Origin of the sequence: Flavobacterium araucananum, from assembly GCF_002222055.1 — a bacterium.
In the GTDB taxonomy this organism is placed as follows: Bacteria; Bacteroidota; Bacteroidia; order Flavobacteriales; family Flavobacteriaceae; genus Flavobacterium; species Flavobacterium araucananum.
Map to the genome: position 1 here is coordinate 1 of NZ_MUGS01000002.1, position 57,671 is coordinate 57,671.

The window sequence follows — 57,671 nt, forward strand, 5'->3', positions numbered from 1 at the left end:
ATTTTCAATTTGTCTTAAGTTTACTTTTTCAATTTTATCTAATGAAGTAAACTTATTTTGTGAAATATTGAATATTTTTTCTTCGTCTTGTAGTTGTGTAAACCAATTGGTAAAAGCATCAAAGTCAAAATCATTGTAAAGTAAATCCGCAGTATTATTTTTATAAAATTTTAATACATGAAATGTTATCTTTCTACTTGTCATAATGTATTTAATTTTGTTATTTCTAAAATATTAATCATGTTGTTTAAGAATTCAAATAAAATATTTTGATTGATAATATTTGCAGGTATAAATACCCGATTATTCTAAAAACAAATTTAAATAATTGATTTTTAGTGATTTTACGGATTTCCATAAACGCTTAAATAAAAAAAGAAATAAAAAGAAAGAGATCTTTCTCAGAAGTATAAAACAAAAAAAAAGACCATCATTTAATGATGGTCTTTTTTAGCGTTCTTATTAATTTATCTGTTTTCAAAAGAAAACTTTACTTCCCTTTCAACAACTTCTCCAAATATTCGACTTTTTCTTTTTCGACCAAAACCAAACGCTCATAAAGCTCCACCACTTTATCAAGCGGATTGAAACTACAATTATAATTAAGTCCAGCATTAACAATGCCATTATCTTGATAAGTATTTCCAATAATATTTAAAACCGCTTCTTCAGAGAAATTTTTAATTCCTTCAGCAGATACGCCTAAAACTTCGGCAATTGCTTTCAGTTTTTCATCATCAATGGTTTCGCTATTTTCGATAGTCGAAACGGTTTGTTGACTTATTCCTAAAGCTTCTGCCAATGCATCTTGCTTCATATCTCGAAGTTCGCGAATACGGCTAATTTTTCGCCCTATATGATTTGGTTTTGATAGTGTGCTCATAATTCAAAGATAATAATTAAGTGTAATAAGAAACAATATGTAAAAAACATATTTGGCTGCGTATGCTACGGGCAACTACGGTACGATGCACAGCAATTTATTGCTTAATTGCATTGTATAAAACAAAAATACAATTTTTCGTACACCTAAAAGTAAAAAGCTATTATAAAAGAAATCAAAACAATTTTGACTTCAGGAAAACGACACTTTAACGACTTTTAAGGTCGTTTGCAGGCATTATAAAATAAAAAAGACAACAAGAGGTATCTTTATGTAACGATCTAAATAAACAGCAACTTTATTGGCTAATCATGAAAACTTATGAAACATTTTTTATAGCACTTGTATTTGTTTTCTCTTGCAACAGTTTTGGTCAGAGTAGTAATTCTGCTTCTGGTATTTCGGCAATCGGGAATACATCCAAAGACGGTCTTGTTATAGTGGCGTATTATGTAGAGGAAACCATTAATATGCCTTTTGGGAAAAGAACCACAAAATACGAAGTTTCAAAATTAAGTATGGTTTATACCAATGATCTTGGACCAAACAATACCAGGGTTGTAACGCCAATATATAGAAAACCAAAACTAAAAATTGGCGATGTAGCCTTGCAGTCAAAAACCGTTGTAGATAGCAGCGCGACAAAGATTAAACCAATCAAGGTTGAGGTAATCGCTCCAGCCAAAGATCCAAAATATTTAATTATAGATGTAGTCGATACTTATGCAAAAGTTTTGGACAAAGGATATAAATCTGTAGAGATGCTCACAAAAGTTGCCGACAGGGCTTATTTTGATGGTGATTTGGCTACAGCGGCTAAATACTACGAAGAACTATTTGCTATGAAAACAGATATGGATGCCATGTATTATTATCGCTACGCACAATCCTTAAAAGGAATTGACCAGGAGATTAAGGCGAATGAAGCAATGCTTTTGTTTGAAAGTAAAAATGGGAGTAATGATGTTGCGAAGCACAATAAACTGGTAAGGAATTGAGATTCTGTATTGATATTTAAGATCAGGTTTCAATTATATCCGATTGCAAAAGTGGATTTAGAGATTTTTGAATTGCGGAGATGGCTGTGGTTTTTTTTGATTTTTGCCTAGAGCTATGTTTTTTTCATAAACAGCGACTTGCTGTTTAACGATAGGCATGACTTTTTTCATTTGCTGTAATGCAAATTTTACTCTTTCGTTTGTATTTGAAATATCTTTCATAATGAAGCAAATTTACAAAAAAATATAAAGTAGAAATACTATAAAACAAAAAAATACCACTTACGATTGTAAGTGGTATTTAATAAGATCCCTTTAATATTGTGTTATCGAACCGATTCAAAACCGATTTGGAGAAACTATATGTCTTAAGTTTAGAGTTTGAAAAGCATTTCGAAATAATGATTTGATTTTTAGATTATTTAGAGTAATTGCCTTTAATGTTAAAATGTCGAACCTAATGAAATTAAATAAACATTGTTCCTGAGCGGGAAAGGTAGAAAATTCTAACCAATTTTTAGTTGATTTTTATAAGATTGTTGACTTTACCAACTCTTAACCTTTTGCCAATATTTCTCCTCAACAATCTCCTCAGCTTTTGGTTTTCGGTAACTGTTTCTGGTGTAAAGTTAGTGAACTAGGTATCAACAGTCTGTTTTCTTTTTTTCTGTTAAATCAAGTTGCATCAATTCTATTTCAGGAATCATAATATTTCCCTTGTCGTTTTCAAATACTTCTAAATATGGATAGTTCAACGGTCTTATATAACTGTCAGGAAATGGATATTTTTTTGATGCACTTTGAAGTTGATATCCGACTTCTACTCCACCTAATTTAGGATTGTATTTGAATACTTCTTTAATTAGTTTTTGAAAAGCTTTTAGCTCAATTTCTGATTCATCAGTTGAACGGAAATATATTATATCAGGTTCTGCGTAATATGAATTTGATTCTATTTCATCACTAAATAATTTTGTATTTGAATCTATACTATAATCGAGCCTATACAGCCAAGCAAAATTCTTTAATATACTTTGAATTGGATTTTGATAATTATTTTTATTTACATCTTTAGGATAAGATATAAAAACATTCAATTTAAATTTCCTTTTTATTTTTTTCATGCTTTTTCTCCTATTATATCTCTAATAACATCAGGTAACGAAGTAAGTAATTCTGAATATCGTTCCAAAATAATATTTGTGTTTTTTGTCATATATTCGACTTCCATTTTAATACCTGCAATATCATTTAAACAAGCAGTAATACTTTTAGCTAGCGAAAGAGTTTTTTCTTCAAATCGATAATTTGCCAAGTGTCTAATACTGGGTATAAAAAAATCATCTCTTAATTTAAATGGGTTGTATTTACCATCTTCTATATGAGGTACAATTTGAGCAATATACAAAACACTTAATGGTGCAGTTCTTTCATCTTCAAAAATATTTACACCCTCTTTTTCATAATTCAAATTATACATTCCGTATTCTCTGAGAAACTCTTGTAAATGATTATTGAAAGATTGGACTTGTCCTGAAGTTCCATTCAAATATGATTTGAATTTCTCGCTAATCAGATTGTGTTGATGTTCCATTATTGCAATATGACCGTGAGTATAATTTGATATGCTTACTACTTTTTTATATGCTTTTTCTTTTTCTTCCTTACTATCGAAAATTCGTTTATATAATGGCTTAGCATTTTTAATTTCAATGTATTTTATGAGTTCATTTTTATCCAATGATTTAAACACATCACCGTTTAAATTAGTCATTGCTTTTATTTCGGGAATAACAAATTCTATGAAACTTAATCTATCTCTAAACTCTGTTAAATCCGTCATTTGCTGACTTAATGGAACTTCTGTACTTCTTAGTTCAACAACCCATCTTTCACCGTTTCTAATGGTTGCACTTCTTTTATTAACCCAGTCAATTAATCGATTTATACCAATACCGAGAAACAAAGTAAGAATTGGTAAAGCGTATTTTGCCCATTCTGTACCAGCACTTTCTTCTTTCGCTAAAATGATTTGGGTATTCTTCTCCGAATATAAAGGAACTGAAATTGGTTTGGTAGATATTGTTGTTTTTAGAGTATCAATTTTTAATGGGGTAGTAACAGCTTTTTGAGCAGTATTTTTCTTGACAGTATCTTTTGACTGGGCACAACTCAATGTAGAATAAGCCAATAAGAATAGTAGATATTTCTTCATAAAAATTCTATTTGATACAATTATACAATATTTTAAAATATCATTTTCAGATGTTTAGAATTTTCTACATCAATATCCAAACCGCTTGGAAAATAAGGAAAAAGGCTCGTTTTTAAGGGTTATTTACCCAAAAAATATAATACTAGAAAAAGAGTGTTTTCGAACCACTTCTGAGAATAGTTTGGTGGAGTTAATGACCAGAAATTACGGGCGTTCGCAAAGTATAGGAATAAAAAAAGCCACTCTTTCGAATGGCTTTTCCAATGAAGCTCCCTCTCTTGGGCTCGAACCAAGGACCCTCTGATTAACAGTCAGATGCTCTAACCAACTGAGCTAAGAAGGAATCACCTTAAAGGTAAATATGTTTGCTAAAAAAAGTTGCTCCCCCTCTTGGGCTCGAACCAAGGACCCTCTGATTAACAGTCAGATGCTCTAACCAACTGAGCTAAGGAGGAAGTTGTTGCTCTTTTTAGCGAGTGCAAATATAGAGGATTTTTTAGTTTCGCAAAAATATTTTGACACTTTTTATTAAATATTTTTACTTGCCTACAATTGCCTTATAAATGTCGTTTCCGTTAGCGAACAATAGTAGTGCTATAAGTAAAACGAAACCAACCATTTGTGCGTTCTCTAAGAATTTGTCACTCGGTTTTTTGCCACTAATTATTTCGTATAATAAAAACATCACATGACCACCATCAAGGGCCGGAATTGGCAATAAATTCATAACTCCAAGCATAATTGACAATAAAGCGGTGATTGACCAGAATACTTCCCAGCTCCAAGAACTTGGAAAAATGTTAAAAATCGCCGCAAAACCACCCACTTGTTTGTATGCTTTTGTTTCAGGATTAAAAATCATTTTAAGCTGTTTTCCGTACCCTACCAATTGATCTTTACCTTTTGTTAGTCCAACCGGGATCGATTCAAAGAAACTATAGTTTTTAGTGCTTACTTTATAATAACCTAGTTTTTCCAGAGATTCTATACTTAAGCCACCAAGACCAACACCTAATTTTCCGGCAGCAGAAACTTTAACCGTAACTGGTACTTGTTTTAAATCACGCAAAACAACAGCAGGAATTGTTTTTCCTTTATTGTTTGACAGGATTACTTTTGCCTGATCAAAATATCTTGCTTCCTGACCGTTAAGGCTAACTACTAAATCTTTTGGTTTTAAGGCTGTATTTCCTGATTCAGGAGTAATGCTTGCTACTGCAAAAGGCATTCTCATGTCTACAAGAGGTGCTTTCTTTTGTTTAGACAACTGATCTACAAAATCAGTAGGCATTTTTATGGTTTGTTGTTGTCCGTTTCTTTCGATCAAAACTTCCTTTGCCATGATAATTTTCATGTTGATATCGTTGTCGAAGTTTTCGATTTTTTGCCCGTCAACAGCCAGGAATTTATCTCCTGTTTTAAAACCTGCTTTTACCATTGCAGGATTTTCAACCAGAACTCCGTCTTTCAAATCAGCATTTGCTACATAAGTATCGCCATAAGCAAACGCCATACCTATATATATAATGAATGCCAGAATAAAATTTACCGTAACACCACCCAACATAATAATTAGACGTTGCCAAGCTGGTTTAGAACGAAATTCCCATGGTTGCGGAGGCAAAGCCATTTGTTCTTTGTCCATGCTTTCGTCGATCATTCCGGAGATTTTTACATAACCTCCAAGGGGTAACCATCCGATACCGTATTCGGTTTCGCCAATTTTCTTTTTTAACAGAGAATATTTAACATCAAAAAATAAGTAAAATTTTTCGACTCTTGTTTTAAATAGTTTTGCAGGAATAAAATGTCCTAATTCGTGAAGAATAATAAGTAAAGATAAACTCAATAGAAATTGAGAGAGTTTGATAACTATATCCATTTTGTATTTTTAGTTCGTAATTTAACGCACAAAAGTAACGTTTCTATTTTAATTTGATCGTGCAAGATAATACATAAGGTTTTAAATGTTTGTTAATTAATAAACATTTAGATTTCTAGTTTTACGCAGAAGCTTTAACTTTACTTTTTTAAACACGATCCTACACAATAGGTAGTATAAAACCATTAAAAGTTACAAATATGGCTTCATTATTATTTTCTCCACTTACTATAAAAAACATCACGTTAAAAAACAGAATCGTTGTTTCGCCTATGTGTCAATATTCTGCAATCGACGGATTTGCAAACGATTGGCATCTGGTTCACCTGGGTAGTCGCGCCAGTGGCGGAGTAGGATTGATTATTCAGGAAGCAACTGCTGTTTCTCCCGAAGCCAGAATATCACCTTCGGATTTAGGAATCTGGAAAGACGAACACATTCAGAAATTAAAAAGTATTAACGAATTTATCGTTTCCCAAAATTCGATTCCCGGAATTCAGTTGGCGCATGCAGGACGAAAAGCAAGTGTCTCGATTCCTTGGGAAGGCAATAAAAAATTAGATTTTGCACATGGCGGATGGCAAACGGTTTCGGCAAGCGCAATCCCGTATCATGATGATGAACCCTTTTTTCCTGAGGCTTTGGATAAAAACGGAATTCAGAAAGTAATTTCAGATTTTAAAGCTGCGACCAAAAGAGCTGTTGAAGCAGGTTATCAGGTTCTGGAAATTCACGGTGCACATGGTTACTTATTGCACCAGTTTTTATCACCTTTAACAAACATCAGGACAGATGAATATGGAGGAAGTTTTGAGAACAGAATCCGTTTTACGTTAGAAATTGTAGCAGCTGTTCAATCAGAATGGCCCTCTAATTTGCCTTTAATAGTTCGAATTTCTGCTACAGATTGGGCAGAAGGAGGATGGAATCCGGAAGAATCTGTAAAGCTTTCAATAATTTTAAAAGAAAAAGGAGTTGATCTGATTGATGTTTCGTCAGGCGGATTGGTTTCGCATCAAAAAATTGCGATTGGACCGGGTTATCAGGTTTCTTTTGCAGAACAAATAAAGAGAGACGCTAATATTCTAACAGGCGCAGTGGGTTTAATTACCGAAGCCAAACAAGCCGAAGAAATTTTGAAAAACAATCAGGCCGATTTGATTTTATTTGCCAGAGAATCTCTAAGAAACCCAAACTTACCGTTGGACTTTGCCAAAGAATTAAACGACGAGATACAATGGCCAAAACAATACGAACGCGCTAAGATTTAAGTAATAAAAAAGGTTGCCACGAATTTCACAAATTAGCACAAATTTTTGCTGAGTTTTAATAAATTATAATTCGCGAAAATTAGTGTAATTCGTGGCGAAAAAATAATCTTTTTTAATCATTTTAATCTGTGGCAAAACAAATAAAAAGACAAAATGCAAAAAATAAAAACAGCACTATTATCATACGGAATGTCGGGAAAAGTTTTTCATGCACCATTCTTAAACATTCACCCGGGATTTGAATTGTTAGGATCTTGGGAAAGAAGCAAAAAACTAATCCAGGAAGATTATCCAACCGTAAAAAGTTATCCTTCGATCGATGATTTATTGGCAGATGATGTCGATTTGGTAATCGTAAATACACCTGTTGGCACCCATTATGAATATGCAAAAAAAGTATTACTGGCAGGAAAACATGCCGTTGTCGAAAAAGCATTTACGACCACCGTTGCCGAAGCCGAAGAATTAGCAGCAATCGCCAAAGAAAAAGGATTAAAATTGTCCGTTTTCCAGAACAGAAGATGGGATAGTGATTTTAAAACCGTTCAAAAAGTAATAAAAGAGGGGATTTTAGGAGATTTGGTCGAAGCCGAATTACATTTTGACAGATACAATCCTTTATTGAGTGCAAAAGCACATAAAGAAACCGTAAACGATGGTGCAGGGATCCTGAAAGATTTAGGTCCGCATTTAATCGATCAGGCAGTTTGTTTATTTGGTTCGCCAAAATCGGTTTTTGGAGATATTCGCTACACCAGAGAAAATTCTTTGGTAGATGACTGGATCGATTTATTATTAATCTACGAAGATTTCAGAGTAAGATTAAAAGCCAGTTTTTTTGTTAAAGAAGCCAATCCTGCCTACACAATTCACGGTAAAAAAGGGTCTTTCTTAAAACCTCGTGGCGATGTTCAGGAAGATGATTTAAAACTGGGCAAAAAACCAAACCTGGAATCTTGGGGAACTGAGCTAGAAAGCTTGCAGGGATTGTTGCATACAGAAATTGACGGAAAGCAAATACGGGAGAAAATACCAACACTTCAGGGAAACTATTTTTCGTTTTTTGATGGTGTCTATGACTCGATTGCAAATGGTAAAACAGAACCCGTTACGGCACAAGATGGCGTAAAAGTGATGCAAATAATCGAAGCTGCAATTGCAAGTCACACACAGCAAAAGGTAATTAATTTGTAGAAAGTTAGCCCACAGATTTTTCTTGAGGGACAAAGTTGCTGAGGCGCAAAGGGACAAAGGTTTTCTGTAGAGACTCACAGCAGTGCGTCTTATGTTTCGAACAGCAACGTTATTTTATTTTTGCCACAGATTTTACAGATTAAAAGGATTAAAAAACCTTGGGCAAAAAAAACTTTGTCCCTTTGCACTTCAGAACCTTAGTACCTTTAAAAAAAAACCTTTGCCCCTTAAAAGAAAATTTATAAACATACAACGTTATAAATCGATGAACCAGTAGGGTTGTATAGACTATGAAGCAGGTTTTTATTACTTTTATACATTAATTCAAAACGCACTACTTTGATAAGTTTCAATCCACTAGCACTATTTCAAACCAAAGGAAAAATTAAGAAAGTTTACAGAGAAGCAAAAGCCTCTTATTTAAACCGAATTCGTGTTGCCGTTGGAATGTTTTATTTTGGGATGGGATTAAGTTTTGCAACCTGGGCAAGCCGAATTCCGGACATTAAAACCGCTCTGCATTTGACAGAAGGCGATTTGGGTTCGATATTATTTGCCCTGCCAATGGGGCAATTAATTATTATGCCTTTTTCAGGAAAAATGGTAACCAAATTTGGCAGTCATCGCATTCTTGTTTTCTCCTTAATTATGTATGTTTTATGTCTGGCAAACTTAGGTTTGGCAACATCGGCATTGCAATTGTCGTTGGGATTATTTTTATTTGGAATTTTTGGGAACTTAGCAAATATTGCCGTTAATACACAAGGTGTTTATACCGAAGTTCTTTTTAAAAAAACAATCATGTCTTCTTTTCACGGAATGTGGAGTTTTGCAGGATTTACAGGTGCATTGGTAGGTTTAGGAATGCTTACTTTGAAGCTAACACCTTTTCATCATTTTTTAATAGTGGGCGGAGTTGTGTTGCTAATGGTTGTTTTTAATTTTAAATTTTTGGTCAAAGCCAAAGAGAAAATAAAAAATAAAAACGCCGAAAACAAAAAGCTATTTGTAAAACCGGACAGCGCTTTAATCTGGCTGGGAGTTATAGGTTTTTGCAGCATGGCAAGCGAGGGAGTTATGTTCGACTGGAGTGGAGTTTACTTTAAAGATGTTGTAAAAGCACCAGGTCCGTTAGTGATTTTAGGATATACTTCCTTTATGATTATGATGGCAAGCGGACGATTTTTAGGCGACGGAATGATTAATAAATTTGGTCGTGAGCGTGTAATGCAGATTAGTGGAGTCATGATTTCGGCAGGACTTTTTACCGCAGTTTTTCTTCCTTATATTATTCCTTGTACCCTTGCTTTTATGCTTGTAGGTTTAGGAGTAGCAACCATTGTTCCTACCGTTTATAGTATGGCAGGAAAAAACCCAACTGTTCCGCCGGGAGAAGCTCTAACGATTGTTTCGAGTGTAAGTTTCTTAGGTTTTTTAATGGGGCCTCCCGTAATTGGACATATCGCAGAGAACTTTGGGCTTCAGTTTTCTTTTGCCTTTATCGGAATCTTTGGCGTTCTGATTGCTTTTATGGTCTCTAAAATTAGAACCAAGGAGTAAATCCGGGAAATATTCTTTACAAATCAAGCACATCTTAAAAATTAACAAGAGCTGCAATCGACTTGTTTATTTCTAAACTTCACATAATAACAATTTATTTAATAAAAAATTAACAAGAAAATTACTTTAGTATTGTTTTTTACCTATATTTGATTTTCGAATATTAAGTTTCGCATTACTTCGAATCCTATTGAATGTCTTTCCAAAGACCCATTTTATCTTTTGATATAAGAATTAAAAATGTTTTGAAAGCCAGAACATTTTATTCTGAAAACTATTTGTCAAAATAAATTTGGTTCTTCATGAAAAAAAAATACATTCTAATTTTTGTTTTATTGTCCTTTAAGGTTGCTTTTGCACAACAAGAAACAACTTTTTCAGGCATTGTAATTGATGCAAAAACACAAAATCCTTTAGAGAATGTTGTGGTTAGTATTCAAAATTCTTCAATAACACAACTTACAACTTTGCAGGGAAAATTTGAGCTGCATTCTTCCATAAAAGGGCAGCAATTATTGTTATTGCACAGTCAGGGTTACAAAGATTTGCTTCTAAAAGTAAATTCGAATTCAGAACAAATAGTTAATCTTGGAATACTGCAATTAGAAGACAATTTTACAGATGATGTTCCCGCAACATTAATCACATTATTAGACAGTGATTTATCAGATGATAATAGCTCGTCAGAAATGACTTCCGGACTTTTACAATCTTCAAAAGATGCTTTTATGCAAGCTTCTGCATTCAATTGGGGACAAGCCCGATTTAGGGTTCGGGGTTTAGACAGCGAAAACGGAACCATGATGCTCAATGGTATGATCATGAATAAAATTTATGACGGACGGCCACAATGGAGCAATTGGGGAGGTTTGAATGATGTACTTCGAAATCAGGAATTCTCTGTAGGGGCAGCAGCTTCCGGTTTTACGTTTGGAGGGATAGTGGGAACGCAACAAATTTCGACACGAGCTTCGACTTATAGAAAAGGAACAAGGCTTACGTTTTCAGGAAGCAATACAACCTACAATTGGCGGGCTAATGGTACCTATGCTTCCGGGATGAATTCTAAAGGTTGGGCCTATGTAGTTTCGGCAGGAAAACGTTTTGGAAATGAAGGTTATTTTGAAGGAACGAATTTTAATGCAGAATCGTTTTTTATTAGTATCGAAAAAAAATTAAGCAACAAACATTCCTTAAATTTTACAGGATTTTATACCCCAAACTCTCGAGGAAAAAATTCTGCCAATACAGATGAAGTAATAGAATTAACCAACGAAAAATACAATTCGTATTGGGGGCTTCAAAACGGAGAGAAACGTAATGCAAGAGTAAAAAAAGTCGAAGAACCGTTGTTGATGCTCAATCATTATTATAAGATAAACGAAAAGGCAAACCTGAATTCTACAATCCTGTATCAGTTTGGAAAAGTAGGAAACAGTACGATTGATTATCAAAATGCAAACAGTCCGGATCCTGTTTATTATCGAAAGATGCCCAGCTATTATACCTCACTTTATGGAAAAGATATTGGCGAATTTTCAGGAGATTTTACTCCGGATTATATAAACGCGGCACAAAATAAAAAGAATTTTCTGGAAAATCCCCAAATAAACTGGCAGGAAATGTATCAGGCAAATCAGAAACCAATATTAAATCCTGACGGAATAATCATAGGATATCAACCTTCGCAGAGTCATTATGTATGGTATGAAGATCGAACAGATGATAAAACATTTGCTGCAAATTCGAACCTGAATATTCAAATTACAGAGAATAGTAGTTTTGATGGCGGAATAACTTTTCGGAATTTAAAATCACACCAATTTCAATATCTTTTAGATTTATTGGGAGGGGAATATTTTCAGGATATTGATGCCTTCTATAGTGGAGACGAAGGACAATCAGATTTACAAAACCCAAATCGTCAGGTAAAAAAAGGAGATATTTACGGCTATAACTATAACTTTCTGGCAACGACAATTGATGCTTTTACACAATTTAAATTCAATTATAGAAAAGTTGATTTTTATTTAGGGCAATCTTATACGGTTTCTAATTATGAAAGAGAAGGATTGTATCAAAACGGAATTTATCCCACATCTTCACTGGGGAAAAGCCAAAAAGTAAATTTCGAAAATTTCGGTTTCAAAGGTGGATTCACTTATAAAATTTCAGGAAAACAATGGTTGTTTTTTAACGGAATGCATCTTACCCGGGCACCGTCCCTTAGGAATACTTTTTCGAATTCGCGGTTGAATAATTCAGTTGTTGACGGCATCGAAAATGAAAATATAAGTAGTGCCGAAGCAAATTATGTTTTTCGTTCACCCCAACTTAAAATTAGAACAACCGCCTATTATACTCTGATAAAAAACACCACAAAAACATCTTTTTTCTATGCTGAAGGAATTTTTGACAGAGGTGCGAGTTACAATAATACAGATGCATTTGTAAGTCAGACTTTAACCCATTTAGACAAGAAAAACATAGGATTAGAATTAAGTCTTGAATATCAAATTTCATCAACATTCAAAACAACTATGTCTGTTGCATACGGCAACTATACCTATGCTAGTAATCCGGATGTTTCGATAACAAACGATGCCAATGCAGCAAAAGGAAATACAGAAACTACTTTTGATTTTGGAGAATCCTATCTCAAAAATTACAAACAACCCGGTATGCCACAACAGGCTTATTCTTTAGGGCTGGAGTACAGAGATCCAAAATATTGGTGGTTGGGTGCCAATATAAATTATATGACTGATAATTATATCGATGTTTCGCCAATAGCCCGAACAGCTCGTTTTTATAAAAATCCTATTAGTGGTCTTATTTTTCCTGAAGCTACAGAACAGCGTGCAGCGATTTTATTAAAACAGGAAAAATTTGATCCTGTTTCATTATTAAACCTTACAGGAGGTAAATCCTGGCGTATTTCAGGCAAATATGTAGGGCTTTTTGCAAGTGTAAATAATGTTCTGGATGTTACCTACAAAACAGGAGGTTTCGAGCAAGCACGAAATGCAAATTTCAGAGCACTTAATCAGGATGTTTCTAGTGAAACTCCCTCATTTGGACCCAAATATTTTTACGGATATGGCAGGACCTATTTCGTAAATATTACCATTAGTTTATAAAAAATTAAAACACATTTGAAATGAAAAGTACATCCTTAGTTTTCCTTTTTGCAATAACATTTTTCGCTTTTTACGGTTGTAATAATGAAGTCGAAATTCCAAAATTAGCCTGTACACAACCTGATTTGACAGTAAATCAAACCGTTCAAAAAATAAAGGAACTTTCAGGTTCAGTTCCTAAACAATACAACTATAATGATATTATCGAAGCCTATGTTGTGTCCAGTGATGAAGGTGGTAACTTTTTTAAGGCAATTTCTTTTCAAACCATAGCAACAGACCAAACACCTGCAATTGGGTTTAGTGTTCCTGTCGATGTTTCGAACACCTATATTGATTTTCGTGTTGGGAATAAAGTTTATATAAAACTTAAAAATCAATTTACAGATTTATATTTTGGAGGGCTGCGAATGGGTAGTTTGTATGTAAGTAATGCCGGTGATCCAACCATTGGGAGGGTTTCGCAAAATGATTATAAAAATGTTTTAAATGCTTCCTGTACTGTAATTGATGAAAGCCAATTGGTGAAATCAGTCACTATTGAAGAAGCATTAAATGATGATAAGATCAACACATTGGTCGAATTAACAGATGTACAATTTACCGAAGCAGCAATTGGACGAAGTTATTTTGAAGAATCTAACAACGTTGGTGGCGCTACAAACTGGAACCTACGCGACAGAACAGGAAATCAGATTATATTTAGAACCAGTAGTTATGCCAGTTTTGTAGACAATATTGTACCTGAAGGAAGTGGGAAAGTCAGAGGAATATTGACCAAATTTGGTACAGATTATCAATTGATGATCCGATCAGAAAAAGATCTGGTGATGAAAGGAAAAAGAACCGTTCCGTTTTTTGCCGAAGATTTTCATTCTGTAAAAAACAATGTAAATTTTGCCTTGCCCGGATGGAGTAACATTGTAGAAAAAGCTTCGAAACTATGGAAAAGTATGTTGTATGCCGGAAATGGTTACGCTGAGTTTAATACAACAAGTACAACAGCTGCAGAGAATATTGCCTGGCTTGTTACGCCCAAAATTAATATGGACGGATATAAAAATGCAGTGTTGTCGTTTAGAAGTGCACAACACGATCTTAAGGTCGATTCACCATTAAACTCTTTAGAAATTTATATCTCGAACAATTTTGACGGCTCAAGTATTACAAAAGCAAAATGGACAAAGCTTGAAGCAAAATTTCCGTCCCTTTCAACACCTGCCCGACAATTTATAAGTTCGGGAGGAATAGATTTGTCAGCTTATTCAGGAAATATTCATATTGCATTTAAATATATTGGATCCGGAAAAGACAAAACGCTAAATGGAGCTTTTATGGTTGATGATGTTAAAATTTTTGGTGAAAAGTGAGGGGTTTAATTTTTAAAAATGAAATTAATGTATTGATTTTTAGTTGATAATTTAATAGTCTGCTGTTTTTAAGTTTTAAACTGTTAAAATTTAATTGAATTTTGTATTTTGGTCATCCCAAATCGATACAAAAACTATGAAAACCTATTTTATCGCCATCATGATGATGGTTTTTCCTTGCTTATTGCAAAGTCAGAACCAGGACACGGCACCTGTTAGATTAAAACAAATTAACATTGTAAAAACAAATTACCAAAACTCTAAAGATGGTGAGATTGTAAATAAAACAGTTGTTTTTAAAGACGGAAAAATACAAACCATTACCACCTCAGATGTTGTTCAGCACTTTTTTTACAATACAAAAGGATTGTTGGATATGACAGTAAAAGATAAGATTGGAAGTGACTGGAAAGAAGTCGTAAACTACACTTATGATGCGGATAATAACATTACAAAATTTGTTAAAAAATACCAGGAAGGTAATGACTATATTACCAAAGTAGTGACTTTTTTCTATGAAGGCGCAAGAGTAAAGGTTACGACAAAAAAGAGTACCAATCACCAAAATTTGGTTGATGATATCGAGTATATTGTCGAAAACGGGATTATTGTAAGACGTACTTCACGCGATAAAAACAAAGCAATTATTGGTAAAATCGAATATGTTTACACCAATGATAATGTTGTAAAACACAAAGGTTTGGTTGGAGATAAAATATCTAAAACCTATACTTTTGATGATAAAAAATCTGTAGACGCATTGATTGTTCAGAATTTATTTGGAGATAATTATAAAATAATTGTACCAATGATTTCTTATCATGAAGAAGAGTTTAGTTTTGAAGCAATATCATATAATAATGAAATGAATTTTAGCCCTTCATCTACTGTTTTGGTTGGTGTGAGCAGAAAATTTAAATACAATAAATTAAACTACCCAATCTCTTGCTCTCAAGTTGAAGAGAACGGAATCGTAAAAACAGAAAAGACATTTATTTACGAATAGATAAATCTTTTTGAGGTACTTGAAACCATTTAGAAATTAAGTTTTATTAAGATTAAATTCTTAGGATTCTTAATTTTTAAATGGTTTCACTTTTTAGGGTAAAACTAATTTCCTAAATAGAATTTAAAAACGAAATTCTATAAGCGTTAGTACCTTACAAATCATTAAATTTGCACCTTATTCAAAGCTATGTTAGAAAAAGAAATTATAAATTTTGAAAGAACAGCCATTGTTGGTATTGTAACTCAAAATCAAAGTGAGGAAAAACTTAACGAATATCTGGATGAATTAGAGTTTTTGACTTATACCGCCGGAGGTGAAGTTATAAAACGTTTTTCACAAAAAATGGAACGCCCAAATCCTAAAACTTTTGTTGGAACAGGGAAGATTGAAGAAATTAACCTTTTTGTAAAAGAAAACGATATATCGACTTTGGTTTTTGATGATGAATTATCGCCATCTCAGCAAAAAAATATATCTAAAATTATAGATTGTAAAATCTTAGACAGAACACACCTTATTTTGGATATTTTTGCTCAAAGAGCCGAGACATCCTATGCAAGAACACAAGTAGAGCTGGCGCAATGTCAGTATTTATTGCCTAGACTTTCTGGTATGTGGACTCACTTAGAGCGTCAAAAAGGAGGTATCGGAATGCGCGGACCCGGTGAAACAGAGATTGAAACAGACAGACGTATTGTTCGTGATCGAATTGCACTCTTGAAAGAGAAAATAAAAACGATCGATAAGCAAATGGGCGTGCAGCGCAGTAATCGTGGGGCTATGGTTCGTGTCGCTTTAGTAGGATACACCAATGTTGGTAAATCGACATTAATGAATGCCGTAGGTAAAAGCGATGTTTTTGTCGAGAATAAATTGTTTGCAACCCTGGATACAACAGTTCGTAAAGTGGTGATTAAAAACTTACCATTTTTGCTTTCAGATACAGTGGGTTTTATTAGAAAATTGCCAACACAATTGGTAGATTCTTTTAAAAGTACTTTGGATGAGGTGCGCGAAGCCGATTTGTTATTGCATGTCGTAGACATTTCGCATCCTGATTTTGAAGATCATATCGAATCTGTAAACCAAACATTGTTGGAAATCAAGAGTAATGATAAACCAACGATTATGGTTTTTAATAAAATCGATGCCTACAAACATTTGACTATTGACGAGGATGATTTGATTACTGAGAAAACAAGAAGACATTACACGCTTGAGGAATGGAAACAAACCTGGATGAGTAATGTTGGTCAGAACAAAGCATTGTTTATTTCGGCTACACAAAAAGAGAATTTTGAGGAATTTAGAGAAATAGTTTACGAAGCAGTTCGTCAGATTCATATCACGAGATTTCCTTATAATAAGTTTTTGTATCCGGATTATAAAGATGCAATCGAAAAAGAAGAAGAGGAACAAGAATAAATTAATTTTACCCTAAAGAACGCCAAGATTTTATTATAATAGTATCTTCAGAAAACAGAAAGTTCGCAAAGCTAAATCTATATACAGCTTTGCGAACTTTGTGTTTTTATACAACCAACGTTAAGAACTTAGGGTTCTTTGCGATAAAATATTAGCTATAGTTTTAGTTAAAATCCAAAATTAACACCTAATCCAAAAACTTCTCTGGTTTGGAAACCACTAAAAGCATTGTCGTCATAAATCGCCTGGAAGGATAAATTGGCAGATAAAAATTTGTTTACTTTCATGATAATATTCAACGAGTAATTGATATCGACATTTTGAGGATCTTCTAAATAGTTAGAATAAAGATTCAAAGTGTTTTCTGCAGTTACATTGGTCATAATCGCCAATTTATAGTAGACAGAGGTGTAGAAACCCAATTCGTAACGCATGGTTTTGTTGGCATCTACGCCAAAATAATCTCCGCTAACATACGGTAAACCTGTTGTATGATCAATACCGGAGGTATAAGCACCATCTACAAAAGTTAGTTTAGAAGTTAAAGGTGCAAAGTTTATTTTTAAATTATCATCTTTTGTCCAATAAATACCGGGTCCAAAAGTAAGATACCCCGGAGACATAAAGGCAGTATTTTCTGTTCTGATTTCTTTTCCGTTCACATCCTTGTCATACAAGTAACCCGTAGAAAATTGAGTTCTGAAATTCAAGAAGAAAGAGTAATACCATTGACCAAAAGCTTTTTTACCTACGATAGAATTAAATTCCAGTCTGTCATCCGTCTTTTTTTCATAGTCGGCATTTTTAGTTTGTAAAAGCCCGTAAGAAGCTAAAACTTTGTTGTCCCAGGTAAGATCATCTTTTTTGTAATTGAAATCGTAGTTGATACCTAAAGTTCCTGAAAAGCTATCTTCGCCACCGGCAATCCAGTTATTAAAACTGGACTGATTTAGTAAAAGAGAAACTGTCCCTTTTGCTTTCCAGCCTTCTCCTTCGATAGTATCATTTATTTTTTTTACAGCTTTTTCAGTATTCTGAATTAATTCTTTTTCAGAATTTTGGGCTTGAACAAAAGTTAAGTTCGCTAAAATAAAAAGTAATAATGTTAGCTTTCTCATGGTATATAGTTTAAATGTGTAATAACAAATATACTAAAAACCGATAGAAGGTTCAGGATTTATTGGCTGTAAAAGAAAGTTATTTCTTAGATTCTTTGTACAAAGGTACTGCTGAACATGCTTCGCCGTACATAATACTTCTGGCAAAAGGTTGCAGATAAGTTGCAGCCAAAATATAAGCACGCGTTGGAACCGGTTTTTTAGAACACCCTTTTATAATAATTGGTTTGCCCTTGTATTCAGAATAATCAAGATTACTTAAAATCTCTTCGTACAAACTTGCGTCTAAATCTTCGATTGTTCCGTTAACCACTTTTTTGGCATAAGGTGCCAATTGAATCGCTACCAAAATCGAAGACCAGGCAGGAACAATTGCATCTGTGCTGCAATTAACAGCTACATATTGATCTTGATATTGCGACCAATCGTGGTTTTTTAAGTGCTCTCTAAAGTCTTTTTCTTTTAATAGAAAACCTTCTAAAAGCCATTGCGAAATGTCAATTTGCTTACGCGTTCCTTTTGGATAATAATCCTCAAGGTCAAATACGATTAAAGCACTATTGGCAACTTTATTGATGATTTCTTCCATTTTGTTTAGTTTTCAGTCGCAGTTTTCAGTCGCAGTTAAATACTGTGACTGAAACTATAAACTGTATACTTTTAAGGCATTCTTAAATTCTTTTTTAGTCTCAGAGGTAGTTTCAAATCTCAATTGATTACTGAAAACTGCGACTGTAAACTATAAGCTTTTTTAAAGCATTCCTAATTCTAATTTTGCTTCTTCACTCATTAAATCTTTACTCCAAGGCGGATCAAAAGTAATTTCGACATCAACTTCTTTGATGTTTTCAATAGTTTTTACTTTTTCTTCTACTTCTCTTGGTAAACTTTCCGCAACCGGACAGTTTGGAGATGTCAGGGTCATCAGGATCTTTACTTCGTAATCTGTGTTTACCATTACGTCATAAATTAATCCTAATTCGTAAATGTCTACAGGAATCTCCGGATCATAAATGCTTTTTAAAACCTTTACAATTGATTCTCCTAACTCGTTTGTGTCTATTTCTTGTTCCATAATTTTATTTTTATATTTTTTTGCCACGAATTTCACAAATTTCCCGAATTAAGCATTTTGTATATTTAAAAAATTCGTGCTAATTCGTGGCAGAAGAAATTTAATTTTTGTTTTTTGCATCAAAAGCCAAAGCATACATTTTGATGTTTTTAATCATCGAAACCAATCCGTTTGCGCGTGTTGCTGACAAATGTTCTTTTAGGCCTATTTCATCAATAAACAGAGTGTCAGCATTTATGATATCCGCTGCTTTTTGATTAGAAAAAGCACGAATTAAAATAGCGATAATTCCTTTGGTTAAAATAGCATCACTATCTGCAGTAAATACAATTTTATCGTTGTTTTGTTCTCCTTGCAGCCAAACTTTCGATTGACAACCTTTGATTAAATTCTCTTCTGTTTTATATTCGTCTTTGATTAACGGAAGACTTTTTCCTAATTCGATGATGTACTCATAACGTTGCATCCAATCATCAAACATCGAGAATTCGTCTATTATTTCGTTTTGTATTTCTTTTATTGTCATAATTATTCTTTCGTAAAACTAACCAGCAAATTTACCAATTTTTCTATTTCCTTAGGAGGAGAACCATTGTCGAAACCCTGAGTTTCGTATGTTTTCTGATTCTGGGTGATCTTTAAATTTCCAATTGCAGCACCGTCGTAAAACCGTTTTTCAGTTGGGGCTTTTAAAGTTGGAATATTTTGTAAATTAATTTTTGAAAACTCTGCTACAATCTGTTTCCATTGTGCATCGCTTATTTTGCTTTTTACAGGTTCTGTATTTTTGCCATTGATAACTGAAACTGTTTTATTTTGAACAATTATCTTTTTATAAAGACCACGGGAAACAGCAGAATATTCCATTTGTGTCGATGTCATATCGTTTGCTTTTTGGCTTGAACAACTCGTTCCAATAAAAATGGTCAGGAGCAATAAAGATAATGTTCTCATAAGTATTTTTTTAGCTTAACATGGTTTTTGCCTTTTTGACTGCTTCAACCATAGTATCAATCTCTTCTATCGTATTGTAAAAAGAAAATGAAGCACGAATAGTTCCCGGAATACAGAAAAAGTTCATAATAGGTTGTGCGCAATGATGTCCGGTTCTAACAGCAATTCCTAATTTATCGATAATTGAACCAATGTCATAAGGATGAATTCCGTCAATATTAAACGAAACTACAGATGCTTTATTTTTTCCTGTTCCGTAAATTTTTAGCCCTTCGATCTCTAACAAACGTTTTGTAGCATGTTCCAGTAAAGCTTCTTCTTGTTTTTGAATATTGTCAAAACCAATGTTGTTTAAATAATCAACAGCAGTACCTAAAACAATTCCACCAGCGATATTTGGAGTTCCGGCTTCAAATTTATGAGGAAGATCAGCATAAGTTGTTTTCTCGAAAGTAACCTCTTTGATCATTTCTCCGCCACCTTGATAAGGAGGAAGTTTGTTTAACCAGGCTTCTTTTCCGTATAAAATTCCGGTTCCGGTAGGACCACACATTTTGTGTCCGGAAAAAGCATAAAAATCACAATCTAAATCCTGAACGTCCGGTTTTAAATGCGGAACAGCTTGTGCACCATCAATTAAAACAGCAGCGCCAACAGCATGTGCTTTTTCGATTATATACTTGATAGGATTTATGATCCCTAAAGCATTCGAAATATGATTTACCGTTACAACCTTAGTTTTTTCTGAAAGTAGTGCCTCAAAAGCGTCCATAATTAGTTCGCCTTCTTCGTTCATAGGAATCACTCTAAGCGTAGCTCCCGTTTTTTCGCATAACATTTGCCAGGGCACAATATTACTATGGTGTTCTAATGCCGAAACAATTACTTCGTCACCGGGTTTTAAAATTGAAGCAAAACCATTGGTCACTAAATTGATTCCGTGCGTCGTTCCGGAAGTAAAAAGTACTTCATGCGAGAATTTAGCATTGATATGATGTTGGATTTTTACTCTCGAAATTTCGTAAGCATCAGTTGCCAATTGACTTAGTGTGTGAACACCTCGGTGAATGTTGGCATTTATTTCCTGATAATAGGTTGCAATCGCATCGATCACAATTTGTGGTTTTTGTGAAGTTGCTCCGTTGTCGAAATAAACCAAAGGTTTTCCGTTCACTTTTTCCGAAAGTATCGGAAAATCAGCTCTTATTTTTTGGATGTCTAACATGTCTTATTTAGAAAAATTCTATTTACAAAAGTACTAAAACTAAATTGGTTTATCCATCAAAACTATAATTTCCTTTTATGGTGCTATCAATGCAGAGCCCTAATGTCGATTCTCTAAAGTTTAGTTTTATTTTGTAAATTATGTTAGTTTAAAATCTAAATTAAGTGCTAAAATAGTGAGGATAAATTATTTATATTGCAGTAAAAAATATCTTTTAACAATATGAAAAAAATCATCAGGTTACTTGTGCTTGTTTTACTGATTGTCGTTTTTTATTTTGGATTTACGACTTATCCAAAACTTGAATTGATCTCAGGCTTTTCGGCCAAAAGTATTGCTTCAGGACATTTCTTAGATCATCGATCAAAAGAATTAATCGAAAAATCAGACAATGATATTCCGTTAATGGATCTGGCGTCGAATAAAATTGATGAAGCCGGAAAATTGGCAACATCTTCTGTTTATGGATTAAAAGAAAGAAAAGCGATTTATCGGGAAGGTTTAGGTGCAACTTTAATTGATGATGATTATGATGTTTCAAAACCTTATTTGCTTCCAAAAAGAACTAAATTGATTAATAATCTCCCTTTTCCTTACGGAAATAAGGAATCTAAAGACACCCTTTTTTCGAATGTGGATTATTCTAAACTGAAAAAAGCAGTTGAAGATTCTTTTGATAAAAATGGCAGAAAAGCAAAATGCACTCGTGCCGTTGTAGTTTTGTATAAAGATAAATTGATTGCCGAAAAATATGATACAGGCTTTAATAAAGAGAGTAAAATTTTAGGCTGGTCAATGACAAAAAGTATCACAAGTTCTGCTTTTGGAGTTTTGGCAAAACAAGGTAAAATTGATATTTACAAACCGGCACCAATTGCCGAATGGAAAAATGACGATCGTAAAATTATCACCATAAACGATTTACTGCACATGAATTCAGGATTGGAATGGGAAGAGAATTACAGCAAAATTTGCGATGCTACAATAATGCTTTTTCAATCTGGAGATATGGCAAAAGTACAACGTGAAAAGCCGGCTCAGTTTAAACCCAATACGCATTGGAATTACTCATCAGGAACGACCAACTTATTGTCCGGAATTTTAAGAAGTCAGTTTAAAACCCAGCAAGAATATCTTGATTTTTGGTACAGTGCTGTAATTGATAAGATAGGGATGAATTCGATGATTGTCGAGCAAGATATGACAGGAACTTTTGTAGGTTCTTCTTATGCTTGGGCAACAGCTCGCGATTGGTCTAAATTTGGATTATTATACCTGCACAAAGGAAATTGGAACGGAGAACAAATTCTGGATGAAAGCTGGGTAAAATATTCTGCAACGCCCACAAATACATCTAAAGGAGCTTATGGAGCGCAATTTTGGTTAAACGCCGGAGGTAAATTCCCGGATGTCCCTCGCGATATGTTTTATTGTAGCGGATATCAAGGGCAAATGGTAGCGATTATTCCGTCTCTGGATATGGTGATCGTAAGAATGGGATTGAAAGAAGAGGACCAGGGATTTGATTTTAACGGGTTTTTGAAAGGGATAATTGAGAGTGTGAAGAAATAGAATTTAACTGCAAAGAACGCAAGATATAAAAACACAAAGTTCGCAAAGCTTATATAAAAAACTTTGCGAACTTTGCGAAACCTTTGTGTCTTTGCGGTAAAACTAAACTACAAATCAAATCCTAAATTCACGCCTAATTTCGTGGCAATAATTTTAGTAATACGTTGTTTTAATTCTGGTATTTTAATGCTTTCGATAACGGCATTCGAGAATGCGTACATCAGTAAAGCTTTAGCTTCTTTTTTCGGGATTCCGCGTGATTGCATGTAGAACATAGCTGTTTCGTCTAGTTGTCCAACGGTACAACCGTGAGAACATTTTACGTCATCAGCAAAAATTTCTAATTGCGGTTTTGCGTTGATAGTTGCTTTGTCACTCAATAAAATGTTGTTGCTTTTTTGGAAAGCATTTGTTTTTTGAGCATCTTTTTCTACCAAAACTTTTCCGTTGAAAACTCCTGTAGAGCGATCAGAGAAAATTCCTTTATAATCCTGGAAACTCTCACAATTAGGCGTTGAGTGGTTTACCAATGTATAATGATCAACGTGTTGTTTGTCGCTAAGAATTGTGATTCCGTTAAGCGTACTCGTTAATCTTTCCCCATAGTGAAAAAAGTTTAAGTTGTTACGCGTTAGATTTCCACCAAACGAAAATGTATGTACAGAAGCGTGGCTTTCTTGTTGTTGAGAAACATAAGTATTGTCAACTAAGTTTGCTTCGCTATTGTCATTTTGTATTTTGTAGTAATCAATAATGGCACGTTTTTGAGCGTAAATCTCGGTAACCGAATTGGTTAAAACCGGATTCTCATTCAAACTTTGGTGACGCTCTATAATTTGCACATGTGAATTCTCGCCCACAATAACCAAATTTCGAGGCTGTACCATTAATGCAGCTTCGTTTCCTGTTGAGAAATACATAATCTCAATAGGTTTATCAGCTACTTTCTTTTTAGGAATATTGATAAAAGCTCCTTCGCTTGCAAAAGCAGTATTTAACGAAGTCAAACTTTCGTCTTTGCTTGCAATCTGATTGAAGTAAGTATCAATAATCATTTTGTATTTTGGCTTGGTCAATGCTGATGACATCAGGCAAACATCGATTCCGTCATGCGTAGTAGAAGACAAATGCGAACTAAAAACGCCATCGATAAATACTAATTTATAAGTATCGATTTCGTGTAAAAAGTATTTTTTTACCTGATTAAATTCGATTGCATTTTCTTGCTTAGGAAAAACCGTAAAGTCATTTTTTAGGATGGCGTTTAGCGATGTATATTTCCAGGCTTCTTCTTTTTTGGTTGGGAAACCTTTATTTTCAAAGTTTTTTAAGGCATTTGTTCGTATGTCATGTAAATCTGAATGTACATCAACACGCTCTTCAAAAGCCATAAAAGACGATACTAATTTTTCTTTTAAATCCATTTTCGTAGTTATAAGTTATGAGTTATAAGTTATAGTTTTTGTAAACTGTAACCTGTAACTGTAAACTAGTTTTCTGCTTTAATCCAGTCGTATCCTTTTTCTTCCAGTTCGTAAGCCAGTTCTTTTCCACCTGATTTTACAATTCTTCCGTTATAAAGAACGTGAACGAAATCCGGAACGATATAATCTAACAAACGTTGGTAGTGTGTGATAACGATAATTGCGTTTTTCTCGCTTTTCAATTTATTAACCCCATTAGCCACAATTCTTAGTGCATCGATATCAAGACCAGAATCGGTTTCGTCAAGAATAGCTAATTTTGGCTCTAACATTGCCATCTGGAAAATTTCGTTTCTTTTTTTCTCTCCTCCTGAAAAACCTTCGTTTAAAGAACGGGATAAAAATTTACGATCAATTTCTAACAATTCAGATTTCTCACGAATTACTTTTAGCATTTCATTCGCAGGCATTTCGGCTTGACCGTTTGCTTTACGAGTTTCGTTAATGGCAGTTTTCATGAAGTTCGTAACACTTACTCCGGGAATTTCTACAGGATATTGAAAAGAAAGGAAAACTCCTTTGTGTGCTCTTTCTTCCGGAGCAAGATCAGCAAGATCTTCTCCGTCAAGGAAAACTTGTCCGTCTGTAACTTCGTAGTTTTCGTTTCCGGCAATTACAGCCGAAAGGGTACTTTTTCCAGAACCATTAGGTCCCATGATAGCGTGTACTTCGCCAGCTTTAACTTCTATATTTATTCCTTTAAGGATTTCTTTATCACCAATTGAGGTGTGAAGGTTTTTTATTGATAACATTGTTTTTTTATTTTATATAAATGTCAATTCTATTTTTGTTGTTTGGTTTAGGATGTTGGCATTAAAATGCGCGTGGCCTAAATATTCCATGCCTAAATAATCGGCTGATTTTTTGAACGGAATGTAAAAACTTTCTTCAATTTCATCGTCATGTGAATTTGATATCACGCCAATTTTCTTTCCTCTCAGTTTTCTTCCGGTTTCTTTTTCAATTCGGATTAAATCCGAAAAGCGATCAAAGAAAACCTTCATAATTCCACTCATGTTATACCAATATATGGGCGTTGCAAAAATTAAAGTGTCGTACTTTTCGATAATCCCTTTTATTAAAGGAAAAAAATCATCTTCTCTGTTTTTGCTTTCATAATCATAATAAGAAATATTATAATCACTTAAATCAATTACCTCTATCTTGTGTTCTTTAGAAATTTCGTCTACAATTTTTGTTGTATTTCCGTTTTTTCTGGATGAACCTAAAATGATTACTTTTTTGTTTTCCATTAATGCTTATTCGTAATGTCCTTTTAATGAAAGAATATCTAATATCTCGATTGTATCTTCTTCAGTAACTCTATAAATTATGCGGTGTTCTTGATTAATTCGTCTTGACCACTTTCCTGACAGTTCGTGTTTTAAAGGCTCAGGTTTTCCAATGCCTTCAAAAGGGTGTAGTTGCATATCTTCAATCAAGGCAGTAATTTTATTCATGATTGCTTTATTGCCAGATTTTTTCCAAAACTCTCTGTCTTTTTGAGCTTTTTCAGAATAAATTACTTCCACAAATCTTCAAGTTTTATTTTAATTCCTTTGCCGTCTTTTATACTTTGTTCTGCTTCAAGAATCTCTTTTACAAACTCTGGGTTATATGGTTTTTCATTTTCTTCAATAATTTCAAAACCAAGAGATTTTGCCAGTGATTGAAAAACCGGAAAATCTTTTTTCTTTACATTTTTTAAGATGATGTCCATAATTTTTGCGTTTTATTAACCTACAGATCCCTCTAAAGAAATCTCTAATAATTTTTGAGCTTCAACCGCAAATTCCATAGGAAGTTTGTTCAGTACATCTTTACTAAAACCGTTTACAATTAAGGCAATCGCTTTTTCAGTTGGTATACCTCTTTGGTTGCAGTAAAAAACCTGATCTTCTCCAATTTTACTTGTCGTTGCTTCGTGTTCTATTTTGGCCGATGGATTTTTACTTTCGATATAAGGAAAAGTATGTGCCCCGCAATTGTTCCCCATTAAAAGAGAATCACATTGCGAAAAGTTACGTGCATTCTCAGCTCTCGGGCTAATTTGCACTAATCCGCGGTAACTGTTTTGTGATTTACCTGCCGAGATACCTTTAGAAATAATAGTCGATTTAGTGTTTTTTCCTAAATGGATCATTTTAGTTCCTGTATCTGCTTGTTGGTAATTATTGGTAACGGCGATCGAATAAAATTCTCCTACCGAATTGTCTCCTTTTAATACACAAGAAGGATATTTCCAGGTTACAGCAGAACCGGTTTCTACTTGTGTCCATGAGATTTTAGCATTTGTTTCGCATAAACCTCTTTTGGTTACGAAGTTATAAACTCCACCTTTTCCTTCTTTGTTTCCGGGAAACCAGTTTTGAACGGTAGAATATTTAATTTCAGCATCATCCATAGCAATTAGTTCTACTACGGCAGCGTGCAGTTGGTTTTCGTCACGACTTGGTGCAGTACAACCTTCCAGATAGGAAACATAACTTCCTTCATCAGCGATCACAAGAGTTCTTTCAAATTGTCCTGTTCCTGCCTGATTGATTCTAAAATAAGTTGAAAGTTCCATTGGGCAACGAACGCCTTTTGGAATATAACAAAAACTTCCGTCAGAGAAAACGGCAGAGTTTAATGCGGCATAAAAGTTGTCTTTTTGAGGTACAACAGTTCCTAAATATTTACGAACTAATTCAGGATGTTCTTTGATAGCTTCAGAAATTGGACAGAAAATAATTCCTTTTTCTCCCAATGTTTTTTTGAAAGTCGTAGCCACAGAAACAGAGTCGACAACAATATCCATAGCGACATTGTTCATCATTTTTTGCTCATCGACAGAGATACCTAACTTTTTGTACATTTCAAGAAGTTCCGGATCTACATCGTCTAAAGTTTTGTTTGGGTCAACTTGTTTTGGAGCGGAATAGTATGATATTGCCTGAAAATCAGGTTTTTGATAATGAACATTTGCCCATTCTGGTTCAATCATTTCTTTCCATGCTCGAAAAGCCTCGATGCGCCAGTCGGTCATCCATTGAGGTTCTTCTTTTTTAAGAGAAATAGCTCTCACGATATCTTCGTTTAAGCCTATAGGGAATGTCTCCGACTCTATATCGGTATAAAATCCGTATTCGTATTCTTTGGTTTCGAGTTCGATTTTTAAATCGTCTTCAGTGTATTTGCTCATTGTTTTTTTATTGAAAGATTTAAAAATTGAAGAATTTAAATAAAATCACTTTTGTAATTTTTAAATCTTTAAATTTTGCAATCATTTAATTATTTTAAAGAGAAAAAGATTCTCCGCAACCACAGGTTCTGCTTGCATTTGGGTTATTAAATACAAAACCTTTTCCGTTTAACCCGCCTGAAAATTCAAGTATTGTTCCGGCTAAATATAGAAATGATTTTTTTTCAACTGCAATTGTTATGTCGTTGTCTACAAATATTTTATCGTCTTCGCCTTTGGATTTGTCAAATTTTAAATCATATGACAAACCAGAGCATCCGCCACTTTTTACGCCTACTCTTACGTAGTCGCTAGCAGCATCAAAACCATCATCTTTCATTAAATCGATGATTTTCTTTTTGGCAGTATCAGAAACTTTTATCATTGTTTATGGTATTTGTTTTTGCTTTCATTTGAATTTGCTTTCAAAATAGTAATTAAATGATTACATTTTAAAGTGCTGTCTTTCAATGTTGAAATGAAATTATCTGCAAAGATACGACTTAAAAACCTTTTTCCATAACGGTTCACATTATTATAACAAATGTTAAAATAGATATTAGTTATATTGGTAATCGAACTTGCAATTGAAGCCGTATTTATTGTTTTTATAAAAGCCTTTTATTAAAAATTGAAAAATCATTTTGCTTTTAAAAGGTAAATTTTAGCATAACGAAATTGGATTTCCTAGCTTTGTTTCCATATTAGAAAAATATTCTCATGAAACTTTACCCTATAGAATCCGGAAATTTTAAGTTAGATGGTGGTGCTATGTTTGGTGTTGTACCCAAAACAATCTGGAACAAAACCAATCCCGCAGATGCTAATAATCTAATTGATATTGCAGCACGTTGTTTACTTATCGAAGATGGGAATCGACTGATTCTTATTGATACCGGAATGGGAAATAAACAATCTGAAAAGTTTTTTGGCTATTACTCGCTTTGGGGATCGCATTCGATAGATAAATCATTGGCAAAATATGGTTTTCATCGCGATGATATTACAGATGTTTTTATGACACATCTTCATTTTGATCATTGTGGTGGAAGTGTGCAATGGAATTCAGATAAAACATTCTATGAGCCAGCTTTTAAAAATGCTAAATTTTGGACCAATGAGAACCATTGGGATTGGGCTACAAAACCTAATGCCAGAGAGAAAGCTTCTTTTTTGTCAGAGAATATTTTGCCAATGCAGGAAAGTGGACAATTGAATTTTATAAAACGTCCAGAAAATGATTTGGGACCCGAGGACGAAGGACGAACCGGCTTAGCATTCTCTGAAGAATTAAATTTTGGAATTTATTATGTTGATGGTCATACCGAAAAACAAATGATTCCGCATATTCAATATCAGGATAAAACCATCATTTTTTGTGCAGATTTGTTAGCGACAGCCGGACATATTCCGTTGCCTTATGTTATGGGATATGATACGCGACCTTTATTGACAATGCCGGAAAAATCTAAATTTTTGAATGCAGCGGCAGATCATAACCATTATTTATTTTTAGAACATGATGCCCATAATCAAATTATAACGGTAGAACATACAGAAAAAGGTGTTCGGTTGGCGGACGTTTTTACTTGCGAAGATATTTTTTAGATTAAAATTTAAAACATAAAAAATCCCATTCGCCGCGGCGAATGGGATTTTTTGGTTGAACTAAATTATATTATTTATTCAAGAATAATTTTCTTGGCAGAAGCAGCATCTTCATTAATTAGGTATACATAATAAATTCCTTTTGGTAAACCGGATAAATTTATGGTGTTGTTTGTGTCTCCTGGATTAAGTACAAATGTTTTTACTAATTGCCCTAATGAGTTGTAAACAGTTGCTTTCTCTAAAGCAATATTATTAATGTTTACTTCGCCCTTTGTTGGGTTTGGATATACCGCTACTTTGTCAAAAGCAGTATCTGAAAGACCTAATGTGCTACATGTTGCAGCATAAGAGGCAGTAGCGTCTTTTAGGTTTGACCAATTTGCATTAGAATACGCTACATCATCAACAATAATACAACTTAAATTTGGGTTATTGTTGAAATTTGTATACTTACGGTCAATAATTGTATTTTTTCCATTTTTTAGATTCAATGATGTCAATTTATTCAGATCGGCCTGTAAATAAGTTATTTTCGGATTGTTAGAAATATCCACACTTGTTAGCTGATTGTAAAAACAGTAAAAAATAGACAATTCTGTATTTTTTGAAACATCAATAGCTGTCAAAGAATTATTATAAACATACAATTGATTAAGCAATGTGTTTTTTGACACATTTAGGGTAGTTAGTTGGTTCATATCACAATATAAAGCCCACAAATTTATATTTTTTGTAACATCCAGACTTGTAAGTTTGTTAGCAGAACAATATAAAAATTCTAAAGCCTTATTATTTGTAACATTAAGACTTGTTATAGCGTTTTTCTCGCAAGTTAAATCTATTAATGCGATATTGTTGGACACATCTAAACTAGTCAACTCATTATTGCCACAATTTAAAATGGTCATAAGAGAGGCATTGTTAATATTTAAGTTCGTCAATTTATTAAAAGTACATTGTACAAGTTTCAAAAGAGTATTTTTAGATAAATCTAAAGTTGTCAACTGATTTTTTGAAACCAACAAATTGGTTAATAGAATATTTTTTGAAACATTTAAAGTTGTTAACCCATTTTCGCTGGCATTTATGTCCAGTAATTTTGTATTTGAAGAAAGATCTAAAGTTTCTATTTGATTTTTTCTGATATCCAGAAATCTTAACTCTTTAAAGTCTTCAATTCCCGTTAAGTTTTTAATCGAGCTATTGCTTAAAGATAGATTAGTTAGCGTTCGAACGTTTGCAGTTAGTACTCTTCCGTCTGGAACTCCAGTATCAACACCAGAAGAAATCAGTTTGTTTTCGAAATTAATATCAGGAATTAAAGTATAAGAATCAGAAGATGGGCAAGGAGTTGAAGAAAAATTTGTAGTTATGTCTTTTTTATCTGACCAATTTGTATTTGCATATTCTACATTATCAACCTGAATACAATATAATTTTGGATTTGATCCAAAAAAAACGGTATTGGTAAGTAAGGTATTGTTGTTATTGTTAAGATTTATACTTGTTAGCAGATTTGACTCAACATATAATGATGTTAATGCCGGATTGTTTGATACGTCTAATGTTTCGATTTTATTACGACCAATATCCAGAATTTCTAAGGCCTTGTTTTGAGATACATTTATTGTTGATAATAAACAGTCTGCGGTTAGCAAATATTTAAGAGCAGTATTTTTAGTAACATCAAGACTTTTTAAGGACTTGTTTCCAGCAGTAAGTAGCGAAGTAAGCTTTAAATTTTGAGATACATCAATGTTTGTTATTTTAGTATAGGAAATAGAAAGTGTTTCTAAATCTTTATAAGGAGTTACATCAATCGCTGGAATATTATTATTAGCAATTTCTAATTTCTTCAATAAAAGATTTTTAGAAACATCGATATTTATTAAATTATTTACAGAAACATTAAGTTCTTCTAAAGCTAAATTTCTAGAAACATCAATCGTTGATAATTGAGTGTAAGAACAAGTCAAAGATTTTAAGGCTAAATTACTGGATACATTCAGAGAGGTTAATTTATTCTCACCACAACTCAAGGTACTTAAATTTAAATTATTTGAAATATCCAGATTGGCAATTTGGTTTCCGTAACAATATAAATTAGTCAAAGCTCTAAAGTCCTGAATTCCTGTCAGATCTGTGATAGAACTATGAGTAATGTTCAGGTAAGTTACTGAGGCAATATTTGAAGTCAGAACTTTGCCATTTGCACCATCCTTGTCAATGCCTAGGGCAATTAGTTTTTTTTCAAAATTGGTATCTGGTATTAAGGTATAAGCTGCGCAGTCTGTACTGAAACTTGCGATTGCATCTTTTCTGTTCACCCAACGCTCATTCGCCTCTGCCACATTATCTACCTGAATGCATCTTAGATCCGGGTTACCATAAAAGGCTGCAACAGACGTATTAGGATTAAATAAATAATTTGTTCCGTTTTGAATATTTAAACTGGTTAATCTATTTATGTTGGCAAACAGATAAGTAAGTTTAGTGTTTTTACTTAGGTTTAGACTCTCTAACAAATTGTTGTCACACATTAGCATCCACAGATTTAGATTAGAAGTCACATCGAGAACCTTAATACTATTATAGCTGCAATCAAGTTCTTCCAGCGCTGACTGCTTAGAAACATTTATGCTTGTTAGTTGATTGTGACCAAATCGAATAGATGTAAGGGCTGTATTATTAGAAAAATCAAGTGCTGTTAATTTATTATATATGCACCTTGCCGTAAGTAACAATGTGTTATTAGACAGATCCAGTGTCGTTATTAGGTTATTGCTGCAATCTAAATAGTTTAGAGCGCTATTTTTAGACACATTCAATCTAGTCAATCGATTAGTAGAGCAATCTAAGCTTTTTAAAGAAACAAAAGCCTCAATCCCGGTAAGGTCTGTAATAGAGCTGTTGTAAAGGTTTAAATAAGTTACAAGAGCCGCTCTCGAAGTCAGGATCCTTCCGTCTGGAGTACCTGAATCAAAACCCAGACTGATTAGTTTGTTTTCAAAATTCGCATCGGGAATCAAGGTATATTGTTCTGCTCCCTGAACATAAACCTCGATGTCATCAATTAAAACAATGAAACTGGCACCGTCAAAACTAAACGTAGAAATAGATAAATCGTACGAAAGATCATTGTCTGGAGTAAAAGTAGTTGCCTTTTCTGTCCATAAATTATTGGTTGCAAAAGTGCTGGTGGACAAAGTGCTGCTGCTCCCGTTTTTTGATATATTCAAAGCAATCGGATGATCTCCTCCATAATTAGAAGATACAAATTTATACTTGAATTTTACAGTATAAGTGACGCCGGCTTTCATTGGCACCTGGGTAATAATTTTAGGAGATAGAGTTGTAAATGATAATTTTGCACTGTATAGTCCTGTATTAGCATCACCATTAGAAGTGACAGAATTAGAAATGGTCCAGTTTTGAGGCACACCAGCTATCCAGTTTTCAAATCCGGCATTTGAGACTAGATTGGTTTGCGCATAAATAGAAAAATTTGCTAATAATAACAATAAGAGTAGTTTTGTTTTCATAGATTGTATTTATGGTTTTGGAAGTACAAGTTTACAATTTGCATTCGGTATTTTATTACGGAAAGACGTACTCAGACAATTTCGTTTTTTGATTTTGCACGATCTTCAAGTTACTTACTTCGCTTTTTTATTGTAAAAACAGAAAAAAACGGTGTTTTACAAGCCGCAGATGTTTCTTAAATATTAAGATAAAAATCTTAACACAGTGTTAATCGTTAGTTTTATGTAACAAAATATCATAATTTAGGCGCTTGTTTTAACACATATTAAAAATTTATATAATGAATCATATTAAACCTTTTACTTTATCTGCTTGGGTTTTACTTGCCTTAGCAGGCACTGCATCAGTACAAGCACAGACTTCTTCCTCTAAAGAATTGATTACTGCTCCGTTAGCTGTTGTTAAAAAAGCGCCACTTAGCGAAAACGAATTAAAAAGATGGAGTCATCTTGATTTAATCAAAGATTCGATTCCAGGAATGAGTGTTGACAGGGCTTATGCCGAATTATTGCAAGGAAAAAAAGGAGTAAAAGTAATTGTAGGTATTGTAGATTCAGGAGTTGATATTGAACACCCGGATTTGCAGGGAATGATCTGGACAAATCCTAAAGAAATTCCGGGTAACGGAATCGATGATGATAAAAATGGTTTTATTGATGATGTGCATGGATGGAATTTCCTTGGAAATGCTGTTCATGAAAATCTTGAAATGACACGTGTTGTTAAAAAAGGCGATGATGGTTCTGCCGAATACAAAAATGCACTGGCACAATATGAAGAAAAATCTAAAAAAGTTATAGAAGACAAACAACAAGTAGACTTTTTAATAGATGTTCATAATACGATTAAAAAAGAGCTAAATAAAACCAACTATAAATTAGAAGATTTAAGCAAAATTACTTCGACTGACCCAAAAGTATCCAGAAGTAAAATGGTCATGACTCAAATTTTGACTAATGCAGGACCAACTTTTGATCCGGAAGCAGAGTTAGAAGATTACAGAGAATCAGTTTACGATCAGTTCAATTATAATTTGAATAAGGATTATGACGGAAGAAAAATCGTAGGTGACAATCCCGAAGATATCAAAGATGCACATTACGGAAATAATGTAGTTTTTGGACCAGATAAAGAAAAAGCGCTTCACGGAACTCACGTTGCCGGTATTATTGGTCAAATTCGTGGGAATAATTTAGGTGGAGACGGTGTTACAAACAATGTCGAAATACTAACCGTTAGAGCTGTGCCGGATGGAGACGAATATGATAAAGATATTGCATTGGCAATTCGTTATGCAGTTGATAATGGAGCAAAAGTAATTAACGGAAGTTTTGGAAAAAGCTTTTCTCCACACAAAAAATGGGTTTATGATGCCATAAAATACGCAGCCAAAAAAGATGTTTTAATTGTACACGCAGCAGGAAATGACGGATACGATATTGATAAAACAGAAAACATCAATTATCCAAATGATTCTGAAGACAACATCAAAGAATTTGCCGATAATGTACTTACAATTGGCGCAATCAATAAAGGGTATGGAGAAAATGTAGTAGCACCTTTCTCCAATTTCGGAAAAATAAATGTAGATGTTTTTGCACCGGGAGAAGAGATTTATGCAACGGTTCCAAACAATAAGTACAAGTATTTGCAAGGAACCTCAATGGCGTCTCCAAATGCAGCAGGAGTTGCGGCGTTAATTCGTTCTTACTATCCAAAACTAAAAGCATCACAAGTAAAACAAATTTTAATGGATTCTGGAGTAGCGCTTCCTTCGATGGTAGTTTTAGGTGAAAATCCAAATCCGGATCAAAAACCTGTAACAGTTTCTTCTGCGGAATCTTCCAGAACGGGTAAAATGGTCAATGCTTATAATGCTTTATTAATGGCAGAAAAAATGTCTAAAAAATAAAACAACACACAATATTAACCTAATGGAAGAGTGGCAACTCTTCCATTTTTATTGAAAAAATGATGCGAAAAATTATACTACTTTCTTTTTTGAGTTTGGGATTAAACTCAGCATTTGCACAAAGTGCTCCGTATTGGCAACAACATGTTGATTACAAAATGGAGGTTTCGATGGATGTAAAAAACTATCAGTACAAAGGGAAACAAGAATTGGTGTACACCAACAATTCTCCTGATACCTTAAAAAAGGTTTTTTACCATTTATTTCCAAATGCTTTTCAGCCCGGAAGCGAAATGGACGGACGTTTACATTCGATCAAAGATCCTGACGGAAGAATGGTAACCAAAGTAAAAGGTGCTGACGGAAAAGAAACAAAACAAAGCCGAATTGAAACTTTAAAACCTAACGAAATTGGGTTTCTAAAAATCACCAATCTAAAACAAGATGGTGTAACGGCTCAAACCAGAACCTCAGGAACGATCTTAGAAGTAACTTTGGCGAAACCAATTTTACCAAATTCTAAAACTACTTTTACCTTAGATTTTGACGGACAGGTTCCAGTTCAAATTCGTCGTTCAGGGCGCAATAATTCTGAAGGGGTAGAATTGTCGATGTCACAATGGTATCCTAAATTGGCCGAATTTGATTTTGAAGGCTGGCACGCAGATCCATACATTGCGAGAGAATTTCACGGTGTCTGGGGTAATTTTGATGTAAAAATCACACTCGATGCAGCTTATACTATTGGAGGTTCGGGTTATTTGCAGGACAAAAACGAAATTGGTCACGGGTATGAAGATGCAGGTGTAACAGTTGTGTACCCTAAGAAAACAAAAACATTAACATGGCATTTTATTGCACCAAATGTTCATGATTTTACCTGGGCAGCAGATAAAGAATATACGCATGATATTGTAAAAGGACCAAACGATGTCGATTTGCATTTTTTCTATAAAAACAATCCTAAAACAACTGAAAACTGGAAACAGTTAGAGCCTTTAATGGTAAAAGTAATGGATTATTACAACCATAGAGTAGGCGCATATCCGTACAAACAATATTCGTTTATTCAGGGTGGAGATGGCGGGATGGAGTATGCAATGTGTACTTTGATGTTAGGAAACGGAACGCTTCAGGGAATTTTAGGAACTGCAACCCACGAATTAGGACATTCATGGTTTCAGCACATTCTGGCTTCAAATGAGTCTAAACATCCCTGGATGGATGAGGGTTTTACAACCTATATTGAAGACAGTGCTTTGAATGAATTAAAAGGAGATAAAAAAGAAGTAAATCCGTTTAAAGGGAATTATGCAGCTTATTACCAATTAGTACAATCCGGAAAAGAGCAACCACAAGGCACTCATGGCGATCGTTACGACGAAAACAGACCTTACAGTATCTCGGCTTATGTAAAAGGAAGCATCTTTTTATCGCAATTAGAATATGTAATAGGTAAAGAAAATGTTGATGCTACTTTAAAGAGATATTTTAATGATTTTAAATTCAAGCATCCAACACCAAACGATATCAAAAGATCTGCCGAAAGAGTTTCGGGAGCAGAGTTAGACTGGTATTTAATCGATTGGACAGAAACGACTAATACAATTGATTACGGAATAAAAGAGGTGGCTGATAACGCAGGAAAAACAACAGTTAGTTTGGAGAGAATTGGCAGAATGCCAATGCCTATAGATTTAACAGTTGAATATACTGACGGAACTTTGGAGAGTTTTTACATTCCGTTAAGAATGATGAATTTCATTAAACCAAATCCAAATCCAAACGTAAAAAGAACGGTTTTAGAGGATTGGGCATGGGCGCAATCGAACTATAGTTTTACAATAGACAAAAACAAAACAGCGATCAAAAAAATCACCATAGATCCAAGCGGATTAATGGCGGATGTAAAAGCTGCCAACAATGTTTATGAGGTAAAATAGCCTTTTTTTTAACATAAAAACTCCCGTTTAATTTTCAGAAATGAATTTTAAACGGGAGTTTTTATTTTGAAGAAACTAATTTAGAAAATTCTAATTATAAAATAGCATTCCAGGTTTTTTCATCTTTCAACAAAATCTCTCTCAGGATTTGAATAGGTGGCATACCATTGTCGAGCATCGCATCATTAAATTTTTGCAAATTATAATTGCTTCCTTCCTGTTTTTTATAATCCTCGCGAAGTTTCAAAATCTGTAATTTTCCCAAAGTATAAAACAAATAACCGGGATCATAAGTACCGCGCAAAGCTTCCTGACGAGAAGGTTTGTCACCTTGATACCAGTTGTTCATAAAAAACGTAGTAGCATCATCAACATTCATTCCGTGGCAATGTGTATTGATCGAAACACACAAACGGCAAATACGCAAAAGAGCATCGCCAGATTGTGCCAGACGATATTTTGCAGCTTTAATAGGATCGCCAGTATTACCGTAACCTTCGTCGATCATCATTTTTTCAGTATAATGTGCCCAACCTTCCACATAAGCATAACTCATAAAAACTTTCTGGATCTTAGAAGTTTTAGAAGCGTTCGAATGTAAAAACTGAGTGTAATGTCCCGGATAAGCTTCGTGAATAGAAACAATATCGGTCGTATAATAATTAAATTGTGCCAGCCAATCTTCTTGTTGTTTTGGAGTCCATTTTGGGTCAACAGGTGTAATATAATAAAAAGCCTGAGTTGCCTTTGTTTCAAAAGGTCCCGGAGAATCCATAGACGCCGTGCTTGTAGATCTTGCATAAGCAGGAGTTTCCTGAATTTTAACACGTACTTCAGATGGCATCGTAACAATTTTATGATCGATAAGATATTGTCGGATCGCTTCGATGTTTTTTCTGGCATGCGGGATCAAATCGGCAGCAGTAGGATGTTCTTTTTGCATGTCGTTATAAACATCAACAGGTTTTTTATTGGGATTAATGATTTTTGCAGCAGCATTAAACGAAGCCTGTTCTTTCTTTAATTCTTTTAAACCAATTGCTAAAATTTCATCTGGAGACAATTTAATTTCTTCCTGATACAGCAACATTTTTTTATAATTGTCAACCCCAATCGCATATTTATTATTTGCTTTGGGTAGTTTTTCTTTTTCTAAAAAAGCAGCAAAATCTGTAATGGCAGCAATTGCTTTTTTATTGGCATCATTAAAAGACTTCATCAAAGTATCGTTTTTTACCTCTTTTAAAGCGACCAAAAGATCATTTCCTAAAAACGAAGCAGAACCTTTTGCAATATCAATTGCCAGTTTTATATGAGGTAACGCAAGAGAATCCTGCAAGTTTGTTTTGGCATCCTTAAAAAATTGCGGAGCTTCTTTTTCGATTGCAATAATCGATTTTATCTGTTGTTCGATTGGAGCAAAATTGCGCTGAATGTAAATGTTTACATCAATTGCTCCGGCATAAATCATGGGGTTTTTAGTGTAAAGTTTTAAATCTTCAAATGAAAACAATTCATTTTTTACGTTCGATTTAATGATTTTCCAATCATAATAATTTCTCTTGCTTAAAGTAGTAGAATCAATTGCCGAAAATTCCTGATCGAATTTTTTAAGAGCCGCAAGTCGTTTGTCAAGGTTAGGTTTGCTAAAATGGCCAAGTTTGCCATCGTATTGATGAAGTCCTAAATAAACCCCAAATTGAGGTGTAAATTCCAGGCTTCCTGTAATATATTCTTCAGAGAGTTTAAGAAAATCTTCGTCGCCGGATCCTGTAGACGAATCTGTATTGTCTTGCTTTTTATTGCAACTAAAGAGAAAAAGAAGAAAAATAAAAGGGAGAAAAAATAATTTTTTCATAACGTTTTTGGTTTGAAAGTTAAATTTATCAATGAATTGATATTCAGTAAATAATGATATCAAAAATAATAAAATTTCAAACCAAAAACGGTTTTTTTAGTTTTATCCCAAATGCTCCAACATATCCTTCGTCATCGATTCAAGATCAAAAGTATGTTTCCAGTCCCAATCTTCTCTTGCCTCGGTATCATCAATACTGGCAGGCCAGCTATTGGCAATTTTCTGACGGAAATCAGGATTATAAGTAATTTTAAATTCAGGAATATGTTTTTTAATTTCATTAGCAATTTCAGTTGGCGTAAAACTCATCGCAGCCAAATTGTATGAAGAATGTATTTTTATTTTTTCAGCCGGAGCTTTCATAATATTAATAGTAGCCTCAATTGCATCATCCATATACATCATAGGCATTTTGGTTTCAGACGACAAAAAGCACTCATATTCTTTATCTGCAATAGCCTTATAAAAAATATCAACCGCATAATCTGTAGTTCCGCCACCAGGAGGCGTAGACCAGCTAATTAGACCCGGATAACGAATGCTTCGAACATCGACACCATAAATATTGTGATAATATTCGCACCATCTTTCTCCTGCTTGTTTGCTAATTCCGTAAACCGTAGAAGGCTCCATTACCGTATATTGAGGGGTGTTTTCTTTGGGAGTTGTAGGTCCAAAAACGGCAATACTTGACGGCCAGAACACTTTTTTTATTTTTTTTGCATTCGCTAAATTCAAAACGTGAAACAGTGAATTCATATTCAAATCCCAGGCAAATGCAGGGTTTTTCTCGGCAGTAGCAGATAAAAGTGCCGCCATCAAATAAATATCAGTAATCTGATGTACTTCAACAAGGTGCTCTATTTGATTAAAATCTAAAGCATTGACCACTTCAAACGGACCTGAATTAACAACGTCAGTATTTAATTTTCGAATATCAGAAGCAATAACATTTTCTGTTCCGTATAATTTGCGAAGTTTTTGAGTCAGTTCAGTCCCAATTTGACCGCAAGCGCCAATGATCAATATTTTTGGATTCATTTGTATTGTTTTTTTAGATGTACAAATATAACGTTTTCGCAAATAATTTCCTTTTTCTCAAGAACAAATTATAAATTTAATAATGATAAAGATGCTTTTTTAGATTATTCTCTGTGAGAGTATTATTGCAGGATTTAATTTAAGGACAAATTTAGCCACAGATTGAACGGATTAAACAGATTAACGCAGGTTATTTTTACCGCAAAGTTCACAACATTTTACGCAAAGTTTGCTAATTTATTTCGCGCACAGTCGCAGAGTCAGAAAGAAAAACTTAAAAAGAAAAAACTTTGCGGCTCTGTGACTTTGCGCGATTTAAAAAAAACTTAGCGCACTTTGTGGTAAAATTTTCCAAGTAAAGATTCCCAAAAGTAATCTACGTTAATCTGTTTAATCCGCGAAATCTGTGGCAAAAAAACTTGACCGATTTATAGAATCTTTAGCAAAAAACAGAATTCGTAATTGTAAATTTACTTTGTAACTTTGTAGCTTAATGTTTTACCAAATGAAATATAAAATATCTCTTTTTCTACTTTTTGTTTTTGTGTTAAATTCATGTCAAAATGAAGATGAAAAACGTCGTGCTGAAAATGAAAAAGAAGCTAAAAAAAAGGAAGTTATTTTTAATAGTATCAATAAAAGCTGGGTGTTTATTGACGAGCCAATCAACGAGATTTCAGAACAAAAAGTAAGTTCATGGAATGAATGGCGCGAATTTTTAAAAGAGATTGGAGATAAACCCCGAAAAACAATTGGCGCATTCCAGAAAAAGTCAGCTGCGATTTCGAAAAAAGCAATGGCTTTAAACAATAATATTCCGGCAGAATTTAATGTTCCTGCTATAAAAAGCCGAATTTCTATTTTGATTACTAAGATCAAAATGATGGATTTGTTTATTCATCTCAATCAAATTCCGGCAGAAAAAGTGACTTTTTTAATTGGAGAAATCAATAAAGAACTCGTGTCTCTGGAAAGGCAAATGGATAATATTTTTGTAAAAAGCAAGATTCCAAAAGAAGAAGGAGAAGAGGATTTCTTAAAAATGCTGGATACAACACGTGCGATTCCAAATACGAATCCAGTTCCAATCAGGTCACAAATTATAGATCAAAATACACCAAAAGTTGAGTAAAAATGCCTTATATACGTTGTATGATAATCTGCCCAAAAATCAGCAGATTGCCACACAATTAGTAGAACAGAATCAGATAAAAATGCATCTTAACGGTTTGTTGGGATCTGCAGTTTCATTTGTTATACGCGCTGTTTTTAAAAAAGCAGAGTTGCCTTTTCTGATTGTTTTAGACAATAAAGAAGAAGCCGCTTATTATTTGAACGATCTTGAGCAAATGATTGGTGAGCAGGATGTATTGTTTTATCCTGCATCATTTCGTCGTCCCTATCAGGTTGATGAAACTGATAATGCCAATGTTTTGCTTCGTGCTGAGGTTCTAAACAGGATTAATTCCCGTAAAAAACCGGCTATAATTGTTACCTACCCCGAGGCACTTTTTGAGAAAGTGGTAACACGTCAGCAATTAGATAAAAACACGTTGAAAGTGGCTTTGAATGATAAAATTTCGATTGATTTTATCAACGAAGTTTTGTTCGAATATGAGTTTAAAAGAGTCGATTTTATTACAGAACCCGGAGAGTTTTCGGTTCGTGGAGGGATTGTCGATGTATTCTCTTTTTCAAACGATCATCCTTACCGTATTGAGTTTTTTGGTAACGAAGTAGATAGTATCAGAAGCTTTGATGTCGAGACACAATTGTCTGTCGAGACACATAAAAAAATCACGATTATCCCGAATGTGGAGAATAAAATATTTCAGGAAAATCGCGAAAGTTTCTTAGATTATATTGCAGAGAAAACAGTTGTTTTTATTCAGAACACAGATGGACTTTTAAGCCAGTTAGACAAACAATTTGCAAGGGCAGAAGAAGCTTTTGAGAAATTGGCAAAAGAAATAAAACACGCAGAACCGGAACAGTTATTCTTAAATCAAGCTTCGTTTATCAAACGTGCATTAGATTTTTCGATTGTAGAATTGGCTTCAAAACCAATCTTTAAAACAACAAAAACGTTCGATTTTCATATTCAGCCGCAACCCTCTTTCAACAAACAATTTGATTTATTGTTGAATAATTTGAGCGACAACCATTTTAACGGATACAAGAATTATTTGTTCTGTTCGAATGAAACTCAGGCAAAACGTTTTCATGATATTTTTGAAACTTTAGACGAAGCCAATTCAGAGAATATTCGCAAGCAATATCATACCGTTGTTCTGCCATTATACCAAGGTTTTATCGACGAAGAAAATCAGATTACGGCGTATACAGATCACCAGATTTTTGAGCGTTATCATAAATTCAACATCAAAAATGGTTATTCTAAAAAGCAAAATATTACGCTAAAGGAATTAACGGCACTTTCGGTTGGCGATTATGTAACTCATATCGATCACGGAATTGGAAAGTTTGGAGGATTGCAAAAAATTCAGGTCGAAGGCAAAACGCAGGAAGCCATAAAATTGGTTTATGCAGACAATGATATCGTTTATGTAAGTATACATTCGCTTCATAAAATTTCTAAATACAACGGCAAAGACGGAACGCCGCCCAAAATTTATAAGTTAGGATCGAACGCCTGGAAAATTTTAAAACAAAAAACCAAGGCGCGCGTCAAACATATTGCCTTCAACTTGATTCAGTTGTATGCAAAACGTCGTTTAGAAAAAGGTTTTCAGTTTGCACCGGATAGTTATTTGCAAAACGAATTAGAAAGTTCGTTTATCTATGAAGATACACCGGATCAGACAAAATCGACGCAGGAAGTAAAAGCCGACATGGAAAGCGATCGTCCCATGGATCGTTTGGTTTGTGGAGACGTAGGTTTCGGAAAAACGGAGGTTGCTATTCGTGCTGCTTTTAAAGCTGTTGACAATAGTAAACAAGTCGCAATTCTGGTTCCTACAACTATTTTGGCATACCAACATTACAGAACTTTTACAGAACGATTAAAAGATATGCCGGTTTCAATTGGCTATTTGAACAGGTTTAGAACAGCAAAACAAAAAGCACAAACCCTAAAAGATTTAGCCGAAGGAAAACTTGATATTGTTATTGGAACGCATCAATTGGTCAACAAAAATGTAGTTTTTAAAGATCTGGGTTTATTGATTGTCGATGAAGAACAAAAGTTTGGAGTGAACGTAAAAGACAAACTTAAAACCATTGCGGCAAATGTCGATACATTGACATTAACGGCGACACCAATCCCGAGAACGCTTCAGTTTTCGTTAATGGCAGCAAGGGATTTATCCGTTATTACAACACCTCCGCCAAACAGATATCCAATAGAAACAAATGTGGTTGGTTTTAATGAAGAAATCATTCGTGATGCGATTTCGTATGAAATTCAGCGTAACGGACAAGTTTTCTTTATCAATAACCGAATCGAAAATATAAAAGAAGTGGCTGGAATGATTCAGCGTTTGGTTCCAAACGCCAGAGTAGGAATTGGTCACGGACAAATGGAAGGTGCTAAACTCGAAGAATTGATGTTAGGATTCATGAACGGTGATTTTGATGTTTTGGTAGCTACAACGATTATCGAAAGCGGATTGGATGTACCCAATGCCAATACGATTTTTATCAATAATGCCAATAATTTCGGATTGTCTGATCTGCATCAAATGCGCGGTCGCGTAGGTCGAAGCAATAAAAAAGCATTCTGTTATTTTATCTGTCCGTCGTATTCATCCATGACCGAAGATGCGAGAAAACGTATTCAGGCTTTGGAGCAATTTAGCGAACTGGGAAGTGGTTTTAATATCGCTATGAAAGATCTTGAGATTCGTGGTGCGGGAGATTTGTTAGGTGGTGAACAAAGTGGTTTTATCAACGAAATTGGTTTTGATACGTATCAAAAAATCATGAACGAAGCCATCGAAGAGTTAAAAGAAAATGAATTCAAAGATTTATATCCGGCAGAGAACGATATTGAAACGAAGGAATATGTAAAAGATCTACAAATCGATACTGATTTTGAATTGTTATTTTCTGATGAATATATCAATAATGTCACCGAGCGTTTGAGTTTATATAATGAGTTAGGTGGTGTAAAAAATGAAGAGCAATTAGTTGTGTTTCAAAACAAATTAATTGACCGTTTTGGACCTATGCCTCCGCGTGCCAATGCCTTAATGAATAGTATTCGCATCAAATGGATCGCCACCAGTGTGGGGATCGAGAAATTAGTGATGAAAAAAGGCAAAATGATTGGTTATTTTGTTTCGGATCAACAATCAGATTATTACCAATCGAAGCGTTTTCATAAAATGATAAAATTTGTGACGACACACAGTAATCTTTGCCAGATGAAAGAAAAACAAACACCAAATGGTTTACGACTTTTGTTGACTTTCGAAAATGTAAAATCGACCAAACGAGCTCTGGAATTGATGGAAATGTTGGGAGAGTAACTCTTAAAAAGTTTGCCACGAATTTCACTAATTTACTCGAATTTTTATAAATAGAATTTGTGCTAATTTGGAGAATTCGTGGCAAAAATAAAAAAGGGCGTATGAAAATTTTCATACGCCCTTTACTTTAATAAAACGAAATTATTTTACGATCAGTTTTTTAGTCACATGCAAAGCAGCAGCATTTATGTTTACGATATAAATCCCTGACGCTAAATGATGTTTGATTTGTCCTGATGTTGAAAGTTTTTGAGTTAAGACCACTTTTCCGTTCATATCAGAAACGGTAATCAAAGCGGTATCTCCGGATTCTAATTCTGGCAATGAAACATTAAATTCATTGTCAATCGAAGGATTAGGATATATACTAATCGCTTTTTCTATAGCCGAAATTTCGTCTGTTTTGAGTGTAGCTTTAGCGGCTAAACCAGAAATTGTTGTGGTTTCCAATTGCCATTGTGCGCTAAACCAACCATCTTGAGAGTTGCCATATTGTGCAGATCCGGTTTGGTTTTCGACATGAATTATGTTTCCTGTTTGCCATCTGTTTCTAATTCTAATCCAGGTTCCGTCAATATAATCGGCAGACCATTGAGCACTCCAAAAAGTAGTATCTGTTATATTAGACTGAACGTTTCCGGTTTGGCTTTCGATATTCATTAGCTCACCCGTTGCCACATTTTTTAGCACAAAATAAGTAGCATCGATCGCAATTTTTTGCCATTTGTAATTGTTGTTCGAAGCCGTTGCTCCGTAACCTACATTGGCTCCCGCATCAGATAAATAAGCACCTGTCCATCTGTTTTTAATGGTGTAATAAGGTCCTGTTCCTGTAGCGGTAGAAACCGTTACTGTACAAGTACTTGTTTTGCTTCCGTCAACAGTAGTTACTGTAATTGTTGCTGAGCCGCTTGCTACAGCAGTTATTAACCCAGATGCATTAACAGTTGCCACGGCAGTATTGCTTGAACTGTAATTGACTGTTTTGTTTGTTGCGTTTGCAGGTGCAACTGTTGGTGTCAATTGTTGCGTTGCACCCACTAATAAAGCAGCTGTGCTTGGCGACAATGTAACTCCTGTAACGGCTACACCAGTTCCCGGGTTAGAATCGTACCAGGTAGTATTCATGTACCAACCGGTTTTGTTTCGGGTTAAATCTGAAGACTGATTTGTTCCGTCATTAAAAATTAAATTGGTCGAAGTTACATTTGTAAACGTATAACTGTACCAGCCATTTCCGGCATCGGTCATGTTTACACCCGGCCATGAAGCATCTGCTAAAACTCCGGCAGGTAAAGCACTCCAATAATAAATTTTGATTCCGGTTCCCCAAGTCGATGGTTTATATAAATAAACGGTAAAATTAGTATTTGGGTTTACAGTTATTGCTGCAATTGCGGTTTTGCTTCCATCTTGTGTTGTTACGGTAATATTTGCCGTTCCTGCCGAAACTGCTGTAACCAATCCGGAGGAGTTTACAGTTGCAACTCCTGTGTTACTAGAACTCCATGTTACTGTTTTGTTGGTAGCATTTGCCGGAGCAATTGTTGCCAGAAGCTGTTGTGTGTTTCCTGCATATAAACTTGCGGTTGTTGGCGAAACACTTACTGATGCAACCGGAATTGCTGCAACTGTTATGGCCGAAGTTGCTGTTTTGTTTCCGTCAACGGTTTTAACGGTAATAGTTGCTGTACCTGCTGAAACCGCCGAAACTAATCCAGAGGCATTTACAGTTGCTACAGCTGTATTGCTTGATGTCCAGGTTACGTTTTGGTTGGTTGCATTTGCCGGAGCAATAGTCGCATTAAGTTGCTGTGTAGAGCCTAAACCTACCGTTACTGTTGTTGGACTAACCGAAACTCCTGTAACGGCTACAACTGCAACATTTGTATTGGTTAAAACAATGTATTGAAAAGCATTAAAAGATTGTGTAGCTCCGGAAACCAATGTTACTGTAGCACCGGTATAGGCATCTTTGTAGGTTCCTGCCAATGCTGCCGGAATCACAAATGTTTTACTTGCATTTCTAAGATTGGTCATTACAATAACTTTCTCTGTACCTAATGTTTTGGTGAAGGCACAGATATCATCACTGGCATAAGGTGTCATTGTACCACGTCTGATTGCGGCACTACTATTTCTAAAATTAAGGATCTTGGCAAATTCCGGTGTAGCGGCGGTATTACTCCAGTTGATTTTTACACTGGTATAAGGCCAGGGGATTACCTGATTGAAGGCTACCTCCTGTCCGCTGGTTAAAAAAGGAACCCCTTTCATATAACCCGAAACTAAAAAATTTGCGACTACTCCGGCATTACTTTTAAATACTGTAAAAGGAGCGGTATCGCTGTTGTTTTCTGAGTCATGGTTTGCAGTCCATCTTACTTCTTGCTGACTTCCTGTTGCATACGTATATTCCATGTCGTTTGTGGTTTGAAATCTTGTAGAAACCGGACCTCCGCCTGCAACATTTTTCAAGGCATCGTAAAACCATTTATCACCAAAATTCATATCAAATCCTGCCTGAAAATTTTGCAAACGATCTCCTTCGGCAAGCATTAATAAATTATGAGAAGTGATTCCTCTTAAGTTACTGATAATTTCTGTCCAGAAATCAAGAGGAGGATTATTGGCAAAATCACAACGGTATCCGTCGATATTGGCTGCAAAAATCCAATAACGCATCGCATCTTTCATGGCTGCCCTAAGTGCAGTATTGTTAAGATCCAGTGCTGCTATATCGCTAAAGTTTGCCAGCTGATTGATTGTTGTTCCGGTTCTTTGATAATATTCCGGATGAGATACAGTCCAGGGATGATCCCATGAAGTTCCGTTTACAGCAATATCAAGCATGACAGCCATGCCTTTGGTATGTGCTGCAGCAACCAGATTGCGCATATCTGTAAGCGATCCATATTCAGAACCTACAGCTTTGTAATCCTTGATACAATAAGGAGAGTTGGAACTTCTTGAATCGGTTCCGTAAGGATAAATAGGCATTAAATAGAGTACATTGATCCCAAGCGATTTAATACGATCCAGATCAGAGGTAACTGCGGCTAAAGTTCCGGAAGCACTATGCGGACGAATATGAACCTGATAAATATTGGCGTCTCTTGGGTCCGGAACTCCTGTGTAGGGCGTACCATACTGAGCAGGGTCCTGCGCATAAACTGAACTTGCAAATAATAATAGAAAACAGACTACTGCTTTCGTGAAATGAAATAATCTAGTGGTAATTTTGATTTTCATAATTTCTTTTTTTTGCATGCTTGTCAGCATCTCTAACTAAAATTCATTCTCACTCGCATTGTTTTAAATTTGACAAACATTTTGTGGTTAATAGTTTTCAAGTAGTAAAATTTTAATTTTTGTCCAAAAAGGACAATAGTTTTTTTCGCCACGAATTGCACGAATTAGCACAAATTTTTAATCTCTTTGAGATTAAGAAAACAAGCTTAATTCGTGAAATTCGTGGCAGAAAAAACTTAGAGACTTAGTCTCTCAGCAACTTAGAACCTTAAATTAAATCTTCTTCAATCCCTTTAATTCTGTGGTATTTCCTTCTTTAATGCTAATGGCAACGCCACCACCGGGAGCTAAATACTGTTTTAAAATTGTTTTTGAGGTTACAACAACTTTAGTCACGGTATATTTTTGCGGGTTTTTGTTCCAGTTGGCTTCTTTGTCATCAGCATAAATTGTGGCTATGAATTTTTTTCCGGCAGGTAAATAATCAAAAGTAATGTTGGCAGTTCTTGCGTTTTCGTCTGTGATTCCTCCCACAAACCAAGCATCTTTTCCTTTTGCTTTGCGGGCAATCGTGATATAGTCTCCCGGTTCAGCTTCTAGAATATAACTGTTATCCCAATCTACAGCGACATCTTTAATGAACTGAAAAGCATCTGGAAAACGCTCATAGTTTCCGGGAATATCAGCTGCCATTTGCAACGGACTGTACATGGTAACATAATAAGCCAATTGTTTTACCAAAGTCGTATTGACACGTTGCGTACTTCCGGTTCCGTAATACGAAAGATCTGTCTGGAAAATGCCAGGAGTATAATCCATCGGGCCACCCATTAAACGGGTAAAAGGCAAAATCGTCGTGTGATCCGGCGCTAATCCTCCCATTGATTCAAACTCAGTTCCGCGTGCAGATTCTTGTGCAATCCAGTTAGGAAAAGTTCGGTGCAAACCCGTTGGACGAACCGCTTCGTGACTATCAATCATGATTTTATAATCGGCAGCGCGTTTGGCTACATTTATGTAATGATTAACCATCCATTGTCCGTCATGATGTTCGCCACGCGGAATAATTTTGCCTACATAACCTGTTTTTACGGCATCATAACCGTTGTCATTCATAAACTGAAAAGCACGATCTAAACGACGCTCATAATTGGTTGCAGATCCTGAAGTTTCGTGATGCATGATAATTTTCACACCTTTTGAAGCCGCATATTCATGTACTGCTTTTACATCAAAATCCGGATAAGCGGTTACGTAATCAAAAACTTCCTCTTTCCAGTTGTTGATCCAGTCTTCCCAGCCAATATTCCATCCTTCGATCAGGATTGCATCAAAACCATTTTTAGAAGCAAAATCAATATATTCTTTTGCACGTTCTGTTGTGGCTCCGTGTTTTCCGTTTGGCGTAAGTTTGGTAAAATCATCCGTTAATTTTACGTTTGTTTCTTTACCGAATGCCCACGTACTTTTTCCGGCAACAAAATATTCCCACCAGATTCCGATATATTTTACCGGTTTTATCCACGAAACATCTTTGTAACTTGTTGGTTCGTTGAGGTTCAGGATTAATTTTGAAGCCAGAATTTCTGTGGCTTTATCACTTACAACAATAGTTCTCCATGGCGATTGCGCATCAGTTTGCATATAGCCTTTTGCACCTACGGCATCAGGGGCCAAATGACTGCGCATTTTGTAATTTACAGCATCCAGTTCCAGATACATCGCCGGATAATTGATCAAACCTGCTTCGTGAATGTTGATATACAAACCGTCATCAGACTTCATCATAGATGGTGTTTGCACTGCTAATTCCTTAATAGGCCATTGCGAATTGATATCGATTGTTGCTTTTTTCATTAACGAAGGCACTTCAGAAAGTTTCGACGTTGTGTACGCATATTCATTGGTATCGTAATCTCCCGGAATCCAGAAAATTTTATGATTTCCGGCCAGATTAAATTCAGAACGTTCTTCTTTAATAACAAAATAATTCAAATCATTTTGTTTCGGAAATTCATATCTAAAACCTAATCCGTCGTTGAATAAACGAAAACGAATGCGAATGTATCGGTTGTTGTTTTTTGCTTGCGTTAATGTAACAACCAATTCATTGTAATTGTTGCGAATTGTTTTTTCTTCACCTAAAACAGGATTCCAATTTTCATCTACTGTAGATTGTGCTGTATTTGTAACGGTAAAACCATCCAAAAACGAAGGCAAATTTTGTAGTTCTAAACCCAAAGAACTTGGTTTTATAACTGCTTTTTGTTTATATGATAATTGGTAAGAAGGGATTCCGCCTTCTTTTAATTCAAATTTCAGGGATAGATTTTTGTTTGGAGAAGTTATTTCCTGAGCCTGAATCCATAGAGAATTGGCACAAACAAAAAGGAACAACGCTATTTTTTTGCTGCGAATCTGAAGCAATATTTTTTGGGATTGAAAATTCATGTTATTTTAGTTTTTTGCAAATCTAATTTTGTTTTTAAAATTGCGTGGGTATTAGTTTTTCAATACTAAATATTGAAATGGTTGTAACGTAATTTCGCTGCCAAGAGTTACAGAAGCTCCTGAAAAAGCATCTTTCCAGGTTGCTTTCAAGACAGGGGAAACCAGATATTTTATGGTATTATTGGTTAAATTAGACAATACCAAAACTTTTTCGGTATCATTTACCATCGTAAAAGCACTTATGGCATTGCTGCTATATCCGGTATAGACTCCTTTTTTTAGGGCTGCACTTGTATTTCTAAAAGCAATAATTTTTTTGTATTCGGCTAGCATAGCAGCATCAGCAGTCGACCAATCGATAGGTGTTTTGGCAAAATAATTAATTCTTTTGTCGTATCCAATTTCTTGTCCGTTGTAGATCATTGGTACTGATTTTAAATAAGCTGCGACAACAAACGTAGCAATAGATCCCTTTTTGCCTCCAAAAAGGTCTAATGGTGTTCCGTCTGACAGGTTTACATCATGATTGCTGGTGTATCTTACAATTCTGTTTTCAGGATTGTAATTGTTTGCATATTCTGTAGCATTAGAATCCTGAATTGTTGTTGCCGGGGTACTTTCTTTAAATACTTTTTCTAATGTACTGAAAAAATTGAACCCAAAAGTATAATCAAAACCAGAAGCAAAATGGTTTACTTTAGACCCTTCGGCTAACATTAACAAGGTTTGATTTTTTTTGATGCTTCTTAATTTTGTTATGGCATCAGACCAAAAAGACTGTGGGACCAGATCTGCATAATCACATCTAAAACCGTCTATGTTTGCATTGTAAACCCAGTATGACATGGCATCGATCATTGCATCTTTCATTTCGGTATTATTAAAATCCAATTGGGCTACATCTGTATAATTGGTTCCGGGAGGAATAATAATTTCTCCTTTGTCATTTTTTTGATACCAGCCCGGGTGTTGTGTAATCCAGGCATTATCCCAAGCGGTATGATTGGCAACCCAGTCCAGAACTACAGCAAGGTTTTTTTTATGTGCTTCTTCTACCAAAACCTGAAGATCTTGCAAGGATCCAAAATCGGGATTTACCGCTTTGTAATCCTGCACGGCATAAGGAGAACCTAATTCTCCGGAAGCTTTTATTTTCCCGACAGGATATACAGGCATTAAATAGATAACATTGGCACCTAACTCCTGAATTTGGGTAAGTCTTTCCTGAACACCTTTTAAGGTTCCGGCAGAACTAAAAGCACGAATGTTTACCTGATAGATTACAGCATCTTCTTTTTTAGGCATTTTTTCGAATGCAGTTCCGTATTGGGTATAAGGAGAAGGCGGAGCCTGGGCTGAATCGCTATCTGATGAACTACACGAAATAAATGCTAATGCAAGCAGTAAAGTGTAGACGATATTTATATTTGATTTCATTTTTTTTGAATTTGGTTTTTAATAAGCCCGGTGTTTAAGATAGCCTGCCTTTCGCTCAAAAAAGGCAGGTATCACTCAAACTAATCTAGCGTATTAAAATGTTAGATTATTTTTTAACGATAGTACAAGTTGCAGTTGCAGGATAACCTGTAGATGCTGGGTCTACATCGTCTATAGTAAAGGTTATTTCATAAGTTCCTGCTTCAGGAATATCATAAGCGCCACCATTATCTTTATTAATGGTGTTTGTTGTAGGATCTGCAGGACCATAGTTTACATCCCATTTGTCATTTAATCTAAATTTTAAGGCGCCTGCTAATAAGTTGGCAGTAACTTTCCAGGTTTTAGTTTCATGGTTGTAGGACATCGGGATAGAGTGATTCCATCCGTAATCTTTATCTTCGGGTGTAGCCGCATGTGTTGATGAACCTACAATTCCCCAGGCATAAGGAGTAGAACTCCATGTCAAAGTATTCAAGTTTACTTTGACCTGAAAAGAGCCTTCACCGGGTAAATTGAAGTTGGTATCACTCATGTTTTTTAAACTGGCATTTGTATCGCCTGCTCCATAAAATTGATCCCAGTTTCTGGCTGTATTTAATTTAAATATAGTTCCATAACCCGGAAGTACGGTAACATAACCTTGATAAACACCTTTTGAGATGGCTGTTAAGGCCAAACCTTTGTCGACATTAAATTCTCCCTGATAGGCTCCCGGCATATAGATTTCGCCAAAGACAACACTTTTTTCATAAGGAGTAACCGTTATTGTAAGCGGATTCGAATAGATTTTACGATCCATTGCAGCCTCTACACGAACGACTAATTTTCCGGCAATATCTGGTGCAAGTCCTAAATCGGTTGCTATTTTATTTAACTCCTGATCTGTAAATGTTTTGCTTAAAACATCCTGACCCACTTCGATTCGTTTTGCTTTTTGCCACGCATTACTGCCACTGGTATCAGAAGTTAAATCAAATTGTATGGCATAAGTCACAGGTGCCGCAATAGGAAACGTAACTGCCGGCCACGATACGAGTAAAACATTATCATCTGCCGTATCTTCTGTAAGGATAATTGTGCTTGCAGAAACTTCGATCGCAGCAGGAAAGCTTACTGCTTTTAGTGTCGTTAATTCGGCTTCACTTTCGCAGGAAATGCCTAAAAAAAGCACGCTCCCTAATACCAATAATTTATTTATATATTTTTTCATGATCGTTTTGTTTTTAGTAACCCGGATTTTGTTTCAGACCTTTGTTTGCGTCTAAAGCCGATGTTGGAATTGGGAACAGTTTTCGATAAGCAGGAGATGCAGGTCTGAATTCGTTTGCCAATAAAAATTTGTCAAAACGTATCATGTCTTGTCTTCTGTGACCTTCCCAGTTTAATTCGAATCCTCTTTCGTTGTATATATCATCCAGCGTTGGGTTTGCAGCTAATGCATTCAATCCCGCACGTTGTCTGATTTGATCTATAAAAGGTTTTGCGGCACCTGGATTTCCTAAACGGGTATTACATTCGGCTATCATTAAAATTACATCAGCGTATCTAAAAATAGGGAAGTCATTCGAAGCTCCTCCACCACTTTTTGCTCCCGCAGGATAAAACTTAATATTACGCACTCCTGCTTGAGGAGCTGCTCCCGGATTGTCTAAAGAAGCAACATCAAGGGTATAATTAAATCCTCCGGGTTGTTCGCCAAATAAAAATTGTTTTCTACGAATATCATTTACGTCATATTTCAGGAAGAAATCTTTAGGGACAATAGTTCCGTTCCAGCCCGCCATGCCAAATAAAGCAGTACCATGCGGACCGTATACGCTACGAACAGCATAAATGTTACGGGAAACAACATCCAGAGTGGCGTAGATAGGTAAAATAGTTTCATCATCAGGAAGTACATCACCAAACAATTCGTAATATTTATTTCCTAATGGGCTAGAGGCATTTGCTGCACCTGAATGTAGCGTAAAGTTGCCTTCGCTCACTTTGTTACAAGCCGCTAAACATTCGTTCCATTTTGATTCTCCGGTATACACCTGAGCATTTAAATATACTTTTGCCAACAAAGTATAACCCGCCCATTTATTGAATCTTCCGTAATAATTTCCTCCTTTTGTTCCGGAAAGTAACTCTACGTTTTCGGTTAATTCTTTAACAATAAAAGCATAAACCTCTTTACGACTTGATTGTGGTATTTTGTCAACCGTAATATTGTTATTGGTATAAAAAGGAACATCACCAAAATCATCAATCAATAAATAATAAAAGAATGCACGCAATACTTTGGCTTCGGCAATTTTTGAAGTTTCGGCATTTGATTTTTCTAATAATTCGACTGCCAAATTTGCATTAAAAATAGATTTGTACAACCAGTTCCAGGTATTGTTTATGATAAAATCTGTTGGTAACCATTCGTGTTTGTGTAAACGGGCAAAGTCTTGTTGCCAGTCTCCGGTGTTTCTATGCGGAATTACCTGCTCGTCTGATGCCATACAGTTCATGTCGTACCAGCCATTATCTGCTCCTGCATAACCAACACCCGGTATATTGTTACGTTGAAAGTCACCCGGAATTTCGGCATAAACACTAGCAAGAGCAATATTTGCTCCTTCTGGTGTGCCATAAAATTCGTCTGCCGGATATTTATCGTACACATTTTCGCTAATATCTGTACAGCTAAAAAGGGCTAGGAAACAAACGCTTCCTGCTATGAGTATATTTTTAATTTTCATTTCTTTTACTATTTAAATTTTACAGTCAGACCAAATGCAACGCTTCTTGTACGAGGGTAAATCCCTCTGTCACCACCAAAGTTGTCTTCGGTTTTACCGCTTCCGCTAATGTTCAATTCCGGATCAATACCTGAGTAATTCGTAATCAGTAATAAGTTGTTTCCTGTAAGAGAAAGACGAATAGAGTCTACATATTTATCTGTAAAACGGAAGCTATATCCAGCCGTAAGATTTTCTAAACGTACAAATGAGCCATCTTCTAACCATAAGTCAGATCCATACGGAGAAGAATGAATTCCCTTATCAACAGCACTTTCTAAAACATTCGATTTACCGGTGTTCTCGAGCATACTTAAATTCTGGTTAAGCGCGTTGTAAATTTTATTTCCTCCGGAACCTCTTACTAACATCGATGCATCAAAGTTTTTATATCGGTAAGAAGGGTTAAATGCAAAAGTATAAGTAGGTAATGCTGAACCTGCATAATAACGATCCGGACTTTTAACGCCCTGATCGATAATGCCGTTTCCGTCACGATCTTTTACCGTTTCAACGCCATTATCATTTACACCTGTATGCTCTAAAATGTAAAATGCACCCACTGGTTTTCCTTGTACCAGATAAGAGTTTGCTGCTCCCCAGCCTACATAATCTGTATTTAGAGGAATGCCATTGATGCTTCCGCTTAAATTAAGAACTTCATTTTTCATGAACGAAACATTTCCTGCCAATGTAAGTGTACTATTATCCGTTTTGATAACATCATAGGCAAGAGCAATCTCCAGACCTTTGTTTGAAATGCTTCCTACGTTTGCTTTTATTTGATTATACGGATAAGGCGGTTGAGGTACCGTGTAATCAAATAGTAAGTTTTCGGTTTTAGAATCGTAAACGTCTACGCTACCTCTTAATCTATTGTTTAAAAGGGCAAAATCAAGTCCAATATTGGTTTGTTTTTTGGTTTCCCATTTCAAATCAGCATTTGCATTTTGAGTAATGTTGAAATTGGTAATAGGCATTCCTCCAAAATAAGTAGTTCCTGCACTACCTACCAATGATAATGAGGTTTGTGGATAAAGTCCTTGTTGATTACCGGTTTCTCCATATCCAACACGTAACTTTAATTCGTTAAATAAAGTCTGAGTCGTCATGAATGATTCTTTGTTAATTTGCCAGGCTACAGATGCTGATGGGAAATTTCCCCATTTGTTATTGGCGCCAAATACAGATGAACCATCTCGTCTGATACTTGCTGTAAGTAAATAACGATCTAACAAAGAGTAGTTTAGTCGTCCTAAATACGACACTAAAGTTCTGTCATTTTTATAAGATGAAATGTCGCTGGACTGTACTTTAGAAAAATCACCAAACTGTAGCGCATTGTAAGTCGTTTTATCGTTTATAAAACCTCTTGATTGCGCATAATTACCCTGATACGTTTGACTTTGCCATTCGTATAATGCCAATGCGTTGAAGCTATGAATACCAAAAGTTCTTTTATAATTAAGACTTATATTAGTTAATTTCTCATTTTGTCTTTCGTTTTTTATATTAGCATATCCTTTTTGATCTACAGCAAGAGCATCTGTTGATTCTGCCGGCATGAAATATCCAATCGTTGTATTTGTTTTTCTCCAGCTTCCAAACCAGTTTGCCGAAAACCCTTTGCCTAAATCTAATTCGGCTTTTAAACTCCCGAATAAATTATCACTTTGTCTTTCATTCGTAGCAGTCTGAGCCACTGCATAAGGATTTAAATATTGAAATACCGTTGGGTCCGTATAATAGGATCCGTTAGTATTAAAAACAGGATCAGTTGGTCTGGCCAATAATGAATTTGTGATCAGGTTTGACTTGTAAGAAACCGTTCCTACCTCGCCAATGCTATTTGTTACGTTGTTTACTCCGGTATTTAAATTAAAAGTTAATTTTAATTTATCATCAAGAGCCAATTGTGTCGCCTGGATACGTCCGATATATTTTTGATTGCTGGAATTTATTACAACCCCATCCTGCAAAATAGCAGTTAGCGAAGCTCTGTAATTAAACTTATCTGTTCCCCCACCAAATGATAATGTGTGCGTTTGTGTAATTCCGGTTTGCGTTAGAAGACCATACCAATCTGTGTTTGAACCATGATTTGCAGAGGCAGGAACACCAACACTCTGAGCAGTTTCCCACCATTGGTTCGCATCTAACATCTCTAGTTTCTTTGGAATAAAATCAATCGAAGTAGATCCTACATATTCCATAGTAGTTTTTCCTGCTTTATTTTTTTTAGTAGTTACAATAATAACCCCCGGCGCCCCTCGGGAACCGTAAACAGCAGTTGCCGAAGCATCTTTAAGAACATCGATGCTTTCGATTTCAGTAGGAGGTACCTGATTTAATAAATCCATGTTACCCTGAATTCCATCTACAACAACCAGAGGGTCATTTCCTCCAATCAAAGACGAAATACCACGAATACGAACACTTGGTCCTGAACCCGGTTCGCTACCAATTTGCGTAATGTTTACACCCGCAGCTTTACCGGCAATCAATTGCAATGGGTTTACAATAGCACCCTGATTCATATCTTTTGCAGCTATCGAAGAAACGGCTCCTGTAACATCTTTTCTGGCTGTAGAACCGTAACCTACCACAACTATTTCCTGCAAGTCTGTGGCATCAGGAATTAACTGAATGTTGATAACTGTTTGGTTGGCAATTACTTTTTTTTCTTTATATCCCACAAAAGACACAATAATTATAGAAGCACTGCTTTCGACCGTAAGTTTAAATTTTCCGTCAAAATCAGTAACCATTCCGTTTTTAGTTCCTTCCTCAATAACCGAAGCTCCGGGTAAAGGCAAACCATTTTCATCGGTAATAATTCCCGTTACAGTTTGTTTTTGATATTCAATATTTTGTGTTTTGAGTTCTGGTTTTTTTAAGATAATCTGCGTATCACGAATCTTAAATTCAGTTGGCGTTCCTTTAAAAAGTTTATCTAAAACAATATTGATAGGCTGATCTTTTACAGAAATAGAAATCGTGCGATCTAAGTCGATATCATTCAATTTGTAAATAAACCTGAAATCTGTTTTTTGTTCTATGGTCTCAATAACCTTTTCGATTGTTGAATTGTTTAATCCAAGAGTTACTTTTGTTTTTTGGGCATAAGTATTTCCTCTAATATTAAACATGGCGACCAAAATAAGTAGTGTAGTTAGTTTCAATTTTAGGTCATTTTGGAACAATGAGTATAGAAACCCATTATTCTTAGATTTTTTTTTCATAATTTTGTTAATTGATTGTAGTTAATTCGTTATATTCAATCACTTAGTAAATCGGAAATTGTTCGCAGCTCTTTCCGATTTTTTTATTCCTGTATTGTTATTCCCTCATGTTTTTTCATTTTTTAGTGGTTATTTAATTAGTATTTGATTGTTTTTTATGGTGTAATTTATGCCGTGAATGTCATTAAAATAGCTCATAACTTTTTCTATGGATTCATCGCTAAAGCTGGCATTGAATTTTTCGTTGGCCAATTTTTCGTTTTGGTTTATGATGGTCACATTGTAGCGTCTTTCCAGTTTTGTAATGATGTTTTTAAACGACATATTTCTAAAAGTCAAGCCGCCATTGATCCATGAAGTATAGATATCTGTAATAACAGCTTTGGTCGAAATAAGAGTGTTATCTCTATTGAAACTTCCTTTATAGCCCGGTTTTAATATGGTGTTTTTAGCAGCATCAAATTCTTCGTTTGAGCGGTACATTCCAACAGAACCTTCGACTAATACAACATCGGTTGC

General features: G+C 34.9%; 43 protein-coding genes and 2 tRNA genes (1 of these 45 running past the window's edge). 14 read left to right on the top strand and 31 right to left on the bottom strand.

The features are described from left to right. Positions 1–204 (bottom strand): hypothetical protein (locus B0A64_RS00345; RefSeq protein WP_133083315.1); only part of this gene is annotated, 204 nt, incomplete at its 3' end. 286 nt (positions 205–490) lie between these two features. After that, positions 491–883: a helix-turn-helix domain-containing protein gene (locus tag B0A64_RS00350; protein ID WP_089477568.1), complete on the bottom strand. Its 393-nt coding sequence runs from the start codon at positions 881–883 to the stop codon at positions 491–493. A gap of 311 nt (positions 884–1,194) precedes the next feature. Between B0A64_RS00350 and B0A64_RS00355 the strand changes: the two genes are divergently transcribed. Beyond that, on the top strand, positions 1,195–1,881 hold the full coding sequence (locus tag B0A64_RS00355) for a hypothetical protein (RefSeq protein ID WP_089477569.1): 687 nt from the start codon (positions 1,195–1,197) through the stop codon (positions 1,879–1,881). Positions 1,882–1,938: 57 nt separating this feature from the next. On the opposite strand, the gene B0A64_RS25025 is transcribed toward B0A64_RS00355, so the two are convergent. The 6 genes from B0A64_RS25025 to rseP all read right to left on the bottom strand — a co-directional run bounded on the left by B0A64_RS25025 (position 1,939) and on the right by rseP (position 5,978). Next, a complete protein-coding gene (locus tag B0A64_RS25025; protein WP_165769735.1) occupies positions 1,939–2,103 on the bottom strand; it encodes a hypothetical protein in 165 nt (54 codons plus the stop codon). A 422-nt stretch (positions 2,104–2,525) separates the two neighbouring features. Next, complete coding sequence (locus B0A64_RS00360) at positions 2,526–3,005, bottom strand: hypothetical protein (RefSeq protein ID WP_089477570.1); 480 nt, start codon at positions 3,003–3,005, stop codon at positions 2,526–2,528. After that, positions 3,002–4,096, bottom strand: a complete 1,095-nt coding sequence (locus B0A64_RS00365; protein ID WP_123875866.1) for a hypothetical protein — start codon at positions 4,094–4,096, stop codon at positions 3,002–3,004. Before B0A64_RS00365 ends, B0A64_RS00360 begins: the two co-directional genes overlap by 4 nt. A 269-nt stretch (positions 4,097–4,365) precedes the next feature. Then, positions 4,366–4,439: transfer RNA gene (locus tag B0A64_RS00370), tRNA-Asn, on the bottom strand. A 38-nt stretch (positions 4,440–4,477) separates the two neighbouring features. Beyond that, a tRNA-Asn gene (locus B0A64_RS00375) sits at positions 4,478–4,551 on the bottom strand. 83 nt (positions 4,552–4,634) lie between these two features. Next, the gene (gene rseP / locus B0A64_RS00380; RefSeq protein WP_089477572.1) at positions 4,635–5,978 is read right to left on the bottom strand and encodes an RIP metalloprotease RseP; all 1,344 of its coding nucleotides are present in this window, start codon (positions 5,976–5,978) and stop codon (positions 4,635–4,637) included. A 200-nt stretch (positions 5,979–6,178) separates the two neighbouring features. Between rseP and B0A64_RS00385 the strand changes: the two genes are divergently transcribed. The 7 genes from B0A64_RS00385 to hflX all read left to right on the top strand — a co-directional run bounded on the left by B0A64_RS00385 (position 6,179) and on the right by hflX (position 16,947). Beyond that, positions 6,179–7,249 carry an NADH:flavin oxidoreductase/NADH oxidase gene (locus B0A64_RS00385; RefSeq protein WP_089477573.1) on the top strand — a complete coding sequence of 357 codons (1,071 nt, stop codon included), beginning with the start codon at positions 6,179–6,181 and terminating at the stop codon, positions 7,247–7,249. Between the two features lie 153 nt (positions 7,250–7,402). Next, positions 7,403–8,443 carry a Gfo/Idh/MocA family oxidoreductase gene (locus B0A64_RS00390; protein ID WP_089477574.1) on the top strand — a complete coding sequence of 347 codons (1,041 nt, stop codon included), beginning with the start codon at positions 7,403–7,405 and terminating at the stop codon, positions 8,441–8,443. 339 nt (positions 8,444–8,782) lie between these two features. After that, positions 8,783–10,003: an MFS transporter gene (locus tag B0A64_RS00400; RefSeq protein WP_089477576.1), complete on the top strand. Its 1,221-nt coding sequence runs from the start codon at positions 8,783–8,785 to the stop codon at positions 10,001–10,003. A gap of 302 nt (positions 10,004–10,305) precedes the next feature. Then, positions 10,306–13,143 (top strand): carboxypeptidase-like regulatory domain-containing protein, encoded by a 2,838-nt coding sequence (locus B0A64_RS00405; protein WP_089477577.1) that lies wholly within the window; start codon positions 10,306–10,308, stop codon positions 13,141–13,143. Between the two features lie 20 nt (positions 13,144–13,163). After that, positions 13,164–14,513 carry a DUF5689 domain-containing protein gene (locus B0A64_RS00410; RefSeq protein WP_089477578.1) on the top strand — a complete coding sequence of 450 codons (1,350 nt, stop codon included), beginning with the start codon at positions 13,164–13,166 and terminating at the stop codon, positions 14,511–14,513. Between the two features lie 136 nt (positions 14,514–14,649). Beyond that, positions 14,650–15,519 carry a hypothetical protein gene (locus B0A64_RS00415; RefSeq protein ID WP_089477579.1) on the top strand — a complete coding sequence of 290 codons (870 nt, stop codon included), beginning with the start codon at positions 14,650–14,652 and terminating at the stop codon, positions 15,517–15,519. A gap of 189 nt (positions 15,520–15,708) precedes the next feature. Next, complete coding sequence (gene hflX, locus B0A64_RS00420) at positions 15,709–16,947, top strand: GTPase HflX (protein ID WP_089477580.1); 1,239 nt, start codon at positions 15,709–15,711, stop codon at positions 16,945–16,947. A 167-nt stretch (positions 16,948–17,114) separates the two neighbouring features. Here the strand turns inward: hflX and B0A64_RS00425 are convergent, their stop codons facing one another. The 6 genes from B0A64_RS00425 to B0A64_RS00450 all read right to left on the bottom strand — a co-directional run bounded on the left by B0A64_RS00425 (position 17,115) and on the right by B0A64_RS00450 (position 21,319). Beyond that, positions 17,115–18,065 (bottom strand): DUF3078 domain-containing protein, encoded by a 951-nt coding sequence (locus tag B0A64_RS00425; protein ID WP_089477581.1) that lies wholly within the window; start codon positions 18,063–18,065, stop codon positions 17,115–17,117. A 79-nt stretch (positions 18,066–18,144) separates the two neighbouring features. Next, complete coding sequence (locus tag B0A64_RS00430; RefSeq protein WP_089477582.1) at positions 18,145–18,654, bottom strand: DUF2480 family protein; 510 nt, start codon at positions 18,652–18,654, stop codon at positions 18,145–18,147. Between the two features lie 162 nt (positions 18,655–18,816). Continuing rightward, positions 18,817–19,140 (bottom strand): SUF system Fe-S cluster assembly protein, encoded by a 324-nt coding sequence (locus B0A64_RS00435; RefSeq protein ID WP_035688342.1) that lies wholly within the window; start codon positions 19,138–19,140, stop codon positions 18,817–18,819. Positions 19,141–19,240: 100 nt separating this feature from the next. Next, a complete protein-coding gene (locus tag B0A64_RS00440; protein ID WP_089477583.1) occupies positions 19,241–19,666 on the bottom strand; it encodes a SufE family protein in 426 nt (141 codons plus the stop codon). Between the two features lie 2 nt (positions 19,667–19,668). Beyond that, a complete protein-coding gene (locus tag B0A64_RS00445; protein WP_089477584.1) occupies positions 19,669–20,094 on the bottom strand; it encodes a protein kinase family protein in 426 nt (141 codons plus the stop codon). A 10-nt stretch (positions 20,095–20,104) separates the two neighbouring features. Continuing rightward, positions 20,105–21,319 (bottom strand): aminotransferase class V-fold PLP-dependent enzyme, encoded by a 1,215-nt coding sequence (locus B0A64_RS00450; RefSeq protein ID WP_089477585.1) that lies wholly within the window; start codon positions 21,317–21,319, stop codon positions 20,105–20,107. Positions 21,320–21,541: 222 nt separating this feature from the next. Between B0A64_RS00450 and B0A64_RS00455 the strand changes: the two genes are divergently transcribed. Next, complete coding sequence (locus tag B0A64_RS00455; protein WP_089477586.1) at positions 21,542–22,891, top strand: serine hydrolase domain-containing protein; 1,350 nt, start codon at positions 21,542–21,544, stop codon at positions 22,889–22,891. Positions 22,892–22,998: 107 nt separating this feature from the next. On the opposite strand, the gene sufD is transcribed toward B0A64_RS00455, so the two are convergent. The 7 genes from sufD to B0A64_RS00490 all read right to left on the bottom strand — a co-directional run bounded on the left by sufD (position 22,999) and on the right by B0A64_RS00490 (position 27,983). Next, positions 22,999–24,315, bottom strand: coding sequence for a Fe-S cluster assembly protein SufD (gene sufD / locus B0A64_RS00460; protein ID WP_089477587.1), 1,317 nt, complete (start codon positions 24,313–24,315; stop codon positions 22,999–23,001). Between the two features lie 65 nt (positions 24,316–24,380). Beyond that, complete coding sequence (sufC, locus tag B0A64_RS00465; protein ID WP_089477588.1) at positions 24,381–25,127, bottom strand: Fe-S cluster assembly ATPase SufC; 747 nt, start codon at positions 25,125–25,127, stop codon at positions 24,381–24,383. A 12-nt stretch (positions 25,128–25,139) separates the two neighbouring features. Beyond that, on the bottom strand, positions 25,140–25,628 hold the full coding sequence (locus B0A64_RS00470; protein ID WP_089477589.1) for a flavodoxin family protein: 489 nt from the start codon (positions 25,626–25,628) through the stop codon (positions 25,140–25,142). 6 nt (positions 25,629–25,634) lie between these two features. Then, entirely contained in the window at positions 25,635–25,907 is a 273-nt protein-coding gene (locus B0A64_RS00475) for a Txe/YoeB family addiction module toxin (RefSeq protein WP_089477590.1), read from the bottom strand. After that, positions 25,898–26,095, bottom strand: coding sequence for a DUF2683 family protein (locus B0A64_RS00480; RefSeq protein WP_089477591.1), 198 nt, complete (start codon positions 26,093–26,095; stop codon positions 25,898–25,900). Before B0A64_RS00480 ends, B0A64_RS00475 begins: the two co-directional genes overlap by 10 nt. Positions 26,096–26,110: 15 nt before the next feature. Further along, complete coding sequence (gene sufB / locus B0A64_RS00485; protein ID WP_089477592.1) at positions 26,111–27,559, bottom strand: Fe-S cluster assembly protein SufB; 1,449 nt, start codon at positions 27,557–27,559, stop codon at positions 26,111–26,113. 94 nt (positions 27,560–27,653) lie between these two features. Next, a complete protein-coding gene (locus B0A64_RS00490) occupies positions 27,654–27,983 on the bottom strand; it encodes a HesB/IscA family protein (protein ID WP_089477593.1) in 330 nt (109 codons plus the stop codon). 335 nt (positions 27,984–28,318) lie between these two features. Between B0A64_RS00490 and B0A64_RS00495 the strand changes: the two genes are divergently transcribed. After that, the gene (locus B0A64_RS00495; RefSeq protein ID WP_089477594.1) at positions 28,319–29,206 is read left to right on the top strand and encodes an MBL fold metallo-hydrolase; all 888 of its coding nucleotides are present in this window, start codon (positions 28,319–28,321) and stop codon (positions 29,204–29,206) included. A 74-nt stretch (positions 29,207–29,280) separates the two neighbouring features. On the opposite strand, the gene B0A64_RS00500 is transcribed toward B0A64_RS00495, so the two are convergent. Beyond that, on the bottom strand, positions 29,281–32,751 hold the full coding sequence (locus B0A64_RS00500; RefSeq protein WP_089477595.1) for a T9SS type A sorting domain-containing protein: 3,471 nt from the start codon (positions 32,749–32,751) through the stop codon (positions 29,281–29,283). A 281-nt stretch (positions 32,752–33,032) separates the two neighbouring features. Here B0A64_RS00500 and B0A64_RS00505 point away from each other — a divergent pair, with 281 nt between their 5' ends. After that, positions 33,033–34,664, top strand: coding sequence for a S8 family peptidase (locus B0A64_RS00505; RefSeq protein ID WP_089477596.1), 1,632 nt, complete (start codon positions 33,033–33,035; stop codon positions 34,662–34,664). 62 nt (positions 34,665–34,726) lie between these two features. Beyond that, complete coding sequence (locus tag B0A64_RS00510) at positions 34,727–36,607, top strand: M1 family metallopeptidase (protein ID WP_089477597.1); 1,881 nt, start codon at positions 34,727–34,729, stop codon at positions 36,605–36,607. Positions 36,608–36,701: 94 nt separating this feature from the next. On the opposite strand, the gene B0A64_RS00515 is transcribed toward B0A64_RS00510, so the two are convergent. After that, positions 36,702–38,465, bottom strand: a complete 1,764-nt coding sequence (locus B0A64_RS00515) for a DUF885 domain-containing protein (protein ID WP_123875867.1) — start codon at positions 38,463–38,465, stop codon at positions 36,702–36,704. Positions 38,466–38,567: 102 nt separating this feature from the next. Further along, positions 38,568–39,506, bottom strand: a complete 939-nt coding sequence (locus tag B0A64_RS00520; RefSeq protein ID WP_089477599.1) for an L-threonine 3-dehydrogenase — start codon at positions 39,504–39,506, stop codon at positions 38,568–38,570. Between the two features lie 505 nt (positions 39,507–40,011). Here B0A64_RS00520 and B0A64_RS00525 point away from each other — a divergent pair. Together B0A64_RS00525 and mfd are read left to right on the top strand one after the other, a co-directional pair. Beyond that, positions 40,012–40,638 carry a hypothetical protein gene (locus tag B0A64_RS00525; RefSeq protein WP_089477600.1) on the top strand — a complete coding sequence of 209 codons (627 nt, stop codon included), beginning with the start codon at positions 40,012–40,014 and terminating at the stop codon, positions 40,636–40,638. After that, complete coding sequence (gene mfd / locus B0A64_RS00530; protein WP_089477601.1) at positions 40,631–43,996, top strand: transcription-repair coupling factor; 3,366 nt, start codon at positions 40,631–40,633, stop codon at positions 43,994–43,996. The genes B0A64_RS00525 and mfd overlap by 8 nt, the downstream gene beginning before the upstream one ends. Before the next feature lie 141 nt (positions 43,997–44,137). Here the strand turns inward: mfd and B0A64_RS25465 are convergent, their stop codons facing one another. From B0A64_RS25465 to B0A64_RS00570, 7 genes are all read right to left on the bottom strand, one after another. Continuing rightward, on the bottom strand, positions 44,138–47,248 hold the full coding sequence (locus B0A64_RS25465) for an Ig-like domain-containing protein (RefSeq protein ID WP_244285319.1): 3,111 nt from the start codon (positions 47,246–47,248) through the stop codon (positions 44,138–44,140). Between the two features lie 273 nt (positions 47,249–47,521). Then, positions 47,522–49,699, bottom strand: coding sequence for a glycoside hydrolase family 97 protein (locus B0A64_RS00545; protein WP_089477602.1), 2,178 nt, complete (start codon positions 49,697–49,699; stop codon positions 47,522–47,524). A 51-nt stretch (positions 49,700–49,750) separates the two neighbouring features. Next, the gene (locus B0A64_RS00550; protein WP_089477603.1) at positions 49,751–51,136 is read right to left on the bottom strand and encodes an alpha-amylase family glycosyl hydrolase; all 1,386 of its coding nucleotides are present in this window, start codon (positions 51,134–51,136) and stop codon (positions 49,751–49,753) included. A 106-nt stretch (positions 51,137–51,242) separates the two neighbouring features. Then, positions 51,243–52,349 (bottom strand): SusE domain-containing protein, encoded by a 1,107-nt coding sequence (locus B0A64_RS00555; protein ID WP_089477604.1) that lies wholly within the window; start codon positions 52,347–52,349, stop codon positions 51,243–51,245. Positions 52,350–52,362: 13 nt separating this feature from the next. Then, on the bottom strand, positions 52,363–53,871 hold the full coding sequence (locus B0A64_RS00560) for a RagB/SusD family nutrient uptake outer membrane protein (RefSeq protein ID WP_089477605.1): 1,509 nt from the start codon (positions 53,869–53,871) through the stop codon (positions 52,363–52,365). An 8-nt stretch (positions 53,872–53,879) separates the two neighbouring features. After that, a complete protein-coding gene (locus B0A64_RS00565; RefSeq protein ID WP_244285320.1) occupies positions 53,880–57,092 on the bottom strand; it encodes a TonB-dependent receptor in 3,213 nt (1,070 codons plus the stop codon). Between the two features lie 189 nt (positions 57,093–57,281). Further along, on the bottom strand, positions 57,282–57,671 hold the end of the coding sequence (locus B0A64_RS00570) for a FecR family protein (RefSeq protein WP_089477607.1). 789 nt of this gene lie beyond the right edge of the window; only the last 390 of its 1,179 coding nucleotides appear in the window; its start codon lies beyond the right edge, outside the window; the stop codon is at positions 57,282–57,284.

What these genes read in the sequence shown, in the direction of transcription:
- B0A64_RS00350 (WP_089477568.1), bottom strand. Translation starts at nt 883, where the DNA reads ATGAGCACACTATCAAAACCAAATCATATAGGGCGAAAAATTAGCCGT.
- B0A64_RS00355 (WP_089477569.1), top strand. Translation starts at nt 1,195, where the DNA reads ATGAAAACTTATGAAACATTTTTTATAGCACTTGTATTTGTTTTCTCT.
- B0A64_RS25025 (WP_165769735.1), bottom strand. Translation starts at nt 2,103, where the DNA reads ATGAAAGATATTTCAAATACAAACGAAAGAGTAAAATTTGCATTACAG.
- B0A64_RS00360 (WP_089477570.1), bottom strand. Translation starts at nt 3,005, where the DNA reads ATGAAAAAAATAAAAAGGAAATTTAAATTGAATGTTTTTATATCTTAT.
- B0A64_RS00365 (WP_123875866.1), bottom strand. Translation starts at nt 4,096, where the DNA reads ATGAAGAAATATCTACTATTCTTATTGGCTTATTCTACATTGAGTTGT.
- rseP (WP_089477572.1), bottom strand. Translation starts at nt 5,978, where the DNA reads ATGGATATAGTTATCAAACTCTCTCAATTTCTATTGAGTTTATCTTTA.
- B0A64_RS00385 (WP_089477573.1), top strand. Translation starts at nt 6,179, where the DNA reads ATGGCTTCATTATTATTTTCTCCACTTACTATAAAAAACATCACGTTA.
- B0A64_RS00390 (WP_089477574.1), top strand. Translation starts at nt 7,403, where the DNA reads ATGCAAAAAATAAAAACAGCACTATTATCATACGGAATGTCGGGAAAA.
- B0A64_RS00405 (WP_089477577.1), top strand. Translation starts at nt 10,306, where the DNA reads ATGAAAAAAAAATACATTCTAATTTTTGTTTTATTGTCCTTTAAGGTT.
- B0A64_RS00410 (WP_089477578.1), top strand. Translation starts at nt 13,164, where the DNA reads ATGAAAAGTACATCCTTAGTTTTCCTTTTTGCAATAACATTTTTCGCT.
- B0A64_RS00415 (WP_089477579.1), top strand. Translation starts at nt 14,650, where the DNA reads ATGAAAACCTATTTTATCGCCATCATGATGATGGTTTTTCCTTGCTTA.
- hflX (WP_089477580.1), top strand. Translation starts at nt 15,709, where the DNA reads ATGTTAGAAAAAGAAATTATAAATTTTGAAAGAACAGCCATTGTTGGT.
- B0A64_RS00425 (WP_089477581.1), bottom strand. Translation starts at nt 18,065, where the DNA reads ATGAGAAAGCTAACATTATTACTTTTTATTTTAGCGAACTTAACTTTT.
- B0A64_RS00430 (WP_089477582.1), bottom strand. Translation starts at nt 18,654, where the DNA reads ATGGAAGAAATCATCAATAAAGTTGCCAATAGTGCTTTAATCGTATTT.
- B0A64_RS00435 (WP_035688342.1), bottom strand. Translation starts at nt 19,140, where the DNA reads ATGGAACAAGAAATAGACACAAACGAGTTAGGAGAATCAATTGTAAAG.
- B0A64_RS00440 (WP_089477583.1), bottom strand. Translation starts at nt 19,666, where the DNA reads ATGACAATAAAAGAAATACAAAACGAAATAATAGACGAATTCTCGATG.
- B0A64_RS00445 (WP_089477584.1), bottom strand. Translation starts at nt 20,094, where the DNA reads ATGAGAACATTATCTTTATTGCTCCTGACCATTTTTATTGGAACGAGT.
- B0A64_RS00450 (WP_089477585.1), bottom strand. Translation starts at nt 21,319, where the DNA reads ATGTTAGACATCCAAAAAATAAGAGCTGATTTTCCGATACTTTCGGAA.
- B0A64_RS00455 (WP_089477586.1), top strand. Translation starts at nt 21,542, where the DNA reads ATGAAAAAAATCATCAGGTTACTTGTGCTTGTTTTACTGATTGTCGTT.
- sufD (WP_089477587.1), bottom strand. Translation starts at nt 24,315, where the DNA reads ATGGATTTAAAAGAAAAATTAGTATCGTCTTTTATGGCTTTTGAAGAG.
- sufC (WP_089477588.1), bottom strand. Translation starts at nt 25,127, where the DNA reads ATGTTATCAATAAAAAACCTTCACACCTCAATTGGTGATAAAGAAATC.
- B0A64_RS00470 (WP_089477589.1), bottom strand. Translation starts at nt 25,628, where the DNA reads ATGGAAAACAAAAAAGTAATCATTTTAGGTTCATCCAGAAAAAACGGA.
- B0A64_RS00480 (WP_089477591.1), bottom strand. Translation starts at nt 26,095, where the DNA reads ATGGACATCATCTTAAAAAATGTAAAGAAAAAAGATTTTCCGGTTTTT.
- sufB (WP_089477592.1), bottom strand. Translation starts at nt 27,559, where the DNA reads ATGAGCAAATACACTGAAGACGATTTAAAAATCGAACTCGAAACCAAA.
- B0A64_RS00490 (WP_089477593.1), bottom strand. Translation starts at nt 27,983, where the DNA reads ATGATAAAAGTTTCTGATACTGCCAAAAAGAAAATCATCGATTTAATG.
- B0A64_RS00495 (WP_089477594.1), top strand. Translation starts at nt 28,319, where the DNA reads ATGAAACTTTACCCTATAGAATCCGGAAATTTTAAGTTAGATGGTGGT.
- B0A64_RS00500 (WP_089477595.1), bottom strand. Translation starts at nt 32,751, where the DNA reads ATGAAAACAAAACTACTCTTATTGTTATTATTAGCAAATTTTTCTATT.
- B0A64_RS00505 (WP_089477596.1), top strand. Translation starts at nt 33,033, where the DNA reads ATGAATCATATTAAACCTTTTACTTTATCTGCTTGGGTTTTACTTGCC.
- B0A64_RS00510 (WP_089477597.1), top strand. Translation starts at nt 34,727, where the DNA reads ATGCGAAAAATTATACTACTTTCTTTTTTGAGTTTGGGATTAAACTCA.
- B0A64_RS00515 (WP_123875867.1), bottom strand. Translation starts at nt 38,465, where the DNA reads ATGAAAAAATTATTTTTTCTCCCTTTTATTTTTCTTCTTTTTCTCTTT.
- B0A64_RS00520 (WP_089477599.1), bottom strand. Translation starts at nt 39,506, where the DNA reads ATGAATCCAAAAATATTGATCATTGGCGCTTGCGGTCAAATTGGGACT.
- B0A64_RS00525 (WP_089477600.1), top strand. Translation starts at nt 40,012, where the DNA reads ATGAAATATAAAATATCTCTTTTTCTACTTTTTGTTTTTGTGTTAAAT.
- B0A64_RS25465 (WP_244285319.1), bottom strand. Translation starts at nt 47,248, where the DNA reads ATGAAAATCAAAATTACCACTAGATTATTTCATTTCACGAAAGCAGTA.
- B0A64_RS00545 (WP_089477602.1), bottom strand. Translation starts at nt 49,699, where the DNA reads ATGAATTTTCAATCCCAAAAAATATTGCTTCAGATTCGCAGCAAAAAA.
- B0A64_RS00550 (WP_089477603.1), bottom strand. Translation starts at nt 51,136, where the DNA reads ATGAAATCAAATATAAATATCGTCTACACTTTACTGCTTGCATTAGCA.
- B0A64_RS00555 (WP_089477604.1), bottom strand. Translation starts at nt 52,349, where the DNA reads ATGAAAAAATATATAAATAAATTATTGGTATTAGGGAGCGTGCTTTTT.
- B0A64_RS00560 (WP_089477605.1), bottom strand. Translation starts at nt 53,871, where the DNA reads ATGAAAATTAAAAATATACTCATAGCAGGAAGCGTTTGTTTCCTAGCC.